This window comes from Herbaspirillum sp. UBA812 (assembly GCF_002296545.1).
In the GTDB taxonomy this organism is placed as follows: domain Bacteria; phylum Pseudomonadota; class Gammaproteobacteria; order Burkholderiales; family Burkholderiaceae_D; genus Herbaspirillum; species Herbaspirillum huttiense.
Genome location: NZ_DBIC01000055.1, coordinates 1 through 56,796, shown reverse-complemented (window position 1 = coordinate 56,796; position 56,796 = coordinate 1). Strand labels below are relative to the sequence as shown.

At 64.2% G+C, this 56,796-nt stretch carries 52 protein-coding genes and 1 other RNA gene (1 of these 53 only partly in view); 35 read left to right on the top strand and 18 right to left on the bottom strand.

Annotated elements, in window-relative coordinates; translation table 11 throughout:
* The 3 genes from B3873_RS03515 to B3873_RS03505 all read right to left on the bottom strand — a co-directional run.
* Positions 1–1,450, bottom strand: partial view of an efflux RND transporter permease subunit gene (locus B3873_RS03515; protein ID WP_286864060.1) — the 5' end (the start) only. Its footprint begins 1,766 nt before the window's first position; the window shows 1,450 of its 3,216 coding nt (coding positions 1–1,450); the start codon lies at positions 1,448–1,450; the stop codon falls past the left edge of the window.
* Between the two features lie 101 nt (positions 1,451–1,551).
* Positions 1,552–2,760, bottom strand: a complete 1,209-nt coding sequence (locus tag B3873_RS03510) for an efflux RND transporter periplasmic adaptor subunit (protein ID WP_286864058.1) — start codon at positions 2,758–2,760, stop codon at positions 1,552–1,554.
* Between the two features lie 10 nt (positions 2,761–2,770).
* The gene (locus tag B3873_RS03505; protein ID WP_286864055.1) at positions 2,771–3,634 is read right to left on the bottom strand and encodes an alpha/beta hydrolase fold domain-containing protein; all 864 of its coding nucleotides are present in this window, start codon (positions 3,632–3,634) and stop codon (positions 2,771–2,773) included.
* Between the two features lie 412 nt (positions 3,635–4,046).
* Here B3873_RS03505 and B3873_RS03500 point away from each other — a divergent pair, with 412 nt between their 5' ends.
* From B3873_RS03500 to B3873_RS03490, 3 genes are all read left to right on the top strand, one after another.
* Positions 4,047–5,060 (top strand): LysR family transcriptional regulator, encoded by a 1,014-nt coding sequence (locus B3873_RS03500; RefSeq protein WP_039790421.1) that lies wholly within the window; start codon positions 4,047–4,049, stop codon positions 5,058–5,060.
* A 298-nt stretch (positions 5,061–5,358) separates the two neighbouring features.
* The gene (locus B3873_RS03495) at positions 5,359–6,363 is read left to right on the top strand and encodes an AraC family transcriptional regulator (protein ID WP_286864051.1); all 1,005 of its coding nucleotides are present in this window, start codon (positions 5,359–5,361) and stop codon (positions 6,361–6,363) included.
* An 85-nt stretch (positions 6,364–6,448) separates the two neighbouring features.
* Positions 6,449–7,456, top strand: coding sequence for an aldo/keto reductase (locus B3873_RS03490; RefSeq protein ID WP_286864050.1), 1,008 nt, complete (start codon positions 6,449–6,451; stop codon positions 7,454–7,456).
* 93 nt (positions 7,457–7,549) lie between these two features.
* Here B3873_RS03490 and B3873_RS03485 read toward each other — a convergent pair whose 3' ends face one another.
* On the bottom strand, positions 7,550–8,302 hold the full coding sequence (locus tag B3873_RS03485; RefSeq protein ID WP_286864048.1) for an HpcH/HpaI aldolase family protein: 753 nt from the start codon (positions 8,300–8,302) through the stop codon (positions 7,550–7,552).
* An 85-nt stretch (positions 8,303–8,387) separates the two neighbouring features.
* Entirely contained in the window at positions 8,388–9,653 is a 1,266-nt protein-coding gene (locus B3873_RS03480) for a D-amino acid dehydrogenase (protein WP_286864047.1), read from the bottom strand.
* A gap of 182 nt (positions 9,654–9,835) precedes the next feature.
* Here B3873_RS03480 and rnpB point away from each other — a divergent pair.
* Positions 9,836–10,170, top strand: an RNA gene (rnpB, locus tag B3873_RS03475) — RNase P RNA component class A.
* A gap of 67 nt (positions 10,171–10,237) precedes the next feature.
* Complete coding sequence (locus B3873_RS03470) at positions 10,238–11,398, top strand: enoyl-CoA hydratase/isomerase family protein (RefSeq protein ID WP_286864046.1); 1,161 nt, start codon at positions 10,238–10,240, stop codon at positions 11,396–11,398.
* Between the two features lie 40 nt (positions 11,399–11,438).
* Here the strand turns inward: B3873_RS03470 and B3873_RS03465 are convergent, their stop codons facing one another.
* The gene (locus tag B3873_RS03465; RefSeq protein WP_286864045.1) at positions 11,439–11,918 is read right to left on the bottom strand and encodes a nuclear transport factor 2 family protein; all 480 of its coding nucleotides are present in this window, start codon (positions 11,916–11,918) and stop codon (positions 11,439–11,441) included.
* A 387-nt stretch (positions 11,919–12,305) separates the two neighbouring features.
* The gene (locus B3873_RS03460; RefSeq protein ID WP_006465510.1) at positions 12,306–12,590 is read right to left on the bottom strand and encodes an HU family DNA-binding protein; all 285 of its coding nucleotides are present in this window, start codon (positions 12,588–12,590) and stop codon (positions 12,306–12,308) included.
* A gap of 879 nt (positions 12,591–13,469) precedes the next feature.
* Here B3873_RS03460 and mraZ point away from each other — a divergent pair.
* From mraZ to ftsA, 14 genes are all read left to right on the top strand, one after another.
* Positions 13,470–13,898, top strand: a complete 429-nt coding sequence (gene mraZ / locus B3873_RS03455) for a division/cell wall cluster transcriptional repressor MraZ (protein WP_006465511.1) — start codon at positions 13,470–13,472, stop codon at positions 13,896–13,898.
* A gap of 12 nt (positions 13,899–13,910) precedes the next feature.
* On the top strand, positions 13,911–14,894 hold the full coding sequence (gene rsmH / locus B3873_RS03450) for a 16S rRNA (cytosine(1402)-N(4))-methyltransferase RsmH (protein ID WP_034329291.1): 984 nt from the start codon (positions 13,911–13,913) through the stop codon (positions 14,892–14,894).
* Positions 14,891–15,163, top strand: coding sequence for a cell division protein FtsL (gene ftsL, locus B3873_RS03445; RefSeq protein ID WP_034329293.1), 273 nt, complete (start codon positions 14,891–14,893; stop codon positions 15,161–15,163). The genes rsmH and ftsL overlap by 4 nt, the downstream gene beginning before the upstream one ends.
* Positions 15,160–16,938, top strand: a complete 1,779-nt coding sequence (locus B3873_RS03440) for a peptidoglycan D,D-transpeptidase FtsI family protein (RefSeq protein ID WP_286864043.1) — start codon at positions 15,160–15,162, stop codon at positions 16,936–16,938. Before ftsL ends, B3873_RS03440 begins: the two co-directional genes overlap by 4 nt.
* Positions 16,938–18,464 carry a UDP-N-acetylmuramoyl-L-alanyl-D-glutamate--2,6-diaminopimelate ligase gene (locus B3873_RS03435; RefSeq protein WP_286864042.1) on the top strand — a complete coding sequence of 509 codons (1,527 nt, stop codon included), beginning with the start codon at positions 16,938–16,940 and terminating at the stop codon, positions 18,462–18,464. The genes B3873_RS03440 and B3873_RS03435 overlap by 1 nt, the downstream gene beginning before the upstream one ends.
* A complete protein-coding gene (locus tag B3873_RS03430) occupies positions 18,461–19,921 on the top strand; it encodes a UDP-N-acetylmuramoyl-tripeptide--D-alanyl-D-alanine ligase (protein ID WP_286864041.1) in 1,461 nt (486 codons plus the stop codon). Before B3873_RS03435 ends, B3873_RS03430 begins: the two co-directional genes overlap by 4 nt.
* 1 nt (position 19,922) lies before the next feature.
* Complete coding sequence (gene mraY / locus B3873_RS03425) at positions 19,923–21,092, top strand: phospho-N-acetylmuramoyl-pentapeptide-transferase (RefSeq protein WP_034329301.1); 1,170 nt, start codon at positions 19,923–19,925, stop codon at positions 21,090–21,092.
* A gap of 119 nt (positions 21,093–21,211) precedes the next feature.
* Positions 21,212–23,386 carry a UDP-N-acetylmuramoyl-L-alanine--D-glutamate ligase gene (murD, locus tag B3873_RS03420; protein ID WP_286864040.1) on the top strand — a complete coding sequence of 725 codons (2,175 nt, stop codon included), beginning with the start codon at positions 21,212–21,214 and terminating at the stop codon, positions 23,384–23,386.
* On the top strand, positions 23,383–24,657 hold the full coding sequence (gene ftsW / locus B3873_RS03415) for a putative lipid II flippase FtsW (RefSeq protein WP_286864039.1): 1,275 nt from the start codon (positions 23,383–23,385) through the stop codon (positions 24,655–24,657). The genes murD and ftsW overlap by 4 nt, the downstream gene beginning before the upstream one ends.
* A complete protein-coding gene (gene murG / locus B3873_RS03410; RefSeq protein ID WP_039790434.1) occupies positions 24,654–25,736 on the top strand; it encodes an undecaprenyldiphospho-muramoylpentapeptide beta-N-acetylglucosaminyltransferase in 1,083 nt (360 codons plus the stop codon). Before ftsW ends, murG begins: the two co-directional genes overlap by 4 nt.
* The gene (murC, locus tag B3873_RS03405; protein ID WP_039790435.1) at positions 25,733–27,160 is read left to right on the top strand and encodes a UDP-N-acetylmuramate--L-alanine ligase; all 1,428 of its coding nucleotides are present in this window, start codon (positions 25,733–25,735) and stop codon (positions 27,158–27,160) included. The genes murG and murC overlap by 4 nt, the downstream gene beginning before the upstream one ends.
* Complete coding sequence (locus B3873_RS03400; RefSeq protein ID WP_209533726.1) at positions 27,157–28,161, top strand: D-alanine--D-alanine ligase; 1,005 nt, start codon at positions 27,157–27,159, stop codon at positions 28,159–28,161. Before murC ends, B3873_RS03400 begins: the two co-directional genes overlap by 4 nt.
* A 28-nt stretch (positions 28,162–28,189) precedes the next feature.
* Positions 28,190–28,960, top strand: coding sequence for a cell division protein FtsQ/DivIB (locus B3873_RS03395; RefSeq protein ID WP_039790437.1), 771 nt, complete (start codon positions 28,190–28,192; stop codon positions 28,958–28,960).
* A 10-nt stretch (positions 28,961–28,970) separates the two neighbouring features.
* A complete protein-coding gene (ftsA, locus tag B3873_RS03390) occupies positions 28,971–30,203 on the top strand; it encodes a cell division protein FtsA (protein WP_008334543.1) in 1,233 nt (410 codons plus the stop codon).
* Positions 30,204–30,210: 7 nt separating this feature from the next.
* Here ftsA and B3873_RS03385 read toward each other — a convergent pair whose 3' ends face one another.
* On the bottom strand, positions 30,211–30,444 hold the full coding sequence (locus tag B3873_RS03385; RefSeq protein ID WP_286864035.1) for a hypothetical protein: 234 nt from the start codon (positions 30,442–30,444) through the stop codon (positions 30,211–30,213).
* Positions 30,445–30,533: 89 nt separating this feature from the next.
* On the opposite strand from B3873_RS03385, the gene ftsZ reads away from it, so the two are divergent.
* From ftsZ to lpxC, 3 genes are all read left to right on the top strand, one after another.
* Positions 30,534–31,724 (top strand): cell division protein FtsZ, encoded by a 1,191-nt coding sequence (ftsZ, locus tag B3873_RS03380; protein WP_204726187.1) that lies wholly within the window; start codon positions 30,534–30,536, stop codon positions 31,722–31,724.
* 194 nt (positions 31,725–31,918) lie between these two features.
* On the top strand, positions 31,919–32,425 hold the full coding sequence (locus B3873_RS03375) for a peroxiredoxin (RefSeq protein ID WP_286864031.1): 507 nt from the start codon (positions 31,919–31,921) through the stop codon (positions 32,423–32,425).
* A 196-nt stretch (positions 32,426–32,621) separates the two neighbouring features.
* Positions 32,622–33,557 (top strand): UDP-3-O-acyl-N-acetylglucosamine deacetylase, encoded by a 936-nt coding sequence (lpxC, locus tag B3873_RS03370; protein WP_039790443.1) that lies wholly within the window; start codon positions 32,622–32,624, stop codon positions 33,555–33,557.
* 146 nt (positions 33,558–33,703) lie between these two features.
* Here the strand turns inward: lpxC and B3873_RS03365 are convergent, their stop codons facing one another.
* Positions 33,704–34,258 carry a DciA family protein gene (locus tag B3873_RS03365; RefSeq protein WP_034329324.1) on the bottom strand — a complete coding sequence of 185 codons (555 nt, stop codon included), beginning with the start codon at positions 34,256–34,258 and terminating at the stop codon, positions 33,704–33,706.
* Positions 34,259–34,311: 53 nt separating this feature from the next.
* On the opposite strand from B3873_RS03365, the gene B3873_RS03360 reads away from it, so the two are divergent.
* The 7 genes from B3873_RS03360 (at position 34,312) to B3873_RS03330 (ending at position 42,899) form a co-directional block, all read left to right on the top strand.
* A complete protein-coding gene (locus tag B3873_RS03360) occupies positions 34,312–35,289 on the top strand; it encodes a M23 family metallopeptidase (RefSeq protein ID WP_039790445.1) in 978 nt (325 codons plus the stop codon).
* A gap of 346 nt (positions 35,290–35,635) precedes the next feature.
* Positions 35,636–38,392: a preprotein translocase subunit SecA gene (secA, locus tag B3873_RS03355; protein WP_286864029.1), complete on the top strand. Its 2,757-nt coding sequence runs from the start codon at positions 35,636–35,638 to the stop codon at positions 38,390–38,392.
* Between the two features lie 174 nt (positions 38,393–38,566).
* Positions 38,567–39,373 (top strand): DUF2272 domain-containing protein, encoded by an 807-nt coding sequence (locus B3873_RS03350; RefSeq protein WP_121042538.1) that lies wholly within the window; start codon positions 38,567–38,569, stop codon positions 39,371–39,373.
* 10 nt (positions 39,374–39,383) lie between these two features.
* Positions 39,384–40,136 (top strand): SGNH/GDSL hydrolase family protein, encoded by a 753-nt coding sequence (locus tag B3873_RS03345; protein WP_286864027.1) that lies wholly within the window; start codon positions 39,384–39,386, stop codon positions 40,134–40,136.
* A 35-nt stretch (positions 40,137–40,171) separates the two neighbouring features.
* Entirely contained in the window at positions 40,172–41,407 is a 1,236-nt protein-coding gene (gene argJ, locus B3873_RS03340) for a bifunctional glutamate N-acetyltransferase/amino-acid acetyltransferase ArgJ (RefSeq protein WP_134135682.1), read from the top strand.
* 191 nt (positions 41,408–41,598) lie between these two features.
* Entirely contained in the window at positions 41,599–42,474 is an 876-nt protein-coding gene (locus B3873_RS03335; protein ID WP_039790449.1) for an ATP-binding protein, read from the top strand.
* Entirely contained in the window at positions 42,474–42,899 is a 426-nt protein-coding gene (locus B3873_RS03330; RefSeq protein WP_039790450.1) for an NUDIX domain-containing protein, read from the top strand. Before B3873_RS03335 ends, B3873_RS03330 begins: the two co-directional genes overlap by 1 nt.
* A 41-nt stretch (positions 42,900–42,940) precedes the next feature.
* On the opposite strand, the gene yacG is transcribed toward B3873_RS03330, so the two are convergent.
* From yacG to B3873_RS03285, 9 genes are all read right to left on the bottom strand, one after another.
* Entirely contained in the window at positions 42,941–43,126 is a 186-nt protein-coding gene (gene yacG / locus B3873_RS03325) for a DNA gyrase inhibitor YacG (RefSeq protein ID WP_034336666.1), read from the bottom strand.
* Between the two features lie 36 nt (positions 43,127–43,162).
* On the bottom strand, positions 43,163–43,918 hold the full coding sequence (gene zapD / locus B3873_RS03320) for a cell division protein ZapD (RefSeq protein ID WP_034336663.1): 756 nt from the start codon (positions 43,916–43,918) through the stop codon (positions 43,163–43,165).
* Between the two features lie 213 nt (positions 43,919–44,131).
* The gene (coaE, locus tag B3873_RS03315; protein ID WP_286864023.1) at positions 44,132–44,752 is read right to left on the bottom strand and encodes a dephospho-CoA kinase; all 621 of its coding nucleotides are present in this window, start codon (positions 44,750–44,752) and stop codon (positions 44,132–44,134) included.
* Positions 44,753–44,756: 4 nt separating this feature from the next.
* A complete protein-coding gene (locus tag B3873_RS03310) occupies positions 44,757–45,620 on the bottom strand; it encodes a prepilin peptidase (protein ID WP_286864022.1) in 864 nt (287 codons plus the stop codon).
* Between the two features lie 53 nt (positions 45,621–45,673).
* A complete protein-coding gene (locus B3873_RS03305; protein ID WP_286864021.1) occupies positions 45,674–46,939 on the bottom strand; it encodes a type II secretion system F family protein in 1,266 nt (421 codons plus the stop codon).
* Positions 46,926–48,065, bottom strand: coding sequence for a GspE/PulE family protein (locus tag B3873_RS03300; protein WP_286864020.1), 1,140 nt, complete (start codon positions 48,063–48,065; stop codon positions 46,926–46,928). Before B3873_RS03300 ends, B3873_RS03305 begins: the two co-directional genes overlap by 14 nt.
* Positions 48,066–48,217: 152 nt before the next feature.
* Positions 48,218–49,510, bottom strand: coding sequence for an HlyC/CorC family transporter (locus B3873_RS03295; RefSeq protein WP_286864019.1), 1,293 nt, complete (start codon positions 49,508–49,510; stop codon positions 48,218–48,220).
* A gap of 173 nt (positions 49,511–49,683) precedes the next feature.
* A complete protein-coding gene (locus B3873_RS03290) occupies positions 49,684–50,646 on the bottom strand; it encodes a 2-hydroxyacid dehydrogenase (RefSeq protein WP_286864018.1) in 963 nt (320 codons plus the stop codon).
* Positions 50,643–51,500 carry an IclR family transcriptional regulator gene (locus B3873_RS03285; protein ID WP_286864016.1) on the bottom strand — a complete coding sequence of 286 codons (858 nt, stop codon included), beginning with the start codon at positions 51,498–51,500 and terminating at the stop codon, positions 50,643–50,645. Before B3873_RS03285 ends, B3873_RS03290 begins: the two co-directional genes overlap by 4 nt.
* A gap of 266 nt (positions 51,501–51,766) precedes the next feature.
* Here B3873_RS03285 and B3873_RS03280 point away from each other — a divergent pair, with 266 nt between their 5' ends.
* The 6 genes from B3873_RS03280 to B3873_RS03255 all read left to right on the top strand — a co-directional run.
* Positions 51,767–52,852 (top strand): ABC transporter ATP-binding protein, encoded by a 1,086-nt coding sequence (locus B3873_RS03280; RefSeq protein ID WP_034336645.1) that lies wholly within the window; start codon positions 51,767–51,769, stop codon positions 52,850–52,852.
* Positions 52,849–53,766 (top strand): ABC transporter permease, encoded by a 918-nt coding sequence (locus B3873_RS03275; protein ID WP_205703743.1) that lies wholly within the window; start codon positions 52,849–52,851, stop codon positions 53,764–53,766. The genes B3873_RS03280 and B3873_RS03275 overlap by 4 nt, the downstream gene beginning before the upstream one ends.
* Positions 53,767–53,769: 3 nt before the next feature.
* Positions 53,770–54,564 carry an ABC transporter permease gene (locus B3873_RS03270; RefSeq protein WP_134221159.1) on the top strand — a complete coding sequence of 265 codons (795 nt, stop codon included), beginning with the start codon at positions 53,770–53,772 and terminating at the stop codon, positions 54,562–54,564.
* A complete protein-coding gene (locus B3873_RS03265; protein WP_286864015.1) occupies positions 54,561–54,875 on the top strand; it encodes a (2Fe-2S)-binding protein in 315 nt (104 codons plus the stop codon). The genes B3873_RS03270 and B3873_RS03265 overlap by 4 nt, the downstream gene beginning before the upstream one ends.
* Positions 54,872–56,323 carry an NAD(P)/FAD-dependent oxidoreductase gene (locus tag B3873_RS03260; RefSeq protein WP_286864014.1) on the top strand — a complete coding sequence of 484 codons (1,452 nt, stop codon included), beginning with the start codon at positions 54,872–54,874 and terminating at the stop codon, positions 56,321–56,323. Before B3873_RS03265 ends, B3873_RS03260 begins: the two co-directional genes overlap by 4 nt.
* Positions 56,320–56,796: NAD(P)/FAD-dependent oxidoreductase (locus tag B3873_RS03255; RefSeq protein ID WP_286864012.1), on the top strand; the 477-nt coding region annotated here is incomplete at its 3' end. The genes B3873_RS03260 and B3873_RS03255, both read left to right, overlap by 4 nt.

Genomic DNA, 56,796 nt, shown 5'->3' with positions numbered 1-56,796 from the left:
CCGAAATGACGGTGGAGATCGCAATGGTCATCGCGAACTGCTTGTAGAACTGGCCGGTCAGGCCGGTCATGAAGGCCAGCGGCACGAACACCGCCACCAGCGTCAGGGCAATGGCGATGATGGGGCCGGAGACTTCCTGCATGGCGCGATAGGTGGCGTCGCGCGGCGAGAGTCCGGCACCGATGTTGCGCTCGACGTTTTCCACCACCACGATGGCATCATCGACCACGATACCGATGGCCAGCACCATCCCGAACAGCGACAGCGCATTGATGGTGTAACCGAAGCCCAGCATCAGCGAGAAGGTACCGATGATGGAGACCGGCACGGCCAGCAGCGGAATGATGGAAGCGCGCCAGGTCTGCAGGAAGATGATCACCACGATCACGACCAATGCAATGGCTTCCAGCAGGGTATGCACCACCGCTTCGATGGAAGCCCGCACGAACTGGGTCGGGTCATAGACGATGCTGTAGCTGACCGAGCTGGGGAAGTCGGCCGACAATTCCTTCATCGCCGCGCGCACCTGGGTCGAGACATCCAGCGCATTGGCACCGGGTGCCTGGAAGATGGGGATGGCCACGGCGGGCTTGTTGTCCAGCAGCGAGCGCAGGCCATATTCGGAGGCCGCCAGTTCGACCCGTGCGACGTCACCCAGGCGGGTAGTGGCGCCATCGGGCGAGGCCTTCAGGATGATGTCGCGGAACTCGCCTTCGGTCTTCAGGCGACCCTGGGCGTTCACCGACAATTGCAGCGGCGTTTCCGGCGAGCTGGGCGAGGCGCCGATCACACCGGCCGCCACTTGCACGTTCTGCTCGCGGATGGCACGCACCACGTCGCTGGCCGTCAGGCCGCGCTGGGCCACCTTGTTGGGATCGAGCCAGACGCGCATGGCGTAGTTGCCCGAACCGAACAGGCCCACTTCACCCACGCCCTGGATACGCGCCAGGCGGTCCTTGACGTTCAGGACCGCGTAGTTGCGCAGGTAGGTGGTGTCGTAGCGGTTGTCGGGCGAGGTCAGGTGCACCACCATGGTCAGCGTGGGCGAGGATTTGAGCGTGGTCACGCCCAGTCGCTGCACGTCTTCCGGCAGGCGCGGCAGGGCTTGCGAGACGCGGTTCTGCACCAGCTGCTGGGCCTTGTCCGGATCGACGCCCAGGCGGAAGTTGACGGTGATGGTGAGGTTGCCGTCGCTGTTGGCCTGCGATTGCATGTAGAGCATGTTTTCCACGCCGTTGATCTGCTCTTCCAGTGGCGAGGCCACGGTTTCAGCGATCACCTTGGGGTTGGCACCGGGATACTGCGCGCGCACCACCACGGAAGGCGGCACCACTTCCGGATATTCGGAGATGGGTAGCTGCAGCATGGCCAGCACGCCGCCCAGCAGCAGCAGTACCGACAGCACGCCCGCGAAGATCGGGCGGTCGATGAAGAATTTTGAGATATTCATGTAGGTTCCTTGTCAGTCGTCAGGATGCAAATGCCCTGGCAGCGGGCCTTGCAGCCCCTGCGACTTGTTCTTCCTTGAATGCGAGAGCGTTCTGGCGTTGATCAGGCCTTGCCAGCGGCAGCTGCCGGTGCGGCCGTAGCGGCCTGGGTCTGCATCGGCACCACGGTCGGGGTGATGGCGTCACCCGGACGGATACGCTGCAGACCATTGACCACGATGCGTTCACCCGGCTGCAGACCCTTTTCGATCACCACCAGGCCGTCATGGCCGGCGCCCACCACCACCTGGCGGTAATTGGCCTTGTTGTCCTTGTCGGCCACCATGACGAAGCGCTTGTCCTGGTCGGTACCGAGCGCCTTTTCGTCGATCAGCACGGCCTGGTGCGGCTCGCCGCCACCCAGGCGCACGCGGGCATACAGGCCCGGGACCAGCTGGCCATCGGCGTTGTCGAAGATGGCGCGCACGCGGATGGTGCCGGAGGCGGTATCGAGGCGGTTGTCCACCGAGCCGACGCGGCCCTTGCGGGAGTAGCCGTCTTCATTGGCCAAGCCCAGTTCCACCGGTACGGTGGTGCCAGCGGCGCGCGCCGGATTCACGTACTTCAGGAAGCTTTGTTCATCGACGTCGAAGGAGGCATAGACCTTGGCCACCGAGACCAGCGTGGTCAGCGGGGCATTGGCGGCACCCGGGTTCACCACGTTGCCCACGGTCACTTCGGCGCGCGAGATGCGGCCCGAGACCGGTGCGGTGATGCGGGTGTATTCCAGGTTCAGGCGGGCCGCGCGCAGGGCGGCACGGGCGGCGGCGACATTGGCCGAGGCTTCGCGCGAGGCGTTCTGCTTCTCTTCGAAATCGCGCTTGGCGATGGCGTTGTCGCCCAGCAGGCGCTGGCCACGGGCCAGGTCGGAGGCGGTATAGCCGGCACGTGCTTCGGCACCGGCCAGTTGCGCTTCGGCGCGGGCGACTTCGGCTTCATACGGACGCGGATCGATGGTGAAGAGCACGTCGCCCTTCTTGACCAGTGCGCCATCCTTGAAGTGCACGGCGGTCAGGGTGCCGCCGACCAGCGGGCGGACCTCGACGCGATCGACCGCTTCGATGCGGCCCGAATAGGATTGCCAGTCGATGATCTGGCGCTGGACCACTTCGGCCACATCGACCGGCGCGCCGGCTGCAGCAGCCGTCGGGGCAGTGGAGGCATTGGCCGAGAGGCCGACCATGGAGATGGTGCCACCGACCGAGAGGGCGATGACGGCCAGGACCGTGGCAGTGAGAGCGAAACGTTTGCGCAGTGGGGCGGGAGTGTTCATTTTCTTGTCCTCAGAGTGAAGTGGAGGGGTGAAGCGGATGCGGCAAAAATTCAGGGAGCGCGGCATCGCGTCGCAGGGTGGCGAAGCGGCAGCGCAGGAAATTGACGATCTCGGTCAGCAGCGGCAGGTGCGTACGCAGGGCACCGTGCGTGATGCCGACGAAACGCGAGACCTGTGTGGGCACGCCGGCGCGGATCAGGCTGGAGGCGTATTTCTCGGCCTCCGGGCAGAGCACGTCGCGTTCGGCGGTGGCGATGAAGGCCGGCGGCAAGCCCGCCAGGCGGCTCACTTCCAGCGGTGCGGCATAGGGGTGCAGGCGCTGCATGGTCTGCGGCAGGTACTGGCGATAGCTGGCCGCGCAAGTCTCGGCGGTGACGTCTGACTGCAGGCGGGTGGCATCGCCCAGCAGACGCATGCTGGGGTCCAGCATCGGGCTGATCAGTACCTGGGCGGCCAGTGGCTTGCCGCAGCGGTCGCGCGTCATCATCGTCAGGCTGGCGGCCAGGCTGCCGCCGGCATCGTCGCCAGCGACCACCATGCGCTCCAGGTCCACCTGCAGTTCGGTGGCGTTCTTGCAGGCCCAGGTGGCAGCGGCGAAGGCATCTTCTGGCGCGGCCGGGAAGGGCTTGGCCGGCGCCAGGGCGTAGCCAACCGACAGCACCACCGCCTGGTTGTGCTCGGCCAGGAAGCTGGCCGGGGTGTCGGCGTCATCCAGCGAACCGCTGGTGAAACCGCCGCCGTGGAAATACAGCACCAGCGGGCGTTTCTCACCCTTGGGCAGGGCGACAGCGGGCTGGTACAGGCGCACGGGGATGCGTCCCAGCGGGCCGGGAACGAAGAAATTGCGGATGTCCAGCGGAGAGGAACCTTGCATGATGAGCGCCTGGGCCGAAGCCACTTGTCCAAGAATGGAGCGGATTGTGCGCCACAGCAGGGTCTCGAATAAACACCTATAATCCAACAACACTGTTCGGTAAGTCTGAACAATCAGTGAAATTAATTCATTCACTTTTCTGATCCTTTCAGTGAAGAAAAAGCCCTAGCTTCCCGCCTCGGTGAAGTGGGTGGCTCCTGCGACATCGATGCTGTTGGCATCCGATGCGCAAAGTTGGCTGGCTTTTGCCGTTATTTGGTTTAAATTGGGATGGGGCTGGTCACTGCGATCCAGGTCATCCCGTCATGGCAAGATGGCGCGCCGGGGGCGGTGCCTGGTCTTGCATGGATCTGTCTTGCCCCCGATTGCCGCGCCGGCGTTTTCCCTGGCGGCGGCCTCAAAGGAGAGAGCGATGGACCGTTTCCAGGCCATGCAAGTCTTTACTGCTGTGGTGGATGCCAACAGCTTCACACGCGCTGCCGACAACCTGAACCTGCCGCGCACGACCGTGACCACCCTGATCCAGGGGCTGGAGAGCATGCTGAAGGTGCGCCTGCTGAACCGCACCACACGTCGCATCAGCCTCACGCCCGACGGCGCGGCGTATTACGAGCGCTGCGTGCGCATCCTGGCGGACGTCGAGGAGACTGAACAATCCTTCCGCAATGTCACCCGCGGTCCGCAGGGGCGGCTGCGTATCGATGTGCCGGGCTCCATCGGCCGGCTCATGCTGCTGCCCAATCTGTGCGACTTCTACAGCAAGTACCCGGACATCGAGCTGGTCATGGGCATGGGCGATCGTCCCGTGGATCTGGTGCAGGAGGCCGTGGACTGCGTCATCCGCATCGGCGACCTGCAGGATTCCTCGATGGTGGCGCGCCGCATCGGCACCTTCCAGACCGTGACCTGCGCTGCACCTTCCTACCTGGAGCGTCACGGCGTGCCGCACACCCTCGAAGACCTGCAGCAGCACCAGTCGGTCCATTATTTCTCCGGCCGTACCGGCCGCACCATCGACTGGGACTTCGTGGTCGATGGCATCACCCGCGAGGTGAAGATGAATGGCCGTCTCTCGGTCAACGATGCCGATGCCTACGTGGAGTGCGCCCTGCAAGGCTTCGGCATGGTGCAGGCACCGCTCTACATGGTCACCCGCCACATCGATGAAGGCCGTCTGGTGGAAGTGCTGTCGCAATGGAAGCCGGCACCGCTGCCGATTTCCGTGGTGTACCTGCACAACCGCCATCTCTCGCCCAAGGTGCGTGCCTTCGTCGACTGGGTGGCCGAACTGTTCGCCACCTGCCCGCTGAACAAGGCCTGCACCATGGGCATGGAAGAGAGCGAGTGCCACTTCGTCAACAAGCCCGAATCCACGACGGTGCGCACGGTGGTGGAGCAGTACAACATTGCCGAGAGCGTGTTCTGATCGATGTAAATCTGGCTTGGGGTTAGGCGAGGATTATGCAGGGCGGGCCGGTGTTTTCGCGTGCCTTAAGCTGCTGGTTTTTTGCCCGATTCTCTTTTCATGCTTGCTGGAGTTTCAGGTGAAATCGCGCTGGCGCGTGGTTTTCGGTGTGTTCGTGCCATGATCATTGCGCTCAATCGTGCAAGGGCATACCTGATCCTGCAAACTTCTTGCCCGATTCTCCATGGATGGACTGCAGAGGATCAGGCAGTTGCCAGTCCGCGCTAGAGTCGCGTCTGTCTTTCAATGAGAGGAGTTTATGGACCTCGATCTGCATTCCGTTCAGGATTCCGGCCCGCTGTTGCAGCCGGAGGCAGTGGAGAGTGCGCCCGCCCGGCAGCAGGATGATCCGCGTTTCCAGGCCATGCAGCAGGAGCTGCTGCAACTGCTGGAGCGCACTACGGCCGGCGTCGAAGGCATGCTGGCTACGGCCATCCCCAACCTGGAAATCTATCGCATCACCTGTCCGAGCGGCCCCAAGCACGCGGTGCAGAAGCCGGTCTTTGCGGTCATTGCGCAGGGTTCCAAGCGCATCTTCGTGGGCGATGAGATCTACGAATACGATCCCATGCATTACCTGGTCGCCTCGGTGGATCTGCCGGTGGTCGGCAAGGTCATGGTGACCAGTCCCGATGAACCCTATCTGGGTTTGCGGCTGGAGCTCGATACCCAGGAAATCGGTGAGCTGATCGGCGACGAGAACCTGCCTGCAGCCGCCAATCTGGGCGAAGGGGCTGCGCGCGGCCTGTATGTGAACCGGCTGGACGTTGACCTGCTCGATGCGGTGCTGCGCCTGTTGCGCCTGCATGAGACCCCGCGCGACGTGCCGATCATGGCGCCGATGATCCGGCGCGAGATCCTGTATCGCCTGCTGATGAACGGGCAGGGAGCGCTGTTGCGCCAGACCGTGCTGCAGGACAGCCAGATGAACCGCGTGGCCAAGGCCATCCGCCTCATCAAGGAGGGCTATGACCAGGCCTTGCGCATCGAGGATGTCGCACGCGATGTGCATATGAGCGTGTCTTCGCTGCATCACCACTTCAAGCTGGTGACGGCCATGAGTCCGCTGCAATACCAGAAGAATTTGCGCCTGCAGGAAGCCCGAAAAATGATCCTCACCGCCGACGCCAGCGTGGCCACTGCCGCGCATCGCGTGGGTTACGAGAGTTCATCGCAGTTCAGCCGCGAGTACAGCCGCCTGTTCGGCGCGCCGCCGCTGCGCGACAAGCGCCGCTGGCAGGAAGAGGAAGCGCCGGTGCTGTGAGCTTGAGCAGGCGTACCGGGAGCTCGCTAGAATGAGCGGCTTCCGGCAGTTAAGTTATCCACATCCCATTTGATTCGGAGACAGCATGCATTATCGTCGCCTCGGCAAGAGCAACCTGAAGGTATCGGCCCTGTGTCTGGGGTCCATGATGTTCGGGGACCAGACCGACCTGGAAGAGTCCGGTCGCATCGTGGCGTCGGCCCGCGAGCATGGCATCAATTTCATCGATACGGCGGACGTCTACACCAAGGGCAAGTCCGAGGAAATCGTCGGCAAGCTGCTGGCCGGGCAGCGCCATGAGTGGGTGCTGGCCAGCAAGCTGGGCAATGCCATGAGTGGCAAGCCCAATGAGTCGCACTATTCGCGCAGCTGGATCGTGCGCGAGACCGAGAACATCCTCAAGCGCCTGGATACCGATTACCTCGACATCCTCTACATGCACCGCGACTACCAGGACGAGAACCTGGAAGAGGCCGTGCAGGCGCTGGGCGACCTGATCCGTGCGGGCAAGATCCGCGGCTTTGGCGTCTCCAACTTCCGTGGCTGGCGCATTGCCGAGATCGTGCGCCTGTGCGAGAAGAACCAGGTGCCGCTGCCGCTGGTGTGCCAGCCGTATTACAACCTGTTGAACCGCCAGCCCGAAGTGGAAATCCTGCCGGCCTGCGCCAACTATGGTTTGGGCGTGGTGCCTTACAGCCCGATTGCACGTGGCGTGCTGACCGGCAAGTACCAGCCCGGCCAGAAGCCGCCGCAGGACACGCGAGCCGGCCGCGGCGACAAGCGCATGATGGAGACCGAATTCCGCGAGGAATCGCTGCTGATCGCGCAGCGCCTGCAGCAGCACTGCGAAGCGCGCGGGATCAAGCTGGGCCAGTTCGCCACCGCCTGGGTGCTGGCCAATGCGTCCATCAGCAGTGTCATTGCCGGACCGCGCACGCTGGCGCAGATGGAGGATTACTACGATGCAGCGGAAATGAAGATCAGCGCAGAGGAAGAGGCATTGGTCGACAGCCTGGTCACGCCGGGGCATGCGTCCACGCATGGGTACAACGATCCGAATTATCCGTTCTTTGGGCGGGTGGTGAGGGGCTGACCTAACATAGCGCTTCGCTCGCAGGTGCGTGAAGGCGGATCAGCTCAAGGCAGCTGATCCGCTTTTTTGTTTCGGATGTCCCCAGGCAACAGCTCAGCGCAACGCGGCGATCCGTCGCACTCCCTCCGCCTTGATCTGCTGAATGTCAGTCCCCGGCACCACCAGATCCATGCCAATGCCCTTCATGCGCTGCGCCATCTCCATGGTGCCGGCGAAGATCCCCACGTATTTGCCCAGCTTGCGCGCCAGCGCCAGCAGATGATCGATGGCCTCGTTGAGGCGTGCATCATCGTAGGCGTCCGGCGCCAGGCCGAGTTCGATGGCCAGGTCGCTGGGGCCGATGAAGATGCCGTCCAGGTCCGGAGTCTGCAGGATCGCTTCGGCGTTGGCGTAGCCTTCGCGGGTCTCGATCATGGCCAGGGTCAGGATGGTGGCGTTGGCGTGGGTGAAGTAGTCCGCTCCGCCATACAGGAAGCCGCGTGCCGGGCCATAGCTGCGTCCGCCACGCGGTGAATAATGGCAGGCGCGTACGAAGCGCTCGGCATCCGCCGCCGTGTTGATCAGCGGGCAGATCACGCCATAGGCACCGGCGTCGAGCAGCTTGTTGATTTCTCCCAGGCTGTTTTCGGAGCAGCGCACCAGCGGCACCGCAGGCGTGCTGGAGATGGCCTGCAGCATCGGCAGTGCCGATTCGATCGAGAACGGACCGTGCTGCAAGTCCACCGTCACCGCATCGTAGCCGCTGTGGCCCAGCACCTCGGCCAGCAGCGAATTGCCCATCGATACCCAGCCCGAGAGGGCCAGTTGCTGTTGCGCGAAGAGGGTGCGCAGCCGGTTTTCCCGCATCGTTCGTCTCCCATGGATGGGCCCGCGCCATTGCAGGCCAGGGGCCATGTTAAGTCCGAATGCAGAACCCTGGCATGAAACTTCTTCAGCTGCGGTACTGGAAGGCCGTGTCGTCGATGGCGCGGCGGCGGCCGGCGATCTGGTCGGCGACCAGCGCCGCGCTGCCGCAGGCCAGCGTCCAGCCCAGTGCACCCTGGCCGATGTTGAAATGAAGATTCTCCACCGGCGACGCCCCCACGATCGGCACGCCGCTCGGCGTCGCCGGACGGAAGCCCATCCACGGCGACAGCGTGGCATCCTCGCCCAGCGCGCAGCCGGGGAAGAGTTCGCGCAGGCCGTTCTTCAGTTCCTCGATGGCCGCCGGCGGGATGCTGCGATCCTGTCCCACCAGCTCGATGCGCCCGGCCACGCGCAGGCGCTGGCCCAGGCGCGCATAGACGATCTTCCTGGCGATGTCGGTGATGGAGACTTGCGGTGCTGCCGTACGGCTGGCTTCGTCCTCCAGCGGCACGGTGATGCTGTAGCCCTTGAGCGGATAGAGCGGCAGGCGCAAGTCCAGCAACCGGGCGAACTCCACGCTCTCGGCGCCCAGCGCCAGCACGAAACGATCCGCCGCAATCCATTCGCCACCGGCCTGCACCGCATGCAGCGCGCGGCCTTCACGACGCACGTCACTGATGCGGGCACCACCGATGAAGCGGAAGTTCGGATGGGCCTGCATGGACGCCACCAGCGCGCGACAGAACTGCGGACAATCGCCCGCCTCTTCGCTCGGCGTGTAAACGCCGCCGACCCAGTCGCGCTGCGAGTGGCCCAGCGCCGGCTCGATGCGGATGCATTCCGCCGCGCCCAGAACTTCCTGCTGGCAGCCATATTGCGACTGGAATTGCACCTGCTGAGCGGCAGCCTCCAGTCCTTGGGCATCGGTAAACATCACCAGCTTGCCGGAACGTTGATGGTCGAATGACAGCTGCAGGCCGGCGTTCCATTGCGTGAGCTGATCGCGGCTGTAGAAAGCCAGTTGCAGCAGGTCGATGGTGGTCTGGCGCACCCGCTGCGCATTGCAGCAGCGCAGGAATTCCACCAGCCAGCGGTACTGGCCGGGATCGGCGGTAGGCCGGATGGTCAGCGGCGAATCCTTGCTGAAGAGGTAGTAAGCCCACTTGGTCCAGACCGAGGGGTCGGCCAGCGGCGCCACGTAGGAGTAACTGAGCTGGGCGCCATTGCCCTGGCTGGTGCCCTCGCCGGGCTGTTGGCGAGCATCGATGAGGCTGACCTGATGGCCATCCTGCAGGAGACGGTAGGCAGTGGTCACGCCGATCACGCCGGCGCCCATTACGCAGATATGCATGGAATTTCGTTGAAGTCAGTCAAGAACCGCGCGGCGCGTGGCCTGCAGCGGATCAGCAGCAGACTACCGAAGAGCCGCACGAGTGTCACATGCCGAATTGGCATGAGCTTTTGCGCGCACGCAAAAGCGTTTTGCGACGGAGGATCTCCGGTGCCGGGCCATGCTGCGCTACAATAGCGCCCGATGCAGGCCAGACAGCCGCTGGCCGCCTTCGCAAGGAGGTGGCGGGAGGAAGGTCCGGACTCCACAGAGCAGGGTGACGGTTAACGGCCGTCCGCTGAAAGCCGGCGCAAGCCGGTATAAGGCGAGGAACAGGGCCACAGAGACGAGCGTATTCAGTTACGGTGAAACGCGGTAACCTCCACCCGGAGCAATTTCAAATAGGCACGCGTTGATGTGGCTCGCGGAGCGTGCGGGTAGAAAGCTTGAGCGGCGGAGTGATCCGTCGCCTAGAGGAATGGCTGTCATAGCGGGTTTCCCGCCGTAACAGAATCCGGCCTACCGGCCTGCTTCATTGAATTCATTGACATAAAACACACTGCGGCCCGTGGGCACTGCGGGCTCGCCAGAGACCCAGGAGACCCATGAATCAAACCGCCACCCCCGTGGTATTCGAAGAACTGACGGCTGCCAACGGCCGTCGCATCGGCATCGCCACCCTCGCTTCCGAAAAAACGCTGCATGCCATCTCGCTGGAGATGGTCCGGCTGCTTACGCCGCAACTGCAGCAGTGGCAGGCCGATCCGGGCGTGGCCATGGTGATCCTGCAGGCGCAGGGCGAGAAAGCCTTCTGTGCCGGGGGCGACCTGCAGCAGCTCTATCGCTCCATGCGCGAGCATCACGCTTCGCCCGCGCGCGAGGACATCCGCGCCAATACCTACGCGGCCGAATTCTTCGAGCACGAATATCGTCTGGATTATCTTGTCCACAGCTTCGCCAAGCCCATCCTGTGCTGGGGGCATGGCATCGTCATGGGCGGCGGCATTGGCCTGATGGCCGGTTGCAGCCACCGCGTGGTCACCGAAAAATCGCGCCTGGCCATGCCGGAAATCACCATCGGGCTTTATCCGGACGTGGGCGGCAGCTGGTTCCTGGCGCGCATGCCGGGCAAGACGGGCATCTTCCTGGCGCTGACCGGTGCCAACCTCAATGCCAACGATGCGCTCTTCGCGGGACTGGCTGACTATCGCGTGGCGCATGCCGCCAAGGCCTCGGTGATCGATGCCCTGCTGATGCAGCCGTGGGGGCAGGGCAATGATGCCGAATTGCTGGATCGTGTCCTGGCAAGCGCGCAGGCCTCGTCCTCGCAAGAAGGGGTGGCGGTCTTCGCGGCCGCCAACCTGCGCACGCATTTCGATCTGATCGACTCCCTGTGCCGCCGGCCCACGCTGCCCGAGATCGTGGACGGCATCCTCACCCTGCAGACCGAGGATGCCTGGCTCGTCAAGGCGCAAGCGACCTTGCGCGCCGGTTCGCCCGGTTCGGCGTGGCTGGGCTACGCCTTGCAGAAGCGGGTGCGTCCGCTGTCGCTGGCGCAGGTGTTCCGGCTGGAATTCGTGGTCTCGCTGCATTGCGCGGCACGCCCCGATTTCGTCGAAGGCATCCGCGCACTGATCATCGAGAAGGACCAGAAACCGCAATGGAATCCGGCTTCGCTGGCCGCTGCCACGCCGCAATGGGTGGAAGGTTTCTTCGCTGATCCGTGGCCGCAGGCGGATCATCCGCTGGCTGACCTGGGTGCCTGAGAGGCTTTAGGCACTCTCCGGCCGGGCCAGCGGTCCGGCCTTACAGACCCAGTTCGGACAGGCCCGGATGATCGGCCGGGCGCGGACCTGAGCGGTCCCAGTGGAATTTGCGGTCGGCTTCCTTGATCGGAAGGTCATTGATGGAGGCATGGCGCAGGCGCATCAGGCCATGCTCGTCGAATTCCCAGTTCTCATTGCCATAGGAGCGGAACCAGCTCCCCGAATCGTCGTGCCATTCATAGGCGAAGCGCACGGCGATGCGGTTGCCTTCGTGCGCCCAGACTTCCTTGATGAGGCGGTAATCCAGTTCGCGCGCCCATTTGCGGGTGAGGAAGGCGACGATCTCGACTCGTCCGTGGACGAAATCTGCACGATTGCGCCAGCGGCTGTCTTCGGTATAGGCCAGCGAGACGCGTTGCGGATCGCAGGAGTTCCACGCATCTTCTGCGGCACGCGCCTTCATGGCGGCGGTCTCGCGGGTGAAGGGGGGAAGTGGCGGACGCTGGGCAGGGCTATTCATCGACGGTCTCCTTGGGTGAGCCGGACGGGCCGGCTGTTCATGGTGTACGACGGGACGGCAAGCGGAAGTGAAGCAGTGTGCAGAAGTCAGGCCAAAAAAATTCTAGGCGCTGAAGGTGGCCTTGGCAAACGAAGCTTGCTGCTCATGGAGGTCGCTCCTGCTGTGCGTGCCGGGCCGGGTGGCAACTGTGCTGGCGGGGCCTGTGCAAGGAGTGCGTCCAGACACAGTGCACTCACTGTGGCCAGTGTGCAAGCGAAGAACCATCAGGGGAGCGTAGTGCTGAAGCGGGTGAAGCGAGGGGGGAGGGGACGGCCGATCCTGTCGAATCGGCCTCGATTTGAATGCCCTGAACCTGGTTTAGGGCATTCAAATGCGCGAAGCGTGAAATTATTTCTTCTTCTTGTTCACGGCTTCCTTGAAAGCCTTGCCAGCCGAGAACTTCACGGTGGTTGCAGCGGCGATCTTGATTTCTTCGCCGGTTTGCGGGTTACGGCCGGTGCGAGCAGCGCGCTTGCCGGTCGAGAAGGAACCGAAGCCAACCAATTGCACGGTATCGCCCTTGGTCACGGCCTTGATGATGTTCTCGATGACGGAGTCCAGCGCGCGCTGGGCTGCTGCCTTGGAGATCTCGGTGTCGGCGGCGATAACGTCAACCAATTCAGATTTGTTCACTTTAAAATTCCTTTCACTGTTAAGGTGCCCAGATTTTAGCACTGGAATGAGCCGGATCCGCAAGCCCTATCTGCGTTTTCAGCCGATAGGCCCTGGCCGGAACCGGCTTGGATTGAAAAAAATCGACGTGCTTTTCAACACCCGCAAACGGGCCATGCCGGCCGCGTTCTTGCGTATCGATCTTCCCAAAGACACGGATAGTAAAAGGTGCTCGCCGCGGAAGTCAAAACAAAAACGCTTCCTGCCATTCATTTGACGAAGAATTTGATGAAGATTCGGGCTCGGATGCTGATTCGCCGACCTCCTTCCTGTACGCCCTCCCGGTATCACCTTCCTCGTGGTTGTGACCGGGATGGAAAACGATCCGGGTGACGGCATCCCGAATCCGGATATTTTTTGCCCTTTTTCCGGTCATCTGCTGAACTTAAGTTGCACTGCAAAATCCATGTCCCTTGGCCTCGCGCACTCGCAAATCGGGCGCAGCCGGATTCCCTCCAATTTCCTCGCTGGCGCTGCCCCGAAATCGGGCACAGCGGCTATTCCATCCGGCGCAAATCCGCGCCGTTGCGCAATTCTGGCGCGAAACACATGTGTATAGCTCAGGTTGCACCTTCAATGTAAATGCTAAGTCCTTCATTTTCTTCACAAATGTTGTGAATGGCCGGTTTTAAGGAAGTGCGCTAAGTCTTTGACTTTATTAGCAAAATCCCGGTTTTTCGCTGCGTATACCGCTTGACCTGCAATAGTGCATCCACTAAAGTGGGCGGCAGTGTCAAAAAGTGTTTTTTTGTGGGGCATTTGTGGCGTCATTTGCATTTGCCCGGCAGGACACGGCACCCGATCAGCAATCTCACTCGCCGCAGGCGAAGGAAAAACACAGTGTTCCAGGGCGCGTCAGCACTCAATCTCGATGCCAAAGGACGGATGACCATTCCGGCCAAGCATCGTGACGCCCTGATTGTGCAGTGCGAAGGACGCGCCACCGTGACGCGCCATCCGCATGGCTGCCTGCTGTTTTTCCCGCGCCCGACCTGGGAGACGCATCGCGAGCAGATCGCCAACTGGCCGATGTCGGCCCGTGCCTGGCAGCGCATCTTCCTGGGCAATGCCCAGGACGTGGAGCTCGACAGCGCCGGCCGCATCCTGATCGCGCCCGAACTGCGCGCGGCCGTGGGTCTGCAGCGCGATGTGATGTTGCTGGGCATGGGTAGTCATTTCGAAATCTGGGATGCCGTCAAGCTGGCCGAAAGCGAAGCCGAGGCTGTGGCAGGTGGCATGCCGGATGTGTTGAGCAACTTTTCCTTCTGACGGCCGGACAAGATGAATCTGCAACCGGTGCCCGAGCTGCAGCACCGCACCGTGCTGTTGGAAGAAGCCGTGGACGCGCTGGCCATTGCGGGCGAGCGCGCCAATGGCATTTACCTGGACGGAACCTTCGGCCGTGGCGGTCATAGCCGCGCCATCCTGTCCAGGCTGGGCCCGCAAGGGCGCCTGATCGCATTTGACAAGGATCCGTTGGCCATCGCCACGGCGCAGAAGATTGACGATGCCCGGTTCGAGATCGTGCACGACAGCTTCGCGACCATGGATGAAGCGCTTGCCGCACGCGGCATTGCGCAGGTCGACGGCGTATTGATGGATTTGGGCATCTCGTCGCCGCAGGTGGATGACGCCGCGCGCGGCTTCAGTTTTCGCCTCGATGGCCCGCTGGACATGCGCATGGATACCACCCGTGGCGTGTCGGCAGCGGAATGGCTGGCAACGGCAGATGAACAGCAGATTGCAAAGGTGATACGAGATTATGGGGAAGAACGGTTTGCTCTTCAGATTGCAAAGAAGATTGTTGCTGGCCGGGCAATCGAGCCAATTTCAAGCACACGACAGCTTGCCGCGCTCGTGGCACAAGCCGTCAAAACCCGCGAGAAAGGCAAAGACCCGGCCACTCGTACATTTCAGGCTGTACGGATTTTCGTCAATCAAGAGCTTGAAGAACTCGAAGTAGGTCTGGACAAGGCATTTGCCCAGATGGCGCAGCACGGGAGATTGGTCGTGATCAGCTTTCACTCGCTGGAAGATCGCATCGTCAAGCAGTTCATGGCCTCCAAAGCCCATGCGCCGCAGCCCGACCGTCGCCTGCCGATCCGTGCCGTGGACCTGCCGCAAGCGCCGGCCCGCCTGCTGCCGCGTGTCATGCCCAGCACAGACGAAGTCACTGCCAACCCGCGTGCCCGCTCGGCGGTCATGCGCGGCCTGGAGCGCGTGACGCCCGTTTCCTCCACCACGACCCAAGGGGCGCCTGCATGACCGGGCGTCTGTGCATCCTGCTGACCATCATGCTGGTGGGTTGCGCGCTGTCGGTCGTGAGCGCCCAGTACAAGGCCCGCAGCCTGTTCATCGAGCTGGAACGCGCCCAGAGCGCGGCCCGCCAGCTCGACGTCGACTGGGCGCAGCTGCAGCTGGACCAATCGACGCTGGGCAAGAACGCCCGCATCGAGGAACTGGCGCGCCGTGACCTGGGCATGGTTCCGGTCTCCTCCGCCCGTACCCAATACCTGACCGTGGGGGCACCATGACCAAGATGCCTCCGCGTACCAACCTCTCCGGTGGCCGTGTGGCGGCTTCCAAGGGCGTGGCGTTTTCTTCCAATCCCATCCTGCAGGTCAAGCTGCCGGCCTGGCGTTCGCGCTTCGTGCTGTTCGTGCTGTTTGCCGCCTTCGTGGCGCTGGTATTGCGCGCGCTGTGGCTGCAAGGCGTGTCCACCGATTTCCTGCAGAAGCAGGGGGCGTCACGCTACGCCCGCACGCTCGAATTGCCGGCCACGCGCGGCAAGATCACCGACCGCAACGGCCAGGTGCTGGCTTCGTCGGTGCCGGTCAAGGCCATCTGGGCCATCCCGGAAGACGTGCAGGCCGCACCCAAGGACAAGCTGGTGCAGCTGGCCAAGCTGCTGGAAATGAGCGATGTCGAACTGCGCAAGAAGCTCGATTCCGACCGCAGCTTCGTCTACCTGAAGCGTCAGGTCGAACAGGATACCGCTGACAAGATCGTCAAGCTGGGCATCCCCGGCATCGAGACCCGCAAGGAATACAAGCGCTTCTATCCCGAAGGCGAGGTGATGGCGCACGTGGTCGGCTTCACCAATATCGAAGACGCCGGGCAGGACGGCATGGAACTGGCCGCGCAGAAGACCCTGGCCGGCATGACCGGTAGCCGCCGCGTCATCAAGGATCGCCTGGGCCGCGTGGTGGAAGACATCGAATCCATCCGCGAACCGCATGATGGCCGCGACCTGACCCTGTCCATCGACAGCAAGATCCAGTACATCGCCTTCACCCAACTGAAGGAAGCGGTCGAGAAATTCAAGGCCAAGGCCGGCGGCATCATCGTGGTCGATGCCAAGACCGGCGAGGTGCTGGCCCTGGCCAACCTGCCGACCTACAACCCCAATGACCGTTCGGTGCTGACCGGCGCGCAGCTGCGCAACCGCGTCGTGACCGATACCTTCGAACCCGGCTCCACGCTCAAGCCCTTCACCGTGGCCCTGGCGCTGGATACCCATCGCGTCACGCCCTCGACCGTGTTCCAGACTGCACCCGGCAAGATGACCATCGGCACCGCCACCATCGGCGACTCGCATGCCCACGGTCCGCTGACGGTGGCGCAGATCATCGAGAAGTCTTCCAACATCGGTACCGCCAAGATCGCGCTGGGCATGCCGCCGGAAGAGATGTGGGAAATGTTCACCACAGTCGGGTTCGGCCAGCAGCCCAAGTTCGGCTTCCCGGGTGCGGTGGCCGGGCGCGTGCGTCCCTACAAGTCGTGGCGTCCGATCGAGCAGGCCACCATGAGCTACGGCCACGGCATCTCGGTCTCGCTGATCCAGCTGGCGCACGCTTACCTGATCTTCGCCCGCAATGGCGACATCATTCCGCTGTCCTTCACCAAGGTCACCGATTCGCCCATTGGCCAGCGCGTCATCTCGGCCGATACCGCCCTGCAGATGCGCCGCATGCTGGAAACCGTGGTCGCCCCTGGCGGCACGGCCCCGCAGGCCCAGGTGCCGGGCTATCGCGTCGGTGGCAAGACCGGTACCGCCTACAAGATCGAGGGCGGCAAGTATGTGCGCAAGTACGTGGCCTCCTTCTCGGGCATCGCCCCGATGTCGGACCCGCGCCTGATCATCTCGGTGATGATCGACGAGCCGCAAGGCCAGCACTACGGCGGCCCGGTGGCCGGCCCGGTGTTTGCCAACGTGGCCGCCAATGCCTTGCGCGCATTGAACGTACCGCCTGATTCCAGCGTGACCAACATCATCATTCCCAAAGAACCGCTAGAGGAGAGCATGTAATGTCCCAGCGCGTTCCGAGCCTTCAAGAGATCCTCGCCTGGCTGCGCCAGGCGTCGCCGTCTGCGCAACTGACCTCGGATTCCCGCCGCGTGGCAGCGGGCGACGTGTTCTTCGCCTACGTGGGCGACGCCGACGGCCGTTCCTATATTGCCGATGCCGTCGAGCGCGGTGCCGCTGCCGTGCTGTATGAAGCCGATGGCTACAGCTGGCCCGAGCAGATCGATGCGCCGCACCTGGCCGTGCCCGACCTGAAGATGCGTGCCGGCGAGATCGCCGCCGCCTGGTATGGCCAGCCTGACCAGCACATGCTGACGGTGGCCGTGACCGGCACCAACGGCAAGACCTCCTGCGCCTACTGGCTGGGGACGGCACTGTCGCGCCTGGCCGGTGCCAGCAGCGCCGGTGTCATCGGCACGCTGGGCGTGGGGTCATTCGTCAACGGCAAGCCGCAAGGCTTCGACGTTACCGGCTACACCACGCCGGACGCCGTGCTGTTGCAACGCAGCCTGTTCAAGCTGTCGCAGGCCCGCGTGGGCGCGCTGGCCATCGAGGCTTCCTCCATCGGACTGGCCCAGGGCCGCATGAACGGCATGCACGTCGATGTCGCCCTGTTGACCAATTTCACCCGCGATCACCTGGATTTCCACGGTGACATGCAGACCTACGAAGACGCCAAGCGCAAGCTGTTCCAGTGGCCCGGCCTGAAACACGCCGTGGTCAACCTGGACGACGGCATGGGCCAGCGCCTGCTGCCGCTGCTGGCCGAGCGCAAGCTGCCGGTGATCGGCTACGCCATTGCCGACGAGCAGGGCGGCGACACGCACGGCGTACCGACTTTGCGCGCCAGCCAATTGCGCAGCAGCCATACCGGGACTGCCTTCCATGTCGATTCGCCTTTCGGCAGCGGCCAGGTCAAGACCCAGCTGGTGGGACGCTTCAATGTCAGCAACGTGCTGGGCATCATGGGCGTGCTGCTGACCCAGGGCGTGGCCTGGGATGCCGTGGTCGCAGCTGCCGCTGCGCTGAGCCCGGCGCCCGGCCGCATGCAGCAATTCGGCGGACCCGATGTACCGCTGATCGTGATCGATTACGCGCATACGCCCGACGCCCTCGACAAGACCCTGTCCACCCTGCGCCAGGTCGCTACCCAGCGCGGTGGCCAGCTGTGGTGCGTGTTCGGCTGCGGTGGCGATCGCGATCCGGGCAAGCGCCCGCAGATGGGCCAGATCGCCGAGCAGGCTGACCAGGTCGTGCTGACCAGCGACAACCCGCGCACCGAAGATCCCAACGCCATCATCGAGCAGATCCGCGCCGGCATGAGCCGCGTCGAACCGACCGTGTTGCCCGATCGCGCCGGTGCCATCCTGTGGGCGATCCGCCATGCCACCAAGGCCGATGTGGTCCTGCTGGCCGGCAAGGGGCACGAGCCCTACCAGGAAATCGCCGGCAAGAAATTGCCCTTCCTCGATGCCGACCATGTCGCGCTGGCGCTCGCCGCGCGCTCGACCATGATGGGGGGCGCATGATGCGATTCGATTTCCGCCAGTTGCTGGAATGGATCCGCACAGCCGAGGAAGCCGCCTCTGCGCACACCGTGCCGGGCGTGGTCAATGCCCCGGCCGGCGTGCTTGAACTCAATGACGTGGTCACCGACAGCCGTGCGGTCAAGCCCGGCAATGTCTTCGTCGCGCTGCGCGGCGAACGTTTCGATGCGCATGATTTCCTCGATGCGGTAGTGGCCCAGGGCGCTGCCGCCGTGGTGGTCGACCGCGTGCCACCGGGATTGAGCGTACCGGCCATCGTGGTGCCCGACACCCGCGCCGCGCTGGGCCAGATCGCCCATGGCTGGCGGGTGCAGCGCCAGATTCCCGTGATCGGCGTCACCGGCAGCAACGGCAAGACCACCGTCAAGGAAATGATTGCCGCCATCCTCGCGGCCGCCTTCGGTGAAGACGGCTACCTGGGCACGCGCGGCAATTTCAACAACGAGATCGGCGTGCCGCTGACCCTGTTCCGCCTGCGCGCACAACACCAGGCGGCCGTCATCGAGATGGGCATGAACCATCCGGGCGAAATCGCCGTGCTCTCGCGCATCGCCGCGCCGACGCTGGGCCTGGTCAACAATGCCCAGCGCGAGCATCAGGAATTCATGGCCAGCGTGGAAGCGGTAGCCCGCGAGAACGGCGCCGTGATCCGCCACCTGCCCGCCGATGGCGTGGCCGTGTTCCCGGCCGATGACGATTTCACTGCGCTCTGGCGTGAAGAAGCCGGTGCGCGCCGCGTGCTGACCTTCGGCCTGAATGCGCAAGCCGATGTGAGCGCCAGCTACCAGGCCACCGCTTTCGGCAGCACCCTGCAAGTGACGGTGAAAGGGCTGGCCGTGCCGCCCGCACAGTTCAAGGTGGAACTGGCTACCGTCGGTGAGCACAACGTACGCAATGCGCTGGCGGCTGCCGCCTGCGCGCTGGGTGCCGGCATCCCGGTGGACGCCGTGGTGCGCGGCCTGCAGAGCTTCGCCCCGGTCAACGGCCGCCTGCAGCGCAAGCAAGCCCGCAGCGGTGCGCTGGTGATCGACGACACCTACAACGCCAATCCCGATTCCGTGCGCGCCGCCATCGACGTGCTGGCGTCCATCGCCGGCCCGCGCGCGCTGGTACTGGGCGACATGGGCGAGGTCGGCGACCAGGGTCCGCAGTTCCATGCCGAGATCGGTGCCTATGCCCGCAGCCGTGGCATCCCGCTCTTCTTCGGACTGGGCGAATTGACGAAACACGCCGTCACTTCGTATGGCCCCGCGCTACAAAACGTAGCGCAGGCCATGCATTTCGACGACATCGCCGCACTCAATGCGGCGGTAGAACAGGCCGCGCCGCAGGGCGCGACCGTTTTGGTAAAAGGTTCACGCTTCATGAAGATGGAGCGAGTTGTACAGCATCTGGTCAACGTTGAATCCCTCACGCAACATCAACAGGAGACCCATTAGCATGCTGGTCTGGCTCGCACAGAATTTTCAACAGGATTTCGGCTTTCTGCGCCTGTTCAACTTCATCACCTTCCGCGCGGTGTTTGCCACGCTCACGGCCCTGCTGATCGGCATGATCGCCGGCCCCGCCGTGATCCGCATGCTCACCCGCATGAAGGTTGGCCAGGCCGTGCGCCAGGATGGTCCGCAGACCCACCTCATCAAGTCCGGCACCCCGACCATGGGTGGCGTGCTGATCCTGATCGGCATCGGCATTTCGACCTTGCTGTGGGCCGACCTGTCCAACCGTTTCGTGTGGATCGTGCTGATCGTCACGCTCGGTTTCGGCGCCATCGGCTGGGTCGATGACTACCGCAAGGTGGTCTATCGCGATCCGGAAGGCATGCGCTCGCGCGAAAAATATTTCTGGCAATCGCTGATCGGCCTGGTGGCCGCGTTCTACCTGGCCTTCTCGGTATCCGAGGTGAGCAACATGAAGGTCTTCGATCTCTTCGTCGCCTGGGTGCGTTCCGGCTTCAGCCTGGACCTGCCGCCCAAGGCCGACCTGATCGTGCCCTTCTTCAAGACCGTGACCTATCCGCTGGGCGTGTGGGGTTTCATCGCGCTGACCTATTTCGTCATCGTCGGCACCAGCAATGCGGTCAACCTGACCGATGGCCTGGACGGCCTGGCCATCATGCCGACCGTGCTGGTGGGCGCAGCGCTGGGCCTGTTCGCCTACCTGACCGGCAATGCGGCCTATGCCAAGTACCTGTTCATCCCGCACATCCCGGGGGCCGGCGAACTGCTTATCTTCTGCGGTGCCATGGGCGGCGCGGGACTGGCCTTCCTCTGGTACAACGCCTACCCGGCGCAGGTGTTCATGGGCGACGTCGGCGCACTGGCGCTGGGCGGTGCGCTGGGCACCATCGCGGTCATCGTTCGTCAGGAAATCGTGCTCTTCATCATGGGCGGCATCTTCGTGGTGGAAACGCTCTCCGTGATGATCCAGGTGGCCTATTTCAAATACACCAAGAAGCGTTTCGGTACCGGCCGCCGCGTGCTGCTGATGGCACCGCTGCACCATCACTACGAGCAGAAGGGCTGGAAGGAAACCCAGGTGGTGGTGCGCTTCTGGATCATCACCATGATGCTGGTGCTGGTCGGTTTGTCGACGCTGAAGCTGCGGTAAACAGGCGATATGAACAAAAACGGCAGCCCTTGTGAAGCATGGCAAGCGCTGCCTTTGTGGTTGGCAGGGCAGTCCCTGCATGGCAAGAAACAAGTGAAGAAGTGGGTCTGGAAACAACGATGAATTACTCGGGCAAACACGTTCTGGTGCTCGGACTCGGCGAGTCCGGCCTGGCAATGGCGCGGTGGCTGGTCTACTGCGGCGCCGGCGTGCGCGTGGCCGATACCCGTGGCGAAGCGGCCCTGGCCGAGCGCCTGGCCGCCTTGCGCGCCGACGCGCCCGAGGCGCAGGCCGTGCTGGGCCAGCCCTTGTCGCCGTCCTTGCTTGATGGAATCGATTTCGTCGCCGTCAGTCCCGGCCTGGCACCCGAAGGCGAGCTGGCACCGCTGATGCCGGCCATTGCCGAACGCGGCCTGCCGCTGTGGGGCGAGATCGAATTGTTTGCGCAGGCGCTGGCCGCCTTGCGCGAAGAGACCCTGTATCAACCCAAGGTGCTGGCCATCACCGGCACCAACGGCAAGACTACCGTGACCCGCCTGACCGGCCTGCTGTGCCAGCGCGCCGGCCTGTCGGTGCAGGTCGCCGGCAACATCAGCCCGGCCGCCCTGGACGTGCTGCGCGAAGCCGTCATCAAGGACAAGGTGTTCCTGGCCGAACTGGCCGAGCAGGATGCGATCGCCGCCGAACAGGCTGCCGCCGAAGCTGAAGCGCAGGCCGCGCAGCAGGCCGTGCTGGATGCCCAGCAGGCGGCCGAAGCCGAGAAGCATCGCCGTGCCGCCGCCAGCATCGAGGCGGCCGCTGCGATTGCGGTGCCGGTGTTGCAGGCGCAGCCGCAAGCAGACGCGCCGGTCTCCGCATCGGAATCTGAACCCGCGCCGCAGATGGATCTGCTGGCGACGGCGGAAGAGCAGCCGGTGGCAGAGCAGGAAGCAGGACAGGAGAACGTACAGGATTCTGTAGCAGCTTCCGTACAGGAATCTGTACCGGAAACAGGGCAGGAAACAGGACAGGAAACTGCACAGCAGCCGGCACCCGAGACCGCGCATTCCGCCACCGAAGCCTCCCCCGATGACGCCGAGGCAGCCAGCTCCGCCGTGGATGAAGCGCCGGAGTCCGCCGTCGCGGCCACGCTGGACGTCGCTTCCGACGCCATCCCGCAAGCCGAGATCGACGCCCCGGCGACCACTGGCGAGGCCATGAACCTGGGCGATTTCATGGAAGTCTCGCGCAAGGCCGAGGAAGATGCGCTGGTGGAAGTCCCGCCACCGCCGCCGCCCGAGCCGACCTATCGCGGCTCGATGCCGCAAGCCTGGGTGCTGGAGCTTTCCAGCTTCCAGCTGCACACCACGCACAGCCTGCAGCCGCACGCCGCCACCGTCCTGAATTTGACCCAGGACCACCTGGACTGGCATGGCAGCATGGAGCACTACGCCGCCGACAAGGCCCGCATCTTCGGCCAGGATACCGTGCGCGTACTCAATCGCGATGACGCACTGGTGATGGAGATGAGCTCCGCCGCCGCGCCGCTGTCTACCTTCGGCCTGGACGAACCGTCCACGCCCAACAGCTTCGGCCTGGTCAACGACAACGGCATGCTGTGGCTGGCCAATGCCTTCGTGCATGAAGATGACGAAGTGCCGGAGGGCAAGCGCCGCCGCAAGCAGAAGGACATGCTGCCGCCGCCGGTGACCCTCAAGCGCCTCATGCCCGCCGATGCCCTGCGCATTCGCGGTGCCCACAACGCCATGAATGCGCTGGCCGCACTGGCCCTGTGCCGCGCCATCGACCTGCCGATGGCACCGCTGCTGCATGGCCTGCGCGAGTACACCGGCGAGCCGCATCGCGTCGAACTGGTCGGCGTGATCCAGGATGTGGAGTACTACGACGACAGCAAGGGCACCAATGTCGGTGCCACGGTGGCCGCGCTCAATGGCCTGGGGCTGGGCGGCCGTCCCAATCGCATCGTGCTGATCGCCGGTGGCGACGGCAAGGGCCAGGACTTTTCGCCGCTGGACCTGCCGGTACAGAAATATGCTCGTGCAGTCTTGCTGATCGGCCGCGATGGTCCTGCAGTGCGTGCCGCCTTGGCCGACAGCGGGGTCGAGCTGATTGATTGCGCCAGCCTGGAAGCCGCCGTGGAAAAGGCCGGAGAACTCGCCACCGCCGGCGACATCGTGCTGCTCTCGCCGGCTTGCGCCAGCCTGGACATGTTCCGCAACTACGCCCATCGCGCCGAAGTCTTCGTGGATGCGGTGCGTGAACTGGCGCTCTCGCGCGGTGAGGTGCTGGCATGAAACTGGGCCTGTCTTCCGTGCGCAGCTGGCTGGGTGGCTTGAAAGAAGCCGCGCCGGCGGCCGCCGGCCGCGCCCAGGGTGGCCGCAGTGGCCGTGGCAGCGCATCGGGCAGCATCGGTTTCGAGCAGCGTTCGCGCATGATGGAATACGACCAGCCGCTGATCTGGGTGGTGCTGCTGCTGATGCTGTTCGGCATGGTGATGGTCTACTCCGCCTCGGTGGCACTGCCCGATTCGCCCAAGTACGCCTCCTATTCGAATTACCACTTCCTGATCCGCCAGGCGATCTTCATCGTGCTCTCCATCATCGCGGGCGCGCTGGCCTTCCGCGTACGCATGGAGACCTGGCAGAAGTGGGCGCCGTATCTGTTCGCGATCACCCTGATCCTGCTGCTGATGGTGCTCATCCCGGGCGTGGGCAAGGGTGTGAACGGTGCCAAGCGCTGGCTCTCGCTGAAGATCATCAACCTGCAGCCTTCCGAACTGATGAAGCTCTTCATCGTTCTGTACGCCGCCGACTACACGGTGCGCAAGCAGGCGGTGATGCACAAGCTGGTCAAGGGCTTCTTCCCGATGGCCGCCGCCGTCGGCCTGGTGGGCTTGCTGCTGCTGCTGGAGCCCGACCTCGGTGCCTTCGGCGTGATCGTCTGCATCGCCATGGGCATCCTGTTCCTGGGCGGCATCAACGGCGTCTGGTTTGGCGGCATCGGTGCCACGCTGGTCGGGGTGTTCTCGCTGGTCATCGTGACTTCTCCGTGGCGGCGCGAGCGTATCTTCGCTTACCTGAATCCGTGGGAAGAGGAAAACGCACTGGGCAAGGCCTATCAGCTGTCGCATTCGCTGATCGCCTTCGGCCGAGGCGAACTGTTCGGCGTGGGCCTGGGCAGCAGCGTGGAAAAACTGCACTACCTGCCGGAAGCGCATACCGACTTCCTGCTCGCCGTGATCGGCGAGGAACTCGGTTTCGCCGGCGTGCTGGTGGTGGTGCTGCTGTTCTACTGGCTGGGCAAGCATGCCTTCGAGATCGGCCGCCAGGCCATCGCGCTCGATCTGACCTTTGCCGGCCTGGTGGCCAAGGGCATCGGCATCTGGCTGGGCGTGCAGGCCTTCATCAACATGGGCGTGAACCTCGGCCTGCTGCCGACCAAGGGCCTGACGCTGCCGCTGATGAGCTATGGCGGTTCGGGCGTGCTACTCAATTGCGTGGGCCTGGCCATTCTGCTGCGCATCGATTACGAAAACCGGGTGCTCATGCGCGGAGGCCGTCTATGAACGCGCCCCGCAAATTGCTCATCATGGCCGCCGGTACCGGTGGCCACATCTTCCCCGGCCTGGCCATTGCCGACACCATGCGTGCGCGCGGCTGGCAGGTGAGCTGGCTGGGCACCACGCACGGCATGGAGCGCGAGCTGGTGCCGCGCCATGGCGTGGAGATGGACAGCATTGTCTTCGCCGGCCTGCGCGGCAAGGGCCTGATGCATACGGTCAAGGGCGTGTGGCGCCTGGCGGCAAGCTTCTTGCATTGCCATGCCATCCTCGGCCGCCGTCGCCCCGATGTGGTGCTGGGCATGGGCGGTTACGTCACCGTGCCGGGCGGCATGATGGCGCGCCTGCGCGGCAAGCCGCTGGTGCTGGTCAATGCGGATGCGGCCCTGCTGCTGTCGAACAAGACCCTCACGCCGATGGCCACCAAGGTGCTGTTCGGCTTCCCTGCCGATTTCGGCAAGGCCGCAGGCAAGGCCGAGGTCACCGGCAATCCGGTGCGCAAGGAAATCATCGCGCTGCCGCAACCGGCCCAGCGCTACGCCGGCCGCAGCGGCCCGCTGAAGATCCTGGTGGTGGGCGGCAGCCTGGGCGCCAAAGTGTTGAACGACAACGTGCCGGCGGCGCTGGCAAAACTGCCCGCCGAGTTGCGTCCGCAGGTGACGCATCAATCGGGCAAGCAGCACATCGCGGCCTTGCGTTCAGCGTATGAGGCGGCAGGCGTGCAGGCCGAAGTCGTCGATTTCATCGACGACATGCCGCGCCGCTATGCCGAGGCCGATCTGGTGATCTGCCGCGCCGGCGCGATCACCGTCTCCGAGCTGACGGCAGCGGGCGTGGCCAGCGTGCTGGTTCCGCTGGCGGTGTCGACCACCTCGCACCAGATCGACAATGCCAAATGGATGGCACAGAACAAGGCGGCGATTCACCTGCCGCAACGCGAACTGACGCCGGATCACCTGGCCGGTTTGCTGCAGAAACTGGACCGCGCTGCATGCCATGCCATGGCGCAGGCGGCGTACGAACAAGGCCGGCGCGATGCCAACGAGGCAATCGCGCGCGTGCTGGAAGGACTGGTAACACCATGAAGCATCGCGTCAAGAACATCCATTTTGTCGGCATCGGCGGCTCGGGCATGAGCGGCATTGCTGAAGTTTTGCTCAACCTGGGCTACGGCGTCTCCGGCTCGGACCTGGGCAGCAACGCCGCCACCCAGCGCTTGGCACAACTGGGTGCCAGCATCCGCTATGGCCATGCAGCCGAGAACATCGAGGGCGCTGACGCCATCGTCACCTCCACCGCCGTCAAGGGCGACAACCCGGAGGTGCTGGCCGCGCGCAAGAAGCACATCCCCATCGTGCCGCGTGCGGTGATGCTGGGCGAACTGATGCGCCTGAAGAAGGGCATCGCCATTGCCGGCACGCACGGCAAGACCACCACCACCAGCCTGGTGGCGAGCGTGCTGGCGCAGGGCGGGCTGGACCCGACCTTCGTCATCGGCGGCCGCCTCACCAGCGCCGGCGCCAACGCCAAGCTGGGGACCGGTGAATTCATCGTGGCCGAGGCCGATGAATCGGATGCGTCCTTCCTCAACCTCACGCCCGTGATCGAAGTCATCACCAACATCGATGCCGATCACATGGAAACCTACAACCATGATTTCGCGCGCCTGAAGCAGGCCTTCGTCGAGTTCACCCAGCGCCTGCCGTTCTACGGCGTGGCCGTGCTCTGCCTGGATGACCCGCACGTGCGAGAAATCATGCCCATGGTTTCCAAGCCCATCCTCACCTATGGTTTCCATGAAGACGCCGATGTGCGCGCCATCGATGCCAAGGCGGTCGACGGCAAGATGGAATTCACCGTGATCCAGGACGGCTACGCCCCCATGCAGGTGAGCCTGAACCAGCCCGGCATGCACAACGTGCAGAACGCTTGCGCCGCCATCGCGATTGCGCGCGAACTGGACGTGGACGATGCCGCCACCCAGAAAGCACTGACCGAATTCAACGGCGTGGGCCGTCGCTTCACGCGTTATGGGGAAGTGCCGATCACCGATGCACAGGGCAATCCTGCCGGTCATTTCACGCTGGTGGACGATTACGGCCACCACCCGGTCGAGACCGCCGCCACCATCGCCGCCGCCCGTGGCGCTTATCCGGGTCGCCGCCTGGTGCTGGCCTTCCAGCCGCACCGCTACACCCGCACGCGCGACCTGTTCGAGGATTTCGTCAAGGTCCTGTCCTCGCCCGATGTGCTGGTGCTGGGCGAAGTGTATTCGGCCGGTGAAGCGCCCATCGTGGCCGCCGACGGCCGTTCGCTGGCGCACGCGCTGCGTGCGGCAGGCAAGGTGGAGCCGGTCTTCGTGGATGACATCGGCGACATGCCCGAGACCATCCGCAACGTGGTGCGCGATGGCGATGTGGTCATGACCATGGGCGCGGGATCGATTTCCGCCGTACCCGGCCGCCTGGTGGCGCAAGCCGGTGGCAAGAACGAACAGGGGGCCGCATGATCAGCCAGGACCAGATCAAGGCCTTCGGCCGTGTCGGCGTGCTTTTCGGCGGCCGCTCCGCCGAACGCGAAGTGTCGATGATGTCGGGCAACGGTGTCCTGCAGGCCTTGCGCAGCAAGGGTGTGGATGCGCATCCCTTCGACCCGGCCGAGCGCAGCCTGGGTGAATTGCAGGCCGAGAAATTCGACCGCGTCTTCATCGCCCTGCATGGCCGCTACGGCGAAGACGGCACGCTGCAGGGCGCGCTGGAACAGATGGGCCTGCCCTATACCGGTCCCGGCGTGATGGCCTCCAGCATCGCCATGGACAAGATCATGACCAAGCGCATCTGGCTCTCGCACGGCCTGCCGACGCCGCGCTTCCTGAGCCTGGATGCCAAGGCCACCACGCGTGAGCAGCTGCGCGTGGTGCCCGACGAGCTGGGCCTGCCGCTGATGTTGAAGGCGCCGCACGAAGGTTCGACCATCGGCATTGCCAAGGTCAACGGTTACTCGGACATGCAGGCCGGCTTTGATCTCTGCGCGCGCTACGACAGCGTGGTGCTGGCCGAGGAGTTCGTCCGTGGCCGCGAACTGACGGTGCCGGTGCTGGGCACGGGCCGCGAGGCGCGCGCGCTGCCGGTCATCGAGATCCGCGCACCGGAGGGCAATTACGACTACCAGAACAAGTATTTCACCGACGACACGAAATATTTGTGTCCGGCGCCCCTTGACGAGGAACTGACTCGCCATTTGCAGGATCTGGCCGTACGTGCGTTCAATGCGCTCGGTTGCCGTGGCTGGAGCCGTGTGGACTTCATGCTGCGCGAGGCCGATGGAAAGAGCGAGCCCTTCCTGCTGGAAATCAATACCTCGCCGGGCATGACCGGCCATTCCCTGGTGCCGATGGCGGCCAAGGCCGTGGGCCTGAGCTATGAAGACCTGTGCTGCACGATCCTGCAGATGGCGTCGCTGGACATGACGCCCTCGAAGGATTGGACGCCGCAGGCGGGCCAGCCGTGATGGCCCGGGTTTAAGGAAGAACGCGTCGATGTGGCAGGACGTCAAGATGCTCAACGCCATCAGCAGTGCGCTCATTGCGCTGGTGCTGCTGGCCCTGGTGGCATCAGGTTTATGGTGGGTGGCGCAGCGGCCGATGTTCACGCTGCACACGATACGCATCGAATCCTCCGGCGATATGCCGCTGGAGAAGGTCAATGCGTTGACGGTGCGCTCAGCCGCGGTGCCGCGCATCCATGGCAATTTCTTCACCGCCGATCTGACGGCGGTGCGGGCGGCCTTCGAAGCCGTGCCCTGGGTGCGCAAGGCCATGGTGCGGCGTGAATGGCCGGACCGGCTGGTGGTGAAGATCGAGGAACACAAGGCCCTGGGCACCTGGGGCGAGGATGGCAAGCTGCTCTCGCAGAAGGGTGACGTGTTCACCGCCAACCTGGCCGAGGCCGAGGACGACGGTGACCTGCTGGAGTTCGATGGCCCGCCCGGCAGCGAGAAGCAGGTGGTGGCGAGGCTGGCGCTGTTTCGCCAGTGGTTCGCGCCCATCAAGCTGGAGCCGGAGTCGCTGGTGCTGTCCAACCGCTACGCCTGGACCGTGCGGCTGGACAACGGCATGACCGTCGAGCTGGGCCGTGACCAGGGCGATGCGGTGTTGAAGGAACGCGTGGCGCGGCTGGTGGCGGTGTATCCGCAGCTGCTGGAAAGATTGCAGGGCAAGATAGAAAGCGTCGACTTGCGCTATCCCAACGGGATGGCCCTGAAGGCAGATGGAATGGTGCTGGCGGCAATGAACGGGAAAAAGAAATAAGCGGAACGCTATGACAAAAGACGCAAAAAATCTGATCGTCGGTCTCGACATCGGCACCTCGAAAGTGGTGGCGGTGGTGGCCGAGGTGCTGCCCGATGGCCGCCATGAAGTGATCGGGCTGGGGCAGTCCGAATCCAAGGGGCTCAAGAAAGGCGTGGTGGTCAACATCGAGGCCACCGTCGAATCCATCCAGCGCGCGCTGGAAGAAGCCGAGCTGATGGCCGACTGCAAGATCCGCAATGTCTATACCGGCATTGCGGGCAGCCACATCCGCAGCTTCAATTCCAGCGGCATGGTCGCCATCAAGGACAAGGAAGTCACCGCCGCCGACGTCTCGCGCGTGATCGAGACCGCCAAGGCGGTCAACATCCCGACCGACCAGCAGCTGTTGCACACGGTCCCGCAGGAATTCATCGTCGACAACCAGGAAGACGTGCGCGAGCCCATCGGCATGAGCGGCATCCGCCTGGAAGTGAAGGTGCACATCGTCACCGGTGCGGTCTCTGCCGTGCAGAACATCGTCAAGTGCGTGCGCCGCTGCGGCCTGGAAGTCTCGGACCTGATCCTGCAGCCGATGGCCTCGGCCGATTCGGTGCTGACCACCGACGAGCGCGAGCTGGGCGTGGTGCTGGTCGACATCGGTGGCGGTACCACCGACGTGGCGGTCTTCACCGAAGGTGCGATCCGCCATACCGCGGTCATCCCCATTGCCGGCGACCAGATCACCAACGACATCGCCATGGCCCTGCGCACCCCCACGCTGGAAGCCGAAGAAATCAAGCTGCGCTATGGCGTGGCCAAGCAGATCCTGGCCGATCCTACCGAGACGCTGGAAGTGCCCGGCCTGGGCGACCGCAATCCGCGTACGCTCTCGCGCCAGGCCTTGGCGGCCGTGATCGAGCCGCGTGTGGAAGAGCTGTTCGCGCTGGTGCACCAGGTGGTGCGCGAGTCGGGTTATGAAGAGGTGCTGTCTTCCGGCATCGTGTTGACCGGTGGCTCGGCGATGATGCCGGGCATGACCGAACTGGCCGAAGACATTTTCCTGAAACCGGCGCGCCTGGGTACGCCCGAGTACAGCGGCCAGCTGGCCGACGTGGTGCGCAGCCCGCGCTACTCGACCGTGCTGGGCCTGCTGCAGGAAGCCAAGAAACAGTATCTGCGCGGCTACATCGTGACGCGCCAGGAAGGCTCGGTGAAGGCGGTCTGGCAGCGCATGAAAGAATGGTTCCTCGGCAATTTCTGATCGATTCTCATCGGCTGCCACGAGCGGCCGGTGGTGAATGCATCAGGATGTAAAAGCATTGGTCGTTGCTGGCGGTTCGGTTGTACGGTTCTGGCAGTAAAAAATTGATGAGAACGGCAGCAAATTTGCAGCAGTGTTTTCTTAGAATAGCGGTATCAAGGTTCAAGGCATCAGTCGCATTAATCGCATCATTGGCAGCATCGGTATCAGCATCAACAAGAAACAACAGGGAAGCACACATACGGACAGCAGTGATCAGTTGCTAGTCGTCACACCGCGTGATGCCTATCAACTGCCAGCTGCAGGACACATATATTTTAAGGAGTCATCATGGAAATCGATATGGTCGACAATGCGACGCTGGGTACGATCATCAAGGTCGTGGGCGTGGGCGGTGCTGGCGGCAATGCCGTGCAGCACATGATTAACAAGGGTGTGTCCGGCGTCGAATTCATCGCCGCCAATACGGATGCCCAGGCACTGAAGCAATCGAAGGCGCACAACGTCATCCAGATCGGTGATACCGGTCTGGGCGCCGGCATGCAGCCCGACGTCGGCCGCCGCCTGGCCGAGGAAACCCGCGCCCGCATCGAAGATTCCCTGCGCGGCGCGCACATGGTTTTCATCGCCGCCGGCATGGGTGGCGGTACCGGCACCGGTGCCGCTCCGGTGGTGGCGCAAGTGGCCAAGTCGCTGGGCGCACTGACGGTGGCCGTGGTCTCCAAGCCCTTCTCCTACGAAGGCCAGAAGTGCATGGACATCGCCGACGCCGGCCTGGAAGAGCTGACCCAGCACGTCGATTCGCTGATCATCATCCTCAACGAAAAGCTGGAAGAGATCTACGAAGACGACAGCATGATCGAATGGCTGTCCCACGCCGATGACGTGTTGAACAACGCGGTGGCCGGTATCGCCGAAATCATCAACGTGCCCGGCCACATCAACGTCGACTTCAACGACGTCAAGACCATCATGGGCGAGCAGGGCAAGGCCATGATGGGTACCGCGACGGCCGCCGGTGTCGACCGCGCCCGCGTGGCCGCCGAGCAGGCAGTGGCTTCGCCGCTGCTGGATGGCATCGACCTGTCCGGCGCGCGCGGCGTGCTGGTCAACGTCACTGCCAGCCGTGGCCTGAAGGGCAAGGAAATCAAGGAAGTCATGGCTACCGTGCGCGCCTTCGCGGCACCGGACGCTTCGATCGCCCAGGGCATCGCCTACGATGACAGCATGGGTGACGAGATCCGCGTGACCGTGGTGGCCACCGGCCTGGGCCGTGCCCGCAAGGCCGTGCAGCTGGTGCAGACTCCGGTCATGCGCACCGGCACCCACAACGAGCCGATGATGGCCGTCGGTGGCGTGATGCCGCAAGGTGGCGCGCAAGCCGGTGGTGCTACCTTCGGTGGCCTGAAGGCCCCGGCCGTGTGGCGTCGCGAGTCGGCTTCCGACACCGTGCGCGCCTTGGAAAAGAACGGCATGGAAACCTACGACATCCCGGCCTTCCTGCGCAAGCAGGCGGACTGATCGTCGTTGGCTCGGGTCGGTCGGCGGCTTCACAGCAGGCCGGCCGGTTCCAAGGCATACTAACGCCGCGCCACGTGCGCGGCGTTTTTTCGTGCGCAGCGCGCCGGCAACTCATCTGCTGAATCGATCAATCGCGGCAGATGCATCTGTTTCACCACTTAATTCACAGTCCTACAACCAGACGAGGAAACACCATGACCATCAAGATCGGCGACCGCCTGCCCGAAGGCACCCTGACCGAATTCATCGAGACCGAGACCGAAGGCTGCAGCCTGGGCCCCAACGCCTTCAAGGTGTCGGACCTGGTCAAGGGCAAGAAGATCGCGCTGTTCGCGTTGCCGGGCGCCTTCACCCCGACCTGTTCGGCCAAGCACGTGCCGGGCTACATCGCCCTGGCTGACCAGTTCAAGGCCAAGGGTGTGGATGAGATCTGGTGCATCTCGGTCAACGACGCCTTCGTCATGGGCGCCTGGGGCCGTGACCAGAAGGCCACCGGCATCGTGCGCATGCTGGGTGATGGCAGCGCCATTTTCACCAAGGCCTTGGGCATGGAATTCGACCTGACCGAACGCAACATGGGCGTGCGCTCGCAGCGCTATTCCATGCTGGTCGAAGACGGCGTGGTCAAGCAGCTGAACCTGGAAGCCCCGGGCAAGTTCGAGGTCTCCAACGCGGAAACCCTGCTGGGCCAGCTGGGCTGATGCATGCCGGGATTTCCCGGCCATCAGGCGAAAAAGAAACGGCATGCTGCGGCATGCCGTTTTTCCTTGGGGAAACGAATTTATCGCTGTGATCGATGAATGGGCGCCTCCGGCCCCTGTTTTACAGATAGGAACGATTTGCAACAAAGCCCTACCGCAAGGGGCGGGGCAGGGGCATCTTGGCTATAATGACCGGATGTTGAAACAGCGCACAATCAAGAATCTGGTCAAGACCACCGGCGTCGGCCTGCACTCCGGCACCAAGGTCGAGCTGACCCTGCGTCCGGCCGCACCCGATACCGGCATCCTGTTCCGCCGCGTGGATCTCGATCCCGTGGTCGAGCTGCCGATGATCGCTACCGGCGTGGGCGATACCCGCATGGCCTCGACCCTGACCAAGGATGGTGCCAAGGTTTCCACCGTCGAACACCTGCTGTCGGCCTGCGCCGGCCTCGGCATCGACAATCTCATCATCGACCTGACCGCCGAAGAAATCCCCATCATGGATGGCTCGGCCTCGTCCTTCGTCTTCCTGCTGCAGCAGGCCGGCCTGCAGGAGCAGAACGCGCCCAAGAAATTCATCCGCGTCAAGAAGGCGGTGGAAGTGCGCGAAGGCACGGGCGACAAGGAAAAATGGGCGCGCCTGGAGCCCTATGACGGCTTCCGCCTGAAGTTCTTCATCGAATTCAACCACCCGGCCGTGGACGGTACCGGACAGGTGGCCGAGGTCGATTTCGGCATCGACTCCTACGTCAAGGAAATCGCCCGCGCGCGCACCTTCGGTTTCATGCAGGACGTGGAAACCCTGCGCGGCATGGGCCTGGCCCGTGGCGGTTCCTTCGAGAACGCCATCGTCATGGATGAGTACCGCATCCTCAATGCCGACGGCCTGCGTTACGACAACGAATTCGTGCGCCACAAGATCCTCGATGCCATCGGCGACCTGTACATCATCGGCCATCCGCTGCTGGCCAGCTACGATGCCCACAAGTCCGGCCATGGCTTGAACAACCTGTTGCTGCGCGAATTGCTGTCGCAGCCGGATGCCTATGAGATCGTCAGCTTCGACCAGCTCGACCAGGCTCCGCAGACCTATGTGATGCAAGCCCAGCAGGAGTGGGCGCTGAACTGACGCTGGCGCTGGCTGCGCACGCCGCAATGTAAAACGCCCCGGCCTGGACCGGGGCGTTTGCTTTTCTGGCGATGGCTTGCTGGCGATCTGACGAGAGAAATCTTGTAAATTTTTTAGAAGAATCTCGTGATCCGGCTATTTCCGGACTATTTTCCCTGAAGAAATGGCGGGTCTTCTCCTGCCTGCTTGGCTAATCTGCGCTGGTCGCGGCGCCGTATCATGGCGTCGATGGCTTCCTTCAGGCCCTGGCTGCGCGGATCGCTGGCCAGTGTACTGCTGAGTTCGGCGAAGGAAGTGAGCGCGTTTTCAGTCAGTTCCAGCACCCGTTTTGGCGCTGGCGGGGGGGCCGTCCGGCCAACTTGCACTTTGATTCGGATTGAATTAACCTGCCATCCGTCCTTCAGCAGGCGGTCCTGCAGCCTCGGGGTTTGCTGCTTCAACCGTGCCGCCAGCGCTGCATTGGGCGCGCTCATGACCAGCACGCCAGCTTCAAACTGCAAGATCTGACACGCGGCAAACATCGCCGGCAAGTTCGCGGCCACTGACTGCTGCAGCGTGCCCATGCGAGCCAGGGCGGGCAACAGCGCCGCCATCGTCGAATTCGACCGCAAGAAATCCGCGGCTCCCTTCGTGCTCTTCGCCATGCGTTGAGCACTTGTGAGAGCAGGCCGATAAGGGGTAAACGTAGATGCGTACTTCATCTTTAAACCTTATCACATCCGGTGTCTGACCGGCCGGAGACCAAGGAGCAAAGATGCAAATTATCCTGTTGCACCCCCGTTTCACCAAAGCCCGATCGGTCACGCTCGGCACCAAGCACCTCCTGCTGATGTTGCTGCTGCTGGTGAGCGTGATCGCCGGCGCTTCACTGTCCATCACCTATTTCCTGCTCAACAAGGCTGGCGACCCGGATGCCGCGCCCATGCTGCACAAGCTCGCCGTCTCCATGAGCCAGGAAGAAGATGGCCGCAATGAGAAATTCCTGAAAGAGAACCTGGCCATGATGGCCGTGAAGGTCGGCGAGATGCAGGCCCAGATGATGCGCCTGGATGCGCTGGGCGAACGCGTGCAGGGCCTGGCCGGCATCCGTCCGGAAGAATTCAATTTCAAGGAGCTGCCCGGTCGTGGCGGCGCTGAAGTCTCCAGCATCGCCGGCTCCGGCCGGGATGTCGGCATGGACGAGCTGCGCCGCATGCTCGACAACCTGGCGCTGGATGCCGGCCATCGTTCCGATTATCTCAACGCGGTGGAATCCACCCTCATGGGCGACAAGATCAAGTCGCGCCTGCTGCCGACCAATCAACCGGTCAACGTGGCCTACAACTCCTCAAGCTTCGGCTGGCGGCTGGACCCCTTCAGCGGCCATAACGCCTTCCATGAAGGCCTGGACTTCCCGGCCCCGGTCGGCACCCGCATCGTCGCTGCCGCCGCCGGGGTGGTGATCGCCTCGGAATATCATTATCAGTTCGGCAACATGCTGGAAATCGACCACGGCAACAACATCATCACCCGCTATGCCCACGCCTCGCGCCTGTTCGTGAAGGTGGGCGACATCGTCAAGCGCGGCCAGCACGTGGCCGATGTGGGTTCGACCGGGCGTTCGACCGGGGCGCACCTGCACTTCGAGGTGCGCATACGCGGTATCGCCCAGGATCCGCGCAAGTTCCTGGCGCTCGGTGCCACCGGCGGCAACCAGCCCAAGCAGATGCCGGTCTTCGTCGCGGGCCGCTGAGTCCGCTCGGGCAGGTTCTGGCCGGTGCCAGCCTCCGTGGGACGGGCGTTTGCGGCCGGGGAGGGTGGCCTGCAGGCCGCATTCCTGGCGCATCATTGCATCTCTGGCAAGTCCGGCATGAAGATTTTTGCCAAATCCCCATCCCCCATTGAAACCTTGCAAACACGCCCGATCTAAAGCGAATGCGGCGCGCAGGCGGCATGAAGACGGGCTGGCGAGCCAATGCCCTCGGCCTGCGTGCTAGAATCCATGGTTTATTTTCGGGCGTTGTCGGCTGGAATCCTGCCGCCGGGAGCCCAACGTCACTCTGCCGGATCGTTCATCGGCGCTTTTATAGAATCCAAGCATGTCATTCCTGACCAAGATTTTCGGCAGCCGTAACCAGCGACTGCTCAAACAATATCAAAAAATCGTCCGCCAGATTAACGCGCTGGAGCCCTCGGTCGAGAAGCTGAGCGACGCCGAACTGCAAGCCAAGACGCCCGAATTCAAGCAACGCATCGCCGGCGGCGAAACGCTGGATGCGATCCTGCCGGAAGCCTTCGCCGTCTGCCGCGAAGCGTCCCGCCGCGTGCTCAAGATGCGCCACTTCGACGTGCAGCTCATCGGCGGCATGGCGCTGCACTTCGGCAAGATCGCCGAAATGCGCACCGGTGAAGGCAAGACCCTGATGGCAACCCTGCCGGCCTACCTCAATGCGCTCGGCGGCAAGGGCGTGCACGTGGTGACCGTCAACGACTACCTGGCACAGCGCGACTGCGAAGACATGGGCCGCCTCTACAGCTGGCTGGGCCTGACCACCGGCGTGAACCTGTCGCAGATGGAACACGACGTCAAGCAGGAAGCCTACGCCGCCGACATCACCTACGGTACCAACAACGAATTCGGTTTCGACTACCTGCGCGACAACATGGTCTTCGATGCCGATGACCGCGTGCAGCGCGCCCTGAACTTCGCCATCGTCGACGAAGTGGACTCGATCCTGATCGACGAAGCGCGCACCCCGCTGATCATCTCCGGCCAGGCCGAGAACCACACCGAGCTGTATCACAAGATGAACGCGGTGCCGCCACTGCTGACCCTGCAGATCGGCGAAGAGACCCCGGACGGCAAGGGCAAGATCGAAGTCCCCGGTGACTACACCAAGGACGAGAAGAGCCACCAGGTCCTGCTGACCGAAGCCGGTCACGACAAGGCCGAGGAAATCCTGACCCAGATGGGCCTGCTGCCCGAGGGCGCATCGCTCTATGATGCCGCCAACATCACCCTGATCCACCACCTGTACGCCGCCCTGCGCGCGCATACCCTGTATCACCGCGACCAGCATTACGTGGTGCAGAACGGCGAAGTGGTGATCGTCGACGAATTCACCGGCCGCCTGATGACCGGCCGCCGCTGGTCCGATGGCCTGCACCAGGCCGTCGAAGCCAAGGAAGGCGTGAAGATCCAGAACGAGAACCAGACCCTGGCCTCGATCACCTTCCAGAACTACTTCCGCATGTATGCCAAGCTGTCCGGCATGACCGGTACGGCTGACACCGAAGCCTACGAATTCCAGGAAATCTATCACCTGGAAACCGTGGTGATCCCGCCCAACCGTCCCAATGCCCGCAAGGACCGCCAGGACCAGGTCTACAAGACCGCGCAAGAGAAGTACATGGCCATGGTCAAGGACATCCAGGACTGCTACGAGCGCGGCCAGCCCGTGCTGGTGGGCACCACCTCGATCGAGAACTCGGAACTGCTCTCGGGCATCCTGACCAAGTCCAAGCTGCCGCACAATGTCCTGAACGCCAAGCAGCACGCGCGTGAAGCGGAGATCGTGGCGCAGGCCGGCCGTCCCAAGATGATCACCATCGCTACCAACATGGCCGGCCGTGGTACCGACATCGTGCTGGGCGGCAACGTGGGCAAGCAGATCCAGCTGATCGAAGCCGACGAGTCCCTGACCGATGCCGACAAGGCTGCCAAGTCGCAGCAATTGCGCGATGAATGGCAGTCCCTGCACGACCACGTGGTCAATGCCGGCGGCCTGCACATCATCGGCACCGAACGTCACGAATCGCGCCGCGTGGATAACCAGCTGCGTGGCCGTTCCGGCCGCCAGGGCGATCCGGGTTCCTCGCGCTTCTACCTGTCGCTGGATGATGCGCTGCTGCGCATCTTCGCCGGCGACCGCGTGCGAGCCATCATGGACCGCCTCAAGATGCCCGAAGGCGAACCGATCGAAGCCGGCATCGTGAGCCGCTCCATCGAGTCGGCCCAGCGCAAGGTGGAAGCCCGCAACTTCGACATCCGCAAGCAATTGCTGGAATACGACGACGTCGCCAACGACCAGCGCAAGGTCATCTACCAGCAGCGTAACGAGTTGCTGGAGTCGGCCGAGATGGCCGAGATGATCGCCTCCCTGCGCGAGGGCGTCTTCACCGACCTGTTCCGCGAATACGTGCCGGCCGAGTCGATGGAAGAGCAGTGGGACATCCCCGGCCTGCAAGCCGTGCTGAAGAACGAATGGCAGCTCGACATCGACCTGGAAGCCATGCTCAAGGCCGAGCCCGACCTGGCCGAAGACGAGCTGCTGGAGCGCCTGCTGACGGCCGCCAAGGACACCTACGAAGCCAAGGTCGCCGTGGTGGGCGTGGATGCCTTCGCCGGTTTCGAGCGCAGCGTCATGCTCCAGAGCATCGACAACCACTGGCGCGAACACCTGGCCGCACTGGATCACCTGCGCCAGGGTATCCACCTGCGCGGCTATGCGCAGAAGAACCCGAAGCAGGAATACAAGCGCGAGGCCTTCGAACTGTTCGCCCAGATGCTGGACCTGATCAAGAACGAAGTCATCAAGGTCGTCATGACCGTGCGCATCCAGAGCCGCGAGGAAATCGAAGCGGCCGAGGAAAGCATGTCCGGTGGCTCGCCCATCAACGTCAACTACCAGCACGCCGACTTCGATCCCGAAGCCGCACCGGAAGAACTGCTGGCACCGACCGCCCAGGCCGATGGCGAAGACGACGGATCGGAATACCCGAAGGTCGGCCGCAACGATCCCTGCCCTTGCGGCAGCGGCAAGAAGTACAAGCAGTGCCACGGCAAGCTGGCCTGAACCAGAGGTTCCCCGGTTCGGCCGCATTCCGGCCAGATGTGAAGAGGCTGTCCACCCAAGCGGGTGGGCGGCCTTTTTTACATCCTGCAGGTGAAGGCTTCTGCAAAATTGGCCTGGCTCCCTTTATGATGAACGCTCCGGCAGCCCACGCCTGCCGCCCAGGAGAACAAGAAGATGTCGCTCGCCAAGATGTTTCGTGCTTCCCGTCTCAGCTTCACTGCCACCGCCATCGCCGTCCTGCTGGCCGGCTGCGCTTCCTCGCCGCTGCCGCAGTGGCGCGACAGCGGCAACCCTGGCTACGCGCCCGTCACGCCCTCCATCCCGGTGACCAATACCGGCGTGCCCGCCGTGGCCATCAGCACCGCTCCCCCCACGCGGGCGGCGCTGGTGGAGGCGGCCAAGGCCGAGTGGGATTTCTTTGGCAACCAGCAGATCGACATGCGCCATGAGCCCTTCAGCGCCCCGCGCCTGGGCTTGCTGGAAGACGAGGGCGAGGCCGTGCAGCGGGTGGCCGAGTACTGGCACGCGGTCGGCAAGAACCTGACCGGTGCGGATTGCCAGCAAGCCTGGTCGGCGGCCTTCATTTCCTGGCTGATGGTGAGCACCAATGTGCCGCCGCAGGATTTCGCGCCCAACGAAACCCATTTCAATTACCTGAGCTTCCTCAAGGACCGCCAGTCGCGCCCCTCGCCGCAATTCGTGTTGCGTCCCGCCGAGAGCGAGCCGATTGCGCCCGGGGACCTGATCTGCGCTCCGCGCGGCAACAACAACATCACCTCCATCGACGAGATCCGCCCCGGCCTGGCCGGCCATTGCGACCTGGTGGTGGAGGTGCATGCCGATGATGGCTGGGCCGGCGTGATCGGGGGCAATGTCTTCAATTCGGTCTCCGAATCCCTGATCCCGGTAGATGAGCAGGGCCGCGCCCAGCCAATTGCGGCGCGCCCCTGGCTGGTGGTGGTCAAGAACCTGCTGCCGTGATGGGTCGCCCATGCTGATCCTGGGAAAACTGCTGCTGGGGCCCCTTTTGCTGACGCAAGCCAAACGCCTGCGCCAGACCGCGCTGCGCCTGCCGGAAGCGGCCGGGCCGCGCAGCGGCATGGAGTTTCCCCCCATGCAGCCCCGGCTGGTGGCCGAGCCGCTGCGCGTGCTGGTGGTGGGCGACTCCTCGGCCGCCGGGGTCGGGGTGGAGCATCAGGAGCAAGCCCTGGCCCAGCCGCTGGCTCGCCAGCTGGCCGCGCGCACCGGGCATCCGGTGGCCTGGCAGCTGGTGGCGCAGAGCGGCGTCAATTCGCTTGAAGCGCTGGACCTGCTGACGCGCCATGAGATCGGTCCGGCTACGGTCCTGGTGGTGGCGCTGGGCGTGAACGACGTGACCTCGCAGATGAGCCCGCAACGCTACGTGGCCAACCTGCGCCTGCTGTGCGAACGCCTGATGGCGCAGGCCGGGGTGGAGCACATCGTCTTCTCGGGCTTGCCGCCCATGCACCTGCTGCCGGTGGCACCGCAGCCACTGCGCTGGTATCTGGGCCGCTATGCGCGCAAGCTGGACCGCGCCCTGCGCGACTGGATCGATGCCGAGGCCGCCTTGCGCTACTGCTCCATGCAATGGGCGCTGCCGCATGAGATGGCAATTGATCGCTTCCATCCGGGCCACGGCCAGTATGCGCAATGGGCCAGGATGAGCGCCGAGATCATCGAAAGCGAGTTCCTGCGTCATCAGCCGGTGACGGAAAGTGTTTAAAATACGCGTTCCGATTTTTACGCTGAAAGCTCGCCATGGCCGTCAATTCCCCGATTCCCGTTCCTTCTGACCTGAAAGCCGTCGCCGGCATCGAACTCGGCCATGCCGAAGCGGGTGTGCGCAAGGCCAATCGCAAGGACGTGCTGGTCATGAAGCTGGCCGAGACCGCGACTGTGGCGGGCGTGTTCACCAAGAACCGCTTTTGCGCCGCCCCGGTGCAGATCTGCCAGGCCAACCTGGCGCAGTTGAGCGCCGGCAAGCCCATCCGCGCCTTGGTGATCAACACCGGCAACGCCAACGCCGGCACCGGTGAAGAAGGCCTGCAGCGCGCCAAGTCGGTCTGTGCTGCATTGGCCCAGCAGATGGGCGTGGAGCCGCAGCAGATCCTGCCGTTCTCCACCGGCGTGATCCTGGAGCCGCTGCCGGCTGATCGCATCATCGCCGGCCTGCCGCAAGCGATCGGCAACCTGAAGGCCGACAACTGGTTCAACGCGGCCGAGTCCATCATGACCACCGACACCCAGCCCAAGGCTGCTTCGCGCACCCTGACCATCGGCGGCAAGCAAGTGGTGATGACCGGCATCAGCAAGGGCGCCGGCATGATCAAGCCCAACATGGCCACCATGCTGGGTTTCCTGGCCTTCGACGCCAAGCTGCCGCAGGCACTGCTGAACCAGCTGGTCAAGGACGCCGCTGATCACTCCTTCAACTGCATCACCATCGATGGCGATACCTCGACCAACGATTCCTTCATCCTGATGGCCACCGGTGCCGGCGAACTGGAGATCACCAGTGCCGACAGCGACGAGTACAAGCAACTGGCCGCAGCCGTCACCGACCTGTCGCAGCATCTGGCGCACCAGATCGTGCGCGATGGCGAAGGCGCGACCAAGTTCATCGAAGTGGCCGTGGAAGACGGCAAGAGCATCGAGGAGTGCCGCCAGATCGCCTACTCCATCGGCCATTCACCGCTGGTCAAGACCGCCTTCTTCGCCTCCGATCCGAACCTGGGCCGTATCCTGGCCGCCATCGGCTATGCCGGCATCGACGACCTGGATGTGTCGAAGATCAACCTGTGGCTGGACGATGTGTGGGTCGCCAAAGATGGCGGCCGCAACCCGGATTACCGCGAAGAAGATGGCCAGCGTGTCATGAAGAAGGCCGAGATCGTGGTGCGCGTGAAGCTGGCGCGCGGCACGGCCAAAGCTTCCATCTGGACCTGCGACCTGTCGCACGACTACGTCTCGATCAACGCCGACTACCGTTCCTGAGCGGTTTTCTTCACCTCGCGGCGTTTCGCCGCCATCGGCCCACCCATCCCCGGGCCGGTGGCGCGCCCGGGATGGCGGCGGCAACATGAATGCCCGCGCCCTCGGATCAATTTTATTCACACCGGCCGCCAGCGCCTTGCGCCACAATGGCGCGTGCATTCCCGCCCCGTTCATCCCGATTTGCGATCACCATGACCCAGCTAGACCAATTCCTGCAGCGTGCCGAAGCCTTGCTGGCGCGCGTCGAAGCCATCCTCCCCAACGCCGCCGCCCGTGAGCCCGACTGGAACGCCGCCGTCGCCTTCCGCTGGCGCGGTGCGACCGCCCAGCGTCCCGGTTACCTGCAGGCGGTGGGGCAGATCTCCAAGATCGGCCTGTCGGACCTGCATAACATCGGCCCGCAAAAGGAACAGATCGACCAGAACACCCGCCAGTTCGTCGAAGGCCGCCCGGCCAACAACGTGCTGCTGACGGGTGCACGCGGCACCGGCAAGTCTTCGCTCATCAAGGCTTGCCTGAACCAGTACGCCGACCGTGGCCTGCGCCTGATCGAAGTGGACAAGGATGACCTGCACGACCTGCAGGACATCGTCGAACTGGTGGCGGCCCGTCCGGAACGCTTCATCGTCTTCTGCGACGATCTTTCCTTCGAGGAAGGCGAGGGCGGCTACAAGGCCCTGAAGGTGGCCCTGGACGGCAGCATCGCCGCGCAGTCCGACAACGTGCTGATTTACGCCACCTCCAACCGCCGCCACCTGATGCCGGAGCGCCTCTCCGACAACAACACCTACACCCACACCGAGGATGGCGACCTGCACCCCGGCGAAACGGTGGAAGAAAAGATTTCGCTCTCCGAGCGCTTTGGCCTGTGGGTGACCTTCTACCCCTTCAAGCAGGACGATTTTCTGGACATCGTGGCGCACTGGCTGCGCCACTTCGGCTGCAATGACGCACAGATCGCTGAAGCCCGCGCCGATGCCCTGCGCTGGGCGCTGCAGCGCAGCTCGCGCTCGGGCCGCGTGGCCTGGCAGTTCGCGCGCGACTACGCCGGCAAGGCGCAAGGCTGATGAGCGGCGATTCCAAGCCGGTGGCCAAGCCCATCGATGTAGCCGTGGGCATCCTGATGCAGCCCAACGGCGACGTGCTGCTGGGCCAGCGTCCGGATGGCAAGCCCTATGCGGGGTACTGGGAATTCCCCGGCGGCAAGGTGGAGCCGGGCGAAAGCATCTTCGCGGCGTTGCAGCGGGAATTCAAGGAAGAACTGGGGATCGAGGTGCTGGACGGCGAGCCCTGGTGCGGCGTCGAGCACGTCTATCCGCATGCCCATGTACGCCTGCATTTCTACATCAGCCGCCAGTGGCGCGGCGAGCCGCAGAGCCTGGAAGGCCAGGCATTTGCCTGGCAGGGCAGCGTGGGCGTCGAGCCGCTGCTGCCAGCCACCATCCCGCTGCTGCAGTGGCTGGATCAGCTGCGATATGGCGACAAAGCCTGAAGATGGGTGGTTTTAAGATGAAATGAAGGAAAAGCCCGTCATCACTGCACGGGCTTGTCCCCTTCGTCTTCCAGCGGCAGGTTCACTGCGGGGATGGTGTACTTTTCTTCGGCCCAGGCTCCCAGGTCGATTTGCTTGCAGCGTTCGGAACAGAAAGGGCGGTACTTGTTCTTCTCGCTCCATTCCACCTTGGTGCCGCAGGTCGGGCAGTCTACGATCGTGGCCATACGTTTTACTTCACTTCATTCAATTCAGATTACGGATCAAAAGCCGCACAGCGCCAGTTCGAAGGGCACTTCGCCCTCGAAGGAGCGCGGCTTCTCGTCGCCATCCTGCTGGGTGAAACGCACCCACAGCATGTATTTGTTGGCCGAGATCTCGGGGATGGCGCCGAGGTTGATGTCCAGCGACAGGCGTAGCATCTGGTAGACCTTGCCTTGCAGCATCTGCTGGTAACTGCCGCCTTCGGCGTTGATTTTTACTGCATGTCCGGATTCGCGCAGCAATCGCATGACGATGGCGATGGCATCGAACAGCGGGATCAGCGGGGCGAACCAGTTGGAGATGTCCTGGAAACGGCGCTCGAAGGGATGCTGTTGCCAGGCGTAATAGGCCGGCAGGTCGAATTCGCAGGCGCCGCCCGGGATGATGGTGCGGCCGCGAATGCTCATGAGCCATTCATTGTCGCGGATGTTCTGGCCGGTCTTGCCCTGGGCGGCCGAGAGGGCGCTGCTGGCCTGGTCGACTTCGGCCAGGATGGCATTGAGCATCTCGGGCTCGACATTGGGATTGGACTGGTAGGCCAGGAGGATCTGCTTTTGCCGTTCGAGCTCTTGCAGCAGGTCGGACTTGAGGTCGGCGCGTCCGGCGACCTCCAGCATTTCAAAAATGGTGGCAAGGGCGATGTGATGCTGATGCGGGCTTTCCTGGTGCAGGAAGAAGACGAATTTCTCGTAGAGATCTTCCAGTCGCAACAGCGTGCGAATACGCTCATTGAAAGGGTATTCGTAGACGATCAAAGCATGATCCCTTTATTGGTTGAACCGGACTTGTTAGGCCGCTGACAGGCCGCGTGGGTGCAATAACCTCGTCAACATGTGCAATGTCTGTGATTCTGACCCATGCAGAAGAAAATTACAAATGCAGTCGGCATCAAATGAAGCTGCAGGAGCGCATCGCATTTGCCAGGCTGCCCGCGTGCATTGCTGCAGCCGCGCAACCTGCACCATCGCTCAGTGCCCGCCTGCCAGCGCCAGGTAGCGCGCATGCAGCTCGCGTACCTGATGCGGCAGGTCGGCATTGCTGCCGCCGTTGTCGATGACGTCCTGCGCCACCGCCAGCCGCGCCTGCCGGCTGGCCTGCGCGGCCATGATGGCTTCCACTTCCTCGCGCTGCAGGCCGTTGCGCTGCATGACGCGCGCGATCTGCACTTCTTCCGGGCAATCCACCACCAGGATGCGGCTGGCACGGCCAACCCAGGTGCCGGACTCCACCAGCAGCGGCACCACGAAAATGACATAGGGACCGGTGGCATCCTCGGCCTCGCGCACGGTTTCGCTGCGGATCAGCGGATGCAGGATGGCTTCCAGCGCATGGCGCGCCGTCGGGTTGCCGAACACGTGCTGGCGCATGCGGGTGCGGTCCATGGCACCGTTCGCATCGATGAATTCGGCGCCGAAATAATCGCGGATGGGATCGATGGCCAGGCCCTGCGGTGCGGTCAGGGCATGGGCGATGGCGTCGGTATCGACCAGCGATGCGCCGAGTTCGCCAAACAGGTTGGCCACCGTGGTCTTGCCGCTGCCGATGCCGCCGGTCAGGCCGATGGTGAAGCGTTCAGTCAATGAGGTCATGGGTTCAGAAGTCGTAGAGAAGTTGCGTGAGCCAGCCGTGGCCCATCAGCAGGGTCAGCATGCCGGCGGCGGCCAGGCAGGGGCCGAAGGCAATGGCCTGGCCGCGCTGGTGGCGGCCCAAGCCCATCAGCGCCAGGCCCAGCACCGCGCCCAGCGCCGAGGCCAGCAGCAAGACCAACGGCAGGGCTTGCCAGCCCAGCCAGGCCCCGAGCGCGGCCATGAGTTTGAAGTCGCCATAGCCCAGGCCCTCCTTGCCGCTGGCCAGCTTGAAGATCCAGTAGATCAGCCACAGGACGCCATAGCCGGCCATCGCGCCCAATACGGCATCCTGCAGCGGCACCAGGCGATGCACCACGTTGACCAGCAGGCCCAGCCACATCAAGGGCAGGGTGAGGTCGTCAGGCAGCAGCATGGTGCGGGCATCGATCACCGCCAGCGCAATCAGGAAGGACGCGCACATCATCAGCGCCGCGCCGTGCAGGCCCAGGCCGAAGCGCCATGCCAGCAGGGCGAACAGCAGTGCGGTCAGCAGTTCCACCAGCGGATAGCGCGCGCTGATGGGGTGGTCGCAGAAGGCGCAGCGTCCGCGCAGCAGCAGCCAGCTCAATACCGGAATCTTGTGATGCAGCGCCAGCGGCGCGGCGCAATGCGGGCAGGCGGAGGCCGGCAGCCAGAGGTTGTAGCGGTCGGCATGCGGCAGCGCTTCGCCGCGTTCCTGGGCAACGAAGTTGGCGGTCTCGCGCAGCATCATCAGCGGCACGCGATGGATCACCACATTGAGAAAGCTGCCGACCAGCAGGCCCAGCAGCGCCGCCGCGCCGGCGAGTGCAGCGTTGCCGGGGAAGGCCAGGGCATCCAGGAAAGACATCGTCGGGTTCAACTGGTTTGGTCGTCAAAGAAGGGGAAGACAGGCGTGCCGGCTTATACCACTGCACCCATGCGGAACACCGGCAGGTACATCGCCACCACCAGGCCGCCGATCACCACGCCCAGCACCGCCATGATAACGGGTTCCATCAGGCTGGTGAGGGCGGTGACGGCTTCATCCACTTCGCGTTCGTTGAGATCGGCGATCCTGCCCAGCATGGCGTCGAGGGCGCCGGCCTCTTCGCCCACGGCCGTCATCTGCACTGCCAGGTCGGGGAAGACGCCCGTGGCCTGCATGGCCGCATGCAGCGAGGCGCCATTGCGCACGGCGTCGCGCACGGCCAGCGAGGCGTCGGCATAGACCACGTTGCCGGCTGCGCCGGAGACCGTTTCCAGCGCTTCCACGAGGGCGATGCCGGCACCGAAGAGGGTGCCGAAGGTGCGGCTCCAGCGTGCCAGCGCCGCTTGCCGCAACAGCTTGCCGAACAGCGGCAAGGACAGGCTCAGGCGCTGCGCCGCCAGTCGCAGCGGAAGATAGCGCCGCCACGCCAGGGTCGCGAGTACGCCCGTCATCAGCGTGCCCAGCAGCAGCCAGGGACCATGCTGTCCGAGCAGACGCGCCGTGGCCATCACAATGCGCGTGGGCAGCGGCAACTCGGCCCCGAACTGCTGGAACATCTGCTCGAAAGCCGGCACCACCCACAGCATGATGACCACCGTCACGATGATGGCCACCAGCACCACCGCGCAGGGATAGGCCAAGGCCGCGCGCACCTTGCCGCGCAAGGCCAGGGATTTTTCGCGATAGAGGGCGATGCGCTCCAGCATGACGTCGAGCATCCCCGCTTCTTCGGCTGCGCGCACCAAGTTGCAGAAGAGCGCATCAAACTGGCGCGGATGGCGCGCCAGCGCCGCATGCAGGCTCTCGCCGCGCGCCACGGCCTGGCGCACGTCGGCCAGCAGCGCGGCCAGTGCGCTCTGGCCGGCGCCGCGAATGGCCACATCCAGCGACTGCAGCAGCGGCAATCCTGCCCGCAGCATGGTGGCCAATTGGCGGGTGAAGAGGGCGATCTGTTTGGCGCTGATGCGCCCACGCGTCCTCGCTGTGGCCGGGTTTGCCGCAGGGGCCTGGCCATTGTCGAGGTCGGCCGCACGCTCCGCGCGCCGCAGCCGCGCCACGCGCATCCCCTGCTGGCGCAGTCGGGCGCGTGCCTGCGCTTCATCGCTGGCTTGCACCACACCGCGTTGCGGACGATTGTGGCGGTCCAGCCCTTCCCAGCTGAATTGGGACGCCGATGTCGTGCGATCAGGTACAGGCAAGGATTTCTCCCACGCTGGTTTCACCGCGCAAGACCTTCAGCAGTCCCGCCCGCCGCAGGTCGATGATGCCCTCCGCTTGCGCCTGCCGGCCCAGTTCCAATGTACCGGCCTGGGCCAGGATCAGCGACTGCATGGCCGCGCTGACCGGCATCACCTGATAAATGCCGGTGCGCCCGCGAAAGCCGGTCTGGTTGCAGGCCGGGCAGCCGTGCGGCACGAAGGTGGCCGGCGTACCACCGGCCGGACGGCGGCAGCGGCACAGCTTGCGCACCAGCCGCTGGGCCACGATCAGGCTGACCGATGCCGCAATGTTGTAGGCCGGCACGCCCATGTTGAGCAGCCGCGTGAGCGTGGCCGGGGCGTCATTGGTGTGGAGGGTGGAGAGCACCAGATGCCCGGTCTGCGAAGCCTTGACGGCGATGTCGGCGGTCTCCAGGTCGCGGATCTCGCCTACCATCAGCACATCCGGATCCTGGCGCAGGAAGGCGCGCAGCGCCAGGGCGAAGTCCAGTCCGGCGCGTTCGTTGATGCTGACCTGGTTGATGCCGGGCAGGTTGATTTCCACTGGGTCCTCGGCGGTGGCGATGTTCACCCCCGGCTGGTTCAGGCGCTGCAGACAGGCATACAGCGAGACCGTCTTGCCGGAGCCGGTCGGCCCGGTCATCAGGACCAGCCCGTGCGGCTTGCTGATGGCTTGCAGCAGCGCTTCCTGCTGGGCCGGTTCATAGCCGAGGTCGCTGATCGACAGCGCCGCCTGCGCGGTATCGAGAATGCGCAGCACGATCTTTTCACCGAACTGCGTGGGCAGCGTCGAGACGCGGAAATCCACCGTGCGCGCGCCCAGCGTGAGGCGCATCTTGCCATCCTGGGGCAGGCGCTTTTCGGCGATATCCAGCCGCGCCAGGATCTTCAGGCGCGTGGCCAGCTTGTCGCGCAAGCTCAGCGGCGGCTGCGCCAGCTCGTGCAGCACGCCATCCAGCCGCAAGCGCACGCGGAAGAGATGTTCAAAGGGCTCGAAATGCAGGTCGGAAGCGCCCATGCCGACCGCATCGGCCAGCAGCTTGTGCAGCAGGCGCACCACGGGAACATCATCATCGGCCACGGCCGTGTCGGGAGTGTGCAGCATGGGAGACCTCGCGCGCAGGGGCGCTGCCGCAGGGCAACGCACAGGGGAGGGCAAGTCTCCCACGCGCGGCGGCCGCCCGAAAAGCGGGCCGGCCGTTTGCGCGGGACAAAATCGGTGGAGTTCGATGCCGGCCTGCAAGGCCCGGCGCAGGTTCAGTCCTGTGCCTTCACTTTCGCAGGCAAGGCGATGAGTTTGACCATGCGGATGGCCTGGTTCTGTACCTGCACGATCTCGATCACGCAGCCATCGATCTTGACGGCCACGCTGGCTTCGGGAATGTCCTGCAGGGTTTCCAGCAGCAGGCCGTTGATGGTCTTGGGGCCATCCAGCGGCAGCTTCAGGCCCAGGCGCTTGTTGATGTCGCGCAGGGTGGTGCTGCCTTCAAGCAGGCAGGTGCCGTCCTTGTCCCAGCCGAAACCTTCGCCGGAGGAGCCGGGCGAGGAGGTCGTGAATTCGCCGATCATCTCTTCGATGATGTCCTCCAGCGTCACCAGTCCCTGCACTTCGCCGTATTCATCGACCACGATGCCCAGGCGTTCATGGTTTTCCTGGAAGTACTGCAGCTGGGTGAAGACATCGGTCTCCACCGGCACGTAATACGGTGCCGAGAGCAGGGCGCGGATGTCGTCGTGGGTGATGTCGTCTTCCTGGCGGAACAGCGAGACCGTCTTGCGCACATGCAGGATGCCGACGATGTGATTGATCTCGCCCTCGAACACCGGCAGCTTGTTGTGATAGCAGGTGGCCAGCTGGTGCAGGATCTCCTCCACCGGGGCGGCCAGGTTCAGGGCCTCGACCTGGGCGCGCGGGGTCATGACGTCTTCCACCGAAATCTTTTCCAGGTCGAACAGGTTCAGCAGGATGCTCTTGTGCTTCTGCGGAATGAAACTGCCGCCTTCGAGCACGATGGAGCGCAGCTCTTCGGGCGAAATGCGCTGCTCGGCCGCGCGCGATCCGGTCTTGATGCGCAAGACCTTGAGGATGGCAGAAACGAAAATGTTGACGAACCACACCAGCGGCTTGGCCACCCGCATCAGCGGCTTGAGGATGAAGCTGGTAAAGAGCGCAATGCGTTCGGGATGGGTGGCACCAATCACCTTGGGCACGATCTCGGCAAAGATGATCAAGAGCGCCGCCACGAAGGCGGTGGCCGCCGTGATCACGCGCTGGTGGTTGCCGAAGGCGGCAATGGCCAGCGCCGTCACCAGGGCCGTGGCCAGCGCATTGATGACGGTATTGGCGATGAGGATCAGCGAGAGCAGCCGTTCAGTGCGATCCAGCAGCCACAGGATGGTGATGGCGGCCCGGTTGCCCTGTTTGGCCAAATGCCGCAGGCGATGGCGGTTGGCGGCCATCAGCGCCGTCTCGGTCATGGAAAAGAAGGCCGAGAGCAGAATGAGAATGAGGAGTGCAAGAGCTTGCACCCATATGGGTACGGTATCCAAACGTTGCCGTCAGTGGGTTGCCCTCACGCATGGGAGGGAGTCGGCGGGCCTGTTCGCTTGTCATCATGACAGGCAAGCCAGGGCGGCCAGCGAGCGCCAAAGTCTAGACGATGGGGGCGTATCCCGCAAGCCGGGCGGCGGCGCGGTGTGGCGGCTGCGCCCGGACTTGCCCTTCAGTAACCCTTGCTGCGGTCGTAGAGATGCGGCGGCGGCAGGCCGCCCAGCATGGCGGCAATGGCCACCGCCGCCTGCCTGGCGCGTTCGCGGCGCGAGGGCGTGGCCGCTGCATGGGGCGTGACCAGCACGCGCGGATGGCGCCAGACGGCAGCCTCGGCCGGCAGCGGTTCTTCATCGAACACGTCCAGCACGGCCCCGGAGACGTGCCCGCTGTCGAGCGCGGCCAGCAGATCCGGCAGGCACATGTGGCTGCCGCGGCCGACGTTGATGACCGCGGCACCGCGCGGCAACTGGCGCAAGAGATCGGCATTGATGAGGTGGCGGGTATCGGTGGTCTCGGGCAAGAGGCAGATCAGGATATCGGTGCGGGCCAGGAAGTCCGGCAATGTATCGGGCCCGGCAAAGCAGGCCAGCCCCTTCTCGCTGCGCGGCGAGCGCGCCCAGCCGGCCGTCTCGAAGCCGACTGCCGCATGCATGCGCGCCGCCGACAGGCCCAGCGCACCCAGTCCCAGCACGCCCACGCGGGTTTCGCGCGCCGTGCGGGGCGTGGAGAATTCGCGCCATTCGGCGCGCGCCTGCTGGGCGATGATGCGCGGCATGTCCTTCAACAGCATCAGGCTGCTCATGAGCGTGAATTCGGCCATGCGCTGCTGCGTCTCAGGGGTGACCATGCGCACGATGGGCAGCTCCGGCAGGTGCGGGTCTGCAAGGATGTGATCGACGCCGGCAGCCGCACTGATGATGGCCTTCAGGTTGGGAAACTGCGCCAGCCGCCCCGGCTCGGGCTGCCACACCAGCACGAACTGCACGCGCGCCGGATCGACTTCCGGATCATCCCAGGCGCGCACGTCGAGGCCCAGTTCGGGTGCGAATTCATGAAAGCTGGCGCGCCACTCGGCCAGCGCGGCAGCACCGCCTGACTTGATCAGCAGCACGGGGGCAAGAGCAGGGGTGGTCATGCTTGTGGCTCCACGGGATTGGCCTGGTGCATGGGCCGGCGCAAGGCCGGGTCGAAGGGATTGATCCGGCGCGACAGGACGGCGGCTTCCCGCTGCAGCATCTGCACCACCGTCGGCAGGCGCTCCTCGGTCAGGCGCGAGGTCAGCGTGCCTACGCTCAAGGCACCGACGATGTTGCCGCCGGCATCGAAGAGCGGCACACCCAGCCCGGCCATGCCATCGAGCAGGCCGGCCTGGCGCGCCGCATAACCGGTCTCGCGCACACGCTCGATTTCCGTGCGCAGGTAGACCTCGTCATAGACCCCGAATTCGCGCAGGCGCGGCACGTTGTAGCGGATCACTTCCTCGCGTTCTTCTTCCGGCAGGAAGGCGAGGATGGCCAGCGCGCCCTGGCCCACGCCCAATGCAACGCGTCCGCCGATGTCGCCGGTGAAGGCGCGGATCGGGAAGGGGCCATCGACGCGATCCACGCACACCGCATCAAAGCGCGAGCGCAGCAGCAGGAAGACCGTATCGCCGAGACTGCCGCACAGCCGCAGCAGCGCCGGGCGGCACAGGCTGCGCACATCCGACGCATTGCCGGCGCGTGCGGCCAGGGCGAACAGGTCCATGCCCAGGCGATACAGCTTGCTGCGCTCATCCTGTTCCACCACGCCTTCCCCGGCCAGCGATTGCAGCAGCCGGTGCGTGGTGCCCTGGGTCAGGCCGATGGCCTTGGCCACTTGCGTCACACGCATGCCTTGCGGTGGTGCATCGGCCAGCGCACGCAACACCGCAAAGGTGCGCTGGATGCCGTTGACCGGCAGGGAGGCGGGGGCGCTGGCGGCCGTGGCCTCGTCGTTGTGCTCGCTCATGAGGGGGCTTTGTCTGCTGGGTGGAATCGGCGGCGGTTCGCTCGCCGATGCATTTCATTGAATGGAATAAATATAAAAAATTTCCCGACTGTCGAAATACGATAGCAGAATTGGCACCGAAATTGCATCAATAACGAAACAGGAGACGCGCCGCTCACATCGCTTCAGCGATGGGGTTGCGCAATTGAAAGTATGCATCGGAGCGCCCGCCGGCCGACAAGCCCGCCAGCCGTGCAGCGCCCGAACCTTGCGACAGGGAGCTTGCAATGTCATTTCTCACGCTGACCAATGTCAGTAAGTTCTATGGCGATACCCAGGCGGTATCGGGGTTCAACCTCACGGTGGAAAAGGGCGAGTTCATCTCCCTGCTCGGTCCTTCGGGCTGCGGCAAGACCACCACCCTGCAGATGATCGCGGGCTTCGAGGCCGTCAGCGGCGGCCGCATCGAACTCGATGGCCGCGACATCACGCATGCCAAGCCCAATACGCGCGGCCTGGGCATCGTGTTCCAGACCTATGCACTGTTCCCGCACATGACAGTGGAGCAGAACGTGGCCTTCGGGCTGGAGATGCGCAAGTGCGGTGCCGCCGAAAAGCGCGACCGCGTGGCGCAGGCCCTGTCGCTGGTGCATCTGGAAAAACACGGTGCGCGCTATCCGCGCGAACTCTCCGGCGGCCAGCGCCAGCGCGTGGCCCTGGCGCGCGCGCTGGTGATCGCCCCGCCGGTGCTGCTGCTCGATGAGCCGCTGTCCAACCTCGACGCAAAACTGCGCGAAGAGATGCAATTCGAACTGCGCGACATCCAGCGCAAGGTCGGCACCACCACCATCATGGTCACGCACGACCAGAGCGAAGCCATGTCCATCAGTGACCGCGTGGTGGTGATGGAAGCCGGCCACATCACCCAGGTCGGCCGCCCCCTGAACGTGTATGAACATCCGGCCAACCGCTTCATCTCCACCTTCGTGGGCAAGGCCAACCTGCTCGAAGGCCAGGTGGTCGGTGCCGCAGGTGAACGTGCCGACATCGCGGTAGGTGGCATGATGCTGTCGCTGGAAAGCACCGACACCGGCCTGCGCGGCGGCGGCCGCGTGGTGCTGGGCCTGCGTCCGGAAAAGATCCGCTGTACCGCGCCCGGCCAGGGCCGCTGCAATGGCGAAGTGGTGCGCCGCTTCTTCCTCGGCAGCCAATGGATGTATGAAGTGGAGACCCCGCTGGGCCTGCTCTCGGTCCTCTCGGCCAACGACGGTGCCGAAGCACTGGAGCAGGGGGCTGCCGTCGGCCTGGCGTGGAGTGACTACAGCCTGCGCCTGGTCTCCACCGCCCGCAGTGATGAAGGGGTGGCAGCATGAGCGCGGCCGGCACGACTTCCGTGGCACCGCCCGTGGTGAGTGCCGCCGCCAGCGACAAGGCCCCCGGCCAGCGCAGCCTGCCCTGGCTGATGTCGGCCCCGGCCATCCTGCTGTGTACGGTGATGCTGCTGGTGCCGCTGGTACTGACCTTCGTGCTGTCCTTCAACGCCTATGATGCCGAGACCGGCCCCAAGGCCGGCACCTTCACGCTGGAGCATTACGCAGCGGTGCTGACCGATCCGTATTACTACGGCATCTTCTGGCGCACGCTGTGGATCTCGGGCCTGGTCACGCTGATCTGCATCGTGGTGGGTGCGCCCGAAGCCTGGATCCTCAACCGCATGCGCAAGCCCTGGCGCTCCATCATGCTGCTGGTGGTGCTGGCCCCGCTGATGATCTCGGTGGTGGTGCGCGCCTTCGGCTGGAGCATGCTGCTCGGTCCCGAAGGCCTCATCAACGGCACGCTGGTGGCGCTGGGCTTTGCCAAGGTCAAGCTGCTCTATACCGAAACGGCCATCGTCATTGCGCTGGTGCACGTGATGCTGCCCTTCATGGTGATCCCGGTGTGGACCTCGCTGCAGAAGCTCGACGGTGGCGTGGCCAACGCGGCGCTGTCGCTGGGCGCTTCGCCCATCACGGTGCTGCGCCGTATCGTGCTGCCGCAGATCATGCCAGGCATTCTCTCGGGCAGCCTGATCGTCTTCGGCCTCTCGGCCAGCTCCTTTGCCATTCCGGGTTTGCTGGGCGGACGCCGCCTGAAGATGATGGCCACCATCATCTATGACGAATACCTGCACGAACTGAACTGGCCGCTGGGCGCTGCCATCGCGCTGCTGCTGCTGGTGGCCAACCTGGTCATCATGCTGGGCTGGAACCGCATGATCGAACGCCGCTACAAGAAAGCGCTGGGCTGAACCATGAACAAGAACGGACCGATTGCATTGTGCTTCAATGCGCTGGTGATCCTCTTCACGCTGGCCCCGATCCTGGTGGTGTGCGTGATCGCCTTCACCCCCGAAAACACCCTGACCATGAACGGGCCGGAATTCTCGCTGCGCTGGTTCAAGGCGGTGTTTGAGTTTCCTGATTTCGTGAGCTCCTTCTGGAACAGCCTCTGGCTGGCGCTGGCAGCGGCTACCATCTCCACGGCGCTGGCCATTCCGGCGGCCATGGCGCTGGTGCGTTATCCGCATCGCTGGTCCGGCGTCTTGCAGGGCCTGTTCCTGTCGCCGCTGATCATTCCGCACCTGGTGCTGGGCGTGGCGTTGCTGCGCCTGTTCTCGGTGGTGGGCGGCGCCGGCAGTTTCGGCTGGCTGGTGCTGGCGCACTCGCTGGTGGTGACGCCTTATACGATGCGCCTGATCATGGCCGCGCTGATCGGCTTCGACCGCAGCGCCGAGCAGGCCGCGCTGTCGCTGGGGGCCACGCGCTCCACGGTGTTCCTGCGCATCACGCTGCCGATGATCCTGCCGGGCATCACCGGGGGCTGGCTGCTGGCCTTCATCAACAGCTTCGATGAAGTCACCATGTCCATCTTCGTGACCTCGCCCTCGACGGTGACGCTGCCGGTGCGCATGTACATGTATGCCACCGAATCCATCGATCCGATGATGGCGGCCGTCTCGGCGCTGATGGTGGGCATCACGGCGGTGGCCATGATCATCCTGGATCGGGTCTATGGCCTGGACCGCGTGCTGGTGGGGCGTTCATGAATCCAAGCTCTGCTCCTGCACCGGCCCAGCTGGTGCGGCTGGCCGAAGGCGATCGCGCTGCGGTCAGCTTCACGCTGGACGGCCGCCCGGCCACGGCGCTGGAAGGCGACACGGTGCTGACCGCCGTGCTGACCAATACCTGCAGCCTGCGCCGCAATGAATTCAGCGGCCAGCCGCGTGCCGGCTTTTGCATGATGGGCGCGTGCCAGGATTGCTGGATCGCCACCGACAGCGGCGAGCGCCTGCGCGCCTGCTCCACTTTCATCCGTGCCGGCATGCAGTTGCGCAGCGGCCAGGAGGAACACGCATGACACGCGCAGCTCCCGTCATCGTCGGTGCCGGTCCGGCCGGTGTGCGTGCGGCCCAGACGCTGCTGGCCCATGGCGTGCGGCCCATCGTCATCGATGAAGCCGCGCAGGCCGGCGGCCAGATCTATCGCCAGCCGCCGCGTGGTTTCCTGCGCAGCCGCAAGACGCTCTATGGTTTCGAAGCCAGTCGCGCGCAATCGGTGCACAGCACCTTCCATGCGCTGCGCGAGGCCATCGACTATCGCCCCAACACCTTGGTCTGGAATGCCCAGCCGGGTTTGCTGGACCTCATGGATGGCGGCGCGCAATCCGCTTCCACCCTGGCCTGGGAAGACATCATCGTGGCCACCGGTGCGACTGATCGCGTGCTGCCTTTCCCCGGCTGGACCACGCCGGGCGTCTATACGCTGGGCGGCTCGCAGGTCGCGCTCAAGTTCCAGGGCTGCGCCATCGGACGCTCGGTGGTGTTGGCCGGCAATGGTCCGCTGCTCTATCTGGTGGCCTATCAATATGCCAAGGCCGGTGCGCGGGTGGCGGCGGTGCTCGACAGCAGCAGCCTGGCCGACCGCATCGCCGCACTGCCCGCCATGCTGGGCCAGCCGGCCTTGCTGGCCAAGGGCATTTACTACCTCGCCTGGCTCAAGCTGCATGGCGTGCCGGTGCATTCGCACGCGCGGGTGCTGCGCGTGGAAGGCGATGCACGTGTGCAGGCGCTGGTCTGGCGTCGCGAGAACCTGGCAAGCGCGAGTGGCAAGCCCGGTCCCGAGCAGCGCATTGAATGCGATGCCGTCGGCTTCGGTTATGCACTGCGTTCTGAAACGCAATTGGCTGATCTGCTGGGTTGCCGCTTCCAGTTCGACGGCCTGCAGCGCGCGCACCTGCCGGTGCGCGACAAGAGCACCCGCAGCAGCGTGCCGGGCGTCTACCTTGCTGGTGACGGTGCCGGCATCATGGGGGCCGATGCCGCCGAGCTGGCCGGTGAACGCGCTGCGCTGGCCTTGCTGCAGGATCGCGGCATCGCCGTCGATGCGGCCCGTGTGGAGCAGATCGAAGCGGCGCTGGCGCGCATCGGCGCTTTCCGACTCGGACTGGAGCGCGCTTTCCCCTTCCCTGAACGCTGGGCTGCCACCGCGCCGGACGATCTGGTGATCTGCCGCTGCGAGAATATCCGCGTTGGTGAATTGCGTGCCGCCGTGCGCGAGAAAGGCGCGGCGGAAATGAACCGGCTCAAGGCCCTCACCCGCGTTGGAATGGGCCGGTGCCAGGGTCGCATGTGTGGTGCGGCGGCCGCCGAAATCCTGGCGCATGCTGCAAGCCTGCCGGTGCAGGAAGTCGGACGGCTGCGCGGCCAGGCACCGATCAAGCCGATTCCATTGGGCATGCATGTACCGGCACCCGAGCCGGTCTCGGCGCGCGTGATCGCGCTGCATGCGCAGGAGGATGCCTCATGAAGAGCCTCAACACCGAAGTCCTCATCATCGGCGGCGGCATCGTCGGCACCTCGGCTGCACTGGTGCTGGCCAAAGCCGGACGCCGCGTGACCGTCCTGGAGCGCGACCTGTGCGGTGCGCGTTCCAGCGGCATCAACTATGGCGGCGTGCGCCGCCAGGGCCGGCCCGAAGTGCAGCTGCCGCTGTCGCAACGCGCGCATGAAATCTGGGGTGATCTGCAGTCCCTGATCGGCACCACCGGCGAATACGAACGCAGCGGCCACTTCAAGCTGGCCCGCAGCGACGCCGACCTGCAATCGCTGATCGCCTATGCCGAACTGAGCCGCCCCTATGGCCTGGGGATCGAACTCATCAGCGGCGAACGCCTGCGCCAGCAATGTCCCTGGCTGGGCGGCGCGGCGGTCGGCGGCTCGCTGTGTCCGGAAGATGGCCAGGCCAATCCGCGCCTGGTCTCGCCGGCCTTTGCGCGCGCG

What these genes read in the sequence shown, in the direction of transcription:
- B3873_RS03510 (WP_286864058.1), bottom strand. Translation starts at nt 2,760, where the DNA reads ATGAACACTCCCGCCCCACTGCGCAAACGTTTCGCTCTCACTGCCACG.
- B3873_RS03505 (WP_286864055.1), bottom strand. Translation starts at nt 3,634, where the DNA reads ATGCAAGGTTCCTCTCCGCTGGACATCCGCAATTTCTTCGTTCCCGGC.
- B3873_RS03500 (WP_039790421.1), top strand. Translation starts at nt 4,047, where the DNA reads ATGGACCGTTTCCAGGCCATGCAAGTCTTTACTGCTGTGGTGGATGCC.
- B3873_RS03495 (WP_286864051.1), top strand. Translation starts at nt 5,359, where the DNA reads ATGGACCTCGATCTGCATTCCGTTCAGGATTCCGGCCCGCTGTTGCAG.
- B3873_RS03490 (WP_286864050.1), top strand. Translation starts at nt 6,449, where the DNA reads ATGCATTATCGTCGCCTCGGCAAGAGCAACCTGAAGGTATCGGCCCTG.
- B3873_RS03485 (WP_286864048.1), bottom strand. Translation starts at nt 8,302, where the DNA reads ATGCGGGAAAACCGGCTGCGCACCCTCTTCGCGCAACAGCAACTGGCC.
- B3873_RS03480 (WP_286864047.1), bottom strand. Translation starts at nt 9,653, where the DNA reads ATGCATATCTGCGTAATGGGCGCCGGCGTGATCGGCGTGACCACTGCC.
- B3873_RS03470 (WP_286864046.1), top strand. Translation starts at nt 10,238, where the DNA reads ATGAATCAAACCGCCACCCCCGTGGTATTCGAAGAACTGACGGCTGCC.
- B3873_RS03465 (WP_286864045.1), bottom strand. Translation starts at nt 11,918, where the DNA reads ATGAATAGCCCTGCCCAGCGTCCGCCACTTCCCCCCTTCACCCGCGAG.
- rsmH (WP_034329291.1), top strand. Translation starts at nt 13,911, where the DNA reads ATGAATCTGCAACCGGTGCCCGAGCTGCAGCACCGCACCGTGCTGTTG.
- ftsL (WP_034329293.1), top strand. Translation starts at nt 14,891, where the DNA reads ATGACCGGGCGTCTGTGCATCCTGCTGACCATCATGCTGGTGGGTTGC.
- B3873_RS03440 (WP_286864043.1), top strand. Translation starts at nt 15,160, where the DNA reads ATGACCAAGATGCCTCCGCGTACCAACCTCTCCGGTGGCCGTGTGGCG.
- B3873_RS03435 (WP_286864042.1), top strand. Translation starts at nt 16,938, where the DNA reads ATGTCCCAGCGCGTTCCGAGCCTTCAAGAGATCCTCGCCTGGCTGCGC.
- B3873_RS03430 (WP_286864041.1), top strand. Translation starts at nt 18,461, where the DNA reads ATGATGCGATTCGATTTCCGCCAGTTGCTGGAATGGATCCGCACAGCC.
- mraY (WP_034329301.1), top strand. Translation starts at nt 19,923, where the DNA reads ATGCTGGTCTGGCTCGCACAGAATTTTCAACAGGATTTCGGCTTTCTG.
- murD (WP_286864040.1), top strand. Translation starts at nt 21,212, where the DNA reads ATGAATTACTCGGGCAAACACGTTCTGGTGCTCGGACTCGGCGAGTCC.
- ftsW (WP_286864039.1), top strand. Translation starts at nt 23,383, where the DNA reads ATGAAACTGGGCCTGTCTTCCGTGCGCAGCTGGCTGGGTGGCTTGAAA.
- murG (WP_039790434.1), top strand. Translation starts at nt 24,654, where the DNA reads ATGAACGCGCCCCGCAAATTGCTCATCATGGCCGCCGGTACCGGTGGC.
- murC (WP_039790435.1), top strand. Translation starts at nt 25,733, where the DNA reads ATGAAGCATCGCGTCAAGAACATCCATTTTGTCGGCATCGGCGGCTCG.
- B3873_RS03400 (WP_209533726.1), top strand. Translation starts at nt 27,157, where the DNA reads ATGATCAGCCAGGACCAGATCAAGGCCTTCGGCCGTGTCGGCGTGCTT.
- B3873_RS03395 (WP_039790437.1), top strand. Translation starts at nt 28,190, where the DNA reads ATGTGGCAGGACGTCAAGATGCTCAACGCCATCAGCAGTGCGCTCATT.
- ftsA (WP_008334543.1), top strand. Translation starts at nt 28,971, where the DNA reads ATGACAAAAGACGCAAAAAATCTGATCGTCGGTCTCGACATCGGCACC.
- B3873_RS03385 (WP_286864035.1), bottom strand. Translation starts at nt 30,444, where the DNA reads ATGTGTGCTTCCCTGTTGTTTCTTGTTGATGCTGATACCGATGCTGCC.
- ftsZ (WP_204726187.1), top strand. Translation starts at nt 30,534, where the DNA reads ATGGAAATCGATATGGTCGACAATGCGACGCTGGGTACGATCATCAAG.
- B3873_RS03375 (WP_286864031.1), top strand. Translation starts at nt 31,919, where the DNA reads ATGACCATCAAGATCGGCGACCGCCTGCCCGAAGGCACCCTGACCGAA.
- lpxC (WP_039790443.1), top strand. Translation starts at nt 32,622, where the DNA reads ATGTTGAAACAGCGCACAATCAAGAATCTGGTCAAGACCACCGGCGTC.
- B3873_RS03365 (WP_034329324.1), bottom strand. Translation starts at nt 34,258, where the DNA reads ATGAAGTACGCATCTACGTTTACCCCTTATCGGCCTGCTCTCACAAGT.
- B3873_RS03360 (WP_039790445.1), top strand. Translation starts at nt 34,312, where the DNA reads ATGCAAATTATCCTGTTGCACCCCCGTTTCACCAAAGCCCGATCGGTC.
- secA (WP_286864029.1), top strand. Translation starts at nt 35,636, where the DNA reads ATGTCATTCCTGACCAAGATTTTCGGCAGCCGTAACCAGCGACTGCTC.
- B3873_RS03350 (WP_121042538.1), top strand. Translation starts at nt 38,567, where the DNA reads ATGTCGCTCGCCAAGATGTTTCGTGCTTCCCGTCTCAGCTTCACTGCC.
- B3873_RS03345 (WP_286864027.1), top strand. Translation starts at nt 39,384, where the DNA reads ATGCTGATCCTGGGAAAACTGCTGCTGGGGCCCCTTTTGCTGACGCAA.
- argJ (WP_134135682.1), top strand. Translation starts at nt 40,172, where the DNA reads ATGGCCGTCAATTCCCCGATTCCCGTTCCTTCTGACCTGAAAGCCGTC.
- B3873_RS03335 (WP_039790449.1), top strand. Translation starts at nt 41,599, where the DNA reads ATGACCCAGCTAGACCAATTCCTGCAGCGTGCCGAAGCCTTGCTGGCG.
- B3873_RS03330 (WP_039790450.1), top strand. Translation starts at nt 42,474, where the DNA reads ATGAGCGGCGATTCCAAGCCGGTGGCCAAGCCCATCGATGTAGCCGTG.
- yacG (WP_034336666.1), bottom strand. Translation starts at nt 43,126, where the DNA reads ATGGCCACGATCGTAGACTGCCCGACCTGCGGCACCAAGGTGGAATGG.
- coaE (WP_286864023.1), bottom strand. Translation starts at nt 44,752, where the DNA reads ATGACCTCATTGACTGAACGCTTCACCATCGGCCTGACCGGCGGCATC.
- B3873_RS03310 (WP_286864022.1), bottom strand. Translation starts at nt 45,620, where the DNA reads ATGTCTTTCCTGGATGCCCTGGCCTTCCCCGGCAACGCTGCACTCGCC.
- B3873_RS03300 (WP_286864020.1), bottom strand. Translation starts at nt 48,065, where the DNA reads ATGCTGCACACTCCCGACACGGCCGTGGCCGATGATGATGTTCCCGTG.
- B3873_RS03290 (WP_286864018.1), bottom strand. Translation starts at nt 50,646, where the DNA reads ATGACCACCCCTGCTCTTGCCCCCGTGCTGCTGATCAAGTCAGGCGGT.
- B3873_RS03285 (WP_286864016.1), bottom strand. Translation starts at nt 51,500, where the DNA reads ATGAGCGAGCACAACGACGAGGCCACGGCCGCCAGCGCCCCCGCCTCC.
- B3873_RS03280 (WP_034336645.1), top strand. Translation starts at nt 51,767, where the DNA reads ATGTCATTTCTCACGCTGACCAATGTCAGTAAGTTCTATGGCGATACC.
- B3873_RS03275 (WP_205703743.1), top strand. Translation starts at nt 52,849, where the DNA reads ATGAGCGCGGCCGGCACGACTTCCGTGGCACCGCCCGTGGTGAGTGCC.
- B3873_RS03270 (WP_134221159.1), top strand. Translation starts at nt 53,770, where the DNA reads ATGAACAAGAACGGACCGATTGCATTGTGCTTCAATGCGCTGGTGATC.
- B3873_RS03265 (WP_286864015.1), top strand. Translation starts at nt 54,561, where the DNA reads ATGAATCCAAGCTCTGCTCCTGCACCGGCCCAGCTGGTGCGGCTGGCC.
- B3873_RS03260 (WP_286864014.1), top strand. Translation starts at nt 54,872, where the DNA reads ATGACACGCGCAGCTCCCGTCATCGTCGGTGCCGGTCCGGCCGGTGTG.